Genomic DNA, 57,671 nt, shown 5'->3' with positions numbered 1-57,671 from the left:
ATGAGCAGGATGCTGTAAGAGACGAACCTGCTGTTAAAGCCTTTGCCGTAGCAAGTAGTTCAAGAGCGCCTCAGACCAGCTTTATCAAGCGTTTGTGGACAAGCCTTTTTGGTGGTTCGGATGAGACATCCAAACAACCTGCTGCCAAAACTGAGCCCAAACAGACCCGTCAGCAACATCCTCGTCAGCAAAATACCAGAGCTGGAAATAGTAGTGAGAAGCGACAAGGCGGCTCGCCTTCTCGCAGAAGACGTTCACCTGGTAATCAGCAACGTCAGGCTTCCGGTGCGAATATGCAGCGCAAAAAAGGCGGCAATCAGCAACAACAATCCGGTGCACGAGTCGTTCCTTTAAAAACCGATGCAAACTCGGGAAAAAGAAAGGATAAAGAACAAGTCACCAATAGAGAACACAGCGATAACTGATTGACGCTGTCCATATCTCTGCTCAAGAAGCCTTTCTCTCTACCTGGGAGAAGGGCTTTTTTATTTGGAATAATCTTATCGCTATAATTATCAGGCACGCGAGAAATCAAAACTCAAAACGGAGGCTATTTCAGTCTGCTGCAAGGCCAGCATGATCAGGCGGTCCACACCCAAAGCCACTCCGCTGCAGGCTGGCAACCCATGCGCTAATGCGGCAAGGAATAAAGGATCAATGGGTGGGAGTTCCAGATTGAGCCTTTCTCGCTGAGCCACATCCTGTTCAAAGCGCTGTCTTTGCTTTTCAATATCCAGCAACTCATGAAAACCGTTCGCTAACTCCATTCCCCGGTAGTAAAACTCAAATCGCTCGGCGCGCCCGTTGTTGACCTGGGCTAATGCAGCCTGTGAAACCGGGAAATCATAGATAACGACTGGCGCAGCACTACTTGCTAAAGCCGGTTCAATGACATGGCTCATTAATAAAAACAGATATTGGTCAGGATCACGCTCATCCTTGGCCAGCACATAATCCAGCTCAAATTGTTTTAGGCAATGACGGTAATCAGTGATACTTGCCGCAAATGGATCAACTGCGCATAGTTCCACAAAAACCTGTTGATAGGTTTTACGGATTGCAGGAGGGCAATTTATAATCGTTTGCAAGAGCTCATCAACTTCCTGTATTAAGGCATGATGATCTATATCCAGCTGATACCACTCCAGCATAGTGAACTCAGGGTTGTGGTGTCGGCCAAATTCATCATCACGATAAGCTTTAGCCATTTGGAAAATCGGACCGCTGCCGGCTGCCAGAAGCCGTTTCATATGATATTCAGGGGAGGTTTGCAGATAGTAGATCTGATTGCGAAATATCGCTTTGATATTGCTTAAATACACGTCAGTGATGCCACAGCGAGCCATTGCGGGCGTTTCTACTTCCAGGTAACCGCGTTGGTTGAAAAAACTGCGGATATTATTAATAATTGCGGCCCTTTGTCTTAAGAGATCAATTGAGGTGGAGGGCTGCCATTGTTCAGGAAGATGCATGGAATGACCTTATAAATAATGATTTGATGGAATACCTTGATACATATGGATTTCCGTGAAGAGGAATGGGTGTCAGCTTGAGAACATCCCCTCTCCCAAGTTTGGGAGAGGGCTAGGGTGAGGGTTGATTTAAATCCTTCTCTCTAACTCTCTCCCTGAGGGAGAGAGGACTTTCTTTTAGGGGTATTAATAAAATATACCCAGTTCCAATCTTGCCGCTTCAGTCATCCGTTCCTGGGTCCAGGGTGGATCCCATACTAATTCAACGGTGCAGTCGCTGATACCTTCTACACGATTCACGGCCTGTTCTACTGTACCCGGGAATGTCTGGGCGACTGGACAGCCGGGAGTAGTCAGTGTCATTTTGACATGAGCATGGTGCTCATCATCGATTTCAATATCATAGATCAAACCGAGATCATAAATATTCACAGGAATTTCCGGATCGAATACGGTCTTCAACTCGCTAATCACCAGCTCTTTAAGTTGCTCCTGCTCAGGTTTTTTTTTAAATCCGAACATCGTTTTTACTCCGTACTCACCGTCGATCTGCTTTGCTTTAAGGCTGCTTCGAGAGTATGCCAGGCCAGGGTGGCGCATTTAACACGGGCGGGAAAAGCGCGCACACCCGCTAAAACTGTCAATTTATCTAAAGCCGCCCATTCATTGGATTCATCACTGGTGACCATATGATGAAAACGCTGAAATAAATGATGGGCTTCCTCAATGGATTTGCCTCGTAAAGCTTCTGTCATTAATGAAGCAGAGGCTTGAGAAATTGCACAGCCGCAACCGACAAAGCTAAGCGCTTCCACCACTTCATTTTCGATTTTGACATAAAGTGTTAACTTGTCTCCGCATAGAGGATTAAATCCATTGGCCTGCGCAGTCGCCTCTTCCATCGCATAATGATTGCGAGGATTACGGTTATGATCGATTATGATTTCCTGATATAACTCTCTTAGTTCCGTATTCATGCAAATACCTCTTTGACTTTTTTCAAAGCATGAATGCAGCGATCAATTTCCTCAATCGTATTATAAAAGGAAAGGGAAATGCGGGTAGTCGCTGCAATATCAAAAAAGTCCATTAAAGGCATTGCACAATGGTGACCGCTGCGAATGGCAATTCCCTCACTATCCAGAATAGTGCCGATATCATGAGAATGTATTTTCCCATGAACAAAAGAAATAATAGGCACTTTATGTTTCGCTGTACCTACGATATTAAAGCCTTTAAGTGCTTTAATCTCCTCAGTCGCATAAGCTAGCAAGTAGCTTTCATAGGCAAGTACCGCATCCATATCGAGTGACCACAGATAATCGATTGTCGCACCTAAACCAATTGCTCCTGAAATATTGGGGGTTCCCGCTTCAAATTTATGCGGCAGTTGAGCATAATCGCTGGCTTCAAATGTTACATAATTAATCATTTCTCCGCCGCCCTGATAGGGCCCCATATCATCCAGTAAATGCTCTTTTCCCCATAGCACACCGATGCCAGTCGGCCCATACATCTTGTGGCCTGAGAACGCATAGAAATCGCAATTCAAATCCTGGACATTGATAGGCAGATGAGCAGAGGCCTGGGCGCCATCCAATAAGACCAAAGCTCCTTTGGCATGGGCCATTTCAATCATCTTCTTAACCGGGTTGATAGTACCCAAGGCATTGGAAGCATAGCTTATTGAGACGAATTTGGTGTTATCAGTTAATAGCCGCTCATATTCATCCAATAGCACTTCACCATCATAGGAAATAGGAGCAACTGTTAATTTTGCGCCTGTTTTTTTGCAAACCATTTGCCAGGGTACAATATTGGAGTGATGCTCCATATGGGTGATAAGAATTTCCTCTCCTGGCATTATCCTCGGTGCGACAAAACTTTGAGCTACCAGATTAATTGCCTCGGTTGTACCGCGTACGAATATACATTCTCTCAAGCTTTTAGCATGGATAAAGCGCTGAACCTTGCCGCGAGCTACTTCGTATTGCTGTGTGGCGCGGGCACTGAGGGCATGAACCCCTCGATGAACATTCGCATTATCGTTTGTATAATAATCAGTAAGTGACTGAATCACAGACTTTGGTTTTTGCGTTGTCGCAGCATTGTCAAAATAAACCAGCGGATGCTCATTCACATTTTGATGTAAAATAGGGAAATCATTCCGGATTTGGGCCACATTGAACGTGTCAATCAGAGTATTTGCATCAGGCATGAGTTTCCTCCAATTGCTGATTAATCAAATTGCCTATCCACTCAGCGGCAGGGCGATAAGCTATCAGCTTCAAATTTTCGGCAGCAAAAGCCTGAATCAGATAACGGCTGGCTTCCTGCCGTCCAATGCCACGCGTTGCCAGATAAAATAAGGCGTCCTCATCCAATTGCCCCACTGTGGCACCGTGTGAACAAATTACATCGTCCGCAAAAATTTCCAGCTGCGGCTTGGTATTCACTTCAGACTGTCCGCTGAGTAATAAATTTTTATTCTGCTGTTGGGCTTCCGTTTGCTGAGCGCCCGGAGCAACAATCACCTTGCCGTTAAATACCGCCCGGGATTTGCCTGACAAAATGCCTTTATAATCCTGAGTGCTGCGGCATTCAGGCATAATATGATTCACTACGGTGTGATGATCAATATGCTGATTATCGCCGGGAATATAAATACCGTTCATTAAACAGGCAGCCTGTGGTTCTTTCATTGCAATATTGATATCGCTGCGCACTAATCGTCCACCCAGACTTAAGGAATGGCTTTTAAACTCACTGGCACAGGCCTGCTGCACAGACAAATGACCAATGTGAAAAGCCTTTCTGCTTTCCTGCTGGATTTTATAATGAGTTAAATCAGCTTGTTCTGATAAATAAACTTCAGTCCTCTGATTGTTTAAATAAACACAATCCTTTTTACCCTGATAAGATTCCACGACCACCGCAGAGGCATTCTGCTCAAGAATAATAAGAGTACGCGAATGCACAGCAAGCTCACTTATATCCTGCCAGTAATTAATAACCAGCGGTTCTTCGAGTTTTACGTTTGCGGGAATATAGATAAACAGACCACTGTTTAAACTGGCCGTATTTAAAGCCTGAAAACCATGTTCAAAATGCGTCTGTTTTAAATAGGCATTCACCCGTTCAGGCTGTTCCTGGATGATTGTCAGAAGGGATTCCACAATAACGCCCTTTTCACGCAACTGCAAAATGGCTTCAGAATTATAAAATAAACCATTATTCAGACCACAGTGAATACCAAACTCAGGTGTGGGAACCACAGACTGTTCGGCATTCCCAGGCAGTTCAGAATGAAATTCATACTGCAGCAGCGGATCAACCAGCGTGTATTTCCATTCCTCATGATGTCTGGTAGGAAATCCCAGGCGTCGGAACTCCTGCAAAGCATGCTGCTGAACTTCTGCCAATGCGGGCAATGATGCCGGTTTATTCTTGATTTGTGATTGATAAAACTCGACTATTGCACTCATGGCTATACCGTCTCCTCGAGCCAGCTATAGCCTTTTTTCTCCAGCTCCAGCGCCAGATTTTTATCACCTGATTTAATAATTCGTCCATTGGCCAGGACATGGATAAAATCAGGCTCAATATAATCCAGTAATCTTTGATAGTGTGTAACGAGAATTATCGCTCTATCCGGTGAACGCATGGCGTTAACTCCTTGGGAGATAATCCGTAAGGCATCAATATCCAAACCGGAATCAGTTTCATCAAGAATGGCCAGCTTAGGCTCTAAAGCTGCCATTTGTAAAATCTCATTGCGCTTTTTCTCACCACCTGAAAAACCTTCGTTAATACTGCGATAAAGAAAACTCTCATCCATATCCAGCAATTGGCATTTTTCACGAATAAAGCTTAGAAAATCGATCGCATCAAAGGTTGGCTTACCCAGACCCTTTCTGACAGCGTTGACCGACGCTTTCAGAAAATTAATATTGGTAACGCCTGGAATTTCCACTGGGTATTGAAACGACATAAAAATACCGGATTGGGCTCTTTGTTCCGGCGAAAGCGGTAATAGATCCTGCCCCGCATACTGGATTTCTCCATCGGTGACGGTGTAAGCAGGATGACCGGCCAATACTTTGGATAAAGTGCTTTTTCCAGAGCCATTAGGACCCATAATGGCATGCACTTCCCCAGCTTTGACCTGCAAATCAATCCCTTTTAAAATTGGTTGAGAATTGATGGCCACATTAAGATTTTTTATTTCTAACATATTAACCTACTGCCCCTTCCAGACTAATACCTAATAATTTGGTTGCTTCAACCGCAAATTCCATAGGTAGTTCTTTTAAAACCTGTTTACAGAAACCATTAACAATCATCGATACGGCATCTTCCGTATCAATGCCGCGTTGCTGGCAATAAAATAATTGCTCTTCACTAATTTTTGAGGTGGTTGCTTCATGCTCAATCTGAGCACTGGGATTTTTAACCTCAATATAGGGAAAGGTATGAGCTGAACAATGGCTGCCCATTAGCATGGAATCGCATTGCGTGAAATTTCTGGCATTAGTCGCCGTGGGCGCAATACGCACTAATCCACGATAGGCATTATGGGCATGGCCTGCGCTAATGCCTTTGGCAATAATAGTTGAGCGGGTATTTTTGCCCAGATGAATCATTTTGGTTCCAGTGTCCGCCTGCTGAAAATTGTTCGTTAAGGCAACGGAATAAAACTCACCTACTGAATCATCTCCCTGAAGAATGACACTTGGATATTTCCAGGTAATTGCCGAACCGGTTTCAATTTGCGTCCAGGAAATTTTTGAGCGCTTACCGCGGCAAGCTCCACGCTTGGTTACAAAATTATAAATGCCCCCTTTTCCTTCTTTATCACCGGGATACCAGTTTTGTACGGTTGAGTACTTAATCTGGGCCCCTTCAAGAGCAACCAGCTCCACCACAGCGGCATGCAGTTGATTTTCATCGCGCATCGGTGCCGTGCAGCCTTCCAGATAGGAAACGTAGCTGTGATCATCAGCAATAATCAAGGTACGCTCAAACTGACCCGTTGATGCAGCATTGATTCGGAAATAAGTGGATAATTCCATGGGGCAGCGAACACCTTTGGGAATATAGACAAAGGAGCCGTCGCTAAATACAGCGGAATTAAGCGCTGCATAGAAATTATCTCGGTAAGAAACAACCGAGCCCAGGTATTGCTTAACCAGATCAGGATAAAGATGAACAGCTTCTGAAAGCGGGCAGAAAATAACCCCTACTTCGGCTAGTTTGGCTTTAAACGTCGTGGCGACAGAAACACTATCGAACACCGCGTCTACCGCGACTCCCGCGAGCATTTCCTGCTCACGTAAAGGGATCCCCAGTTTTTCATAAGTTCGCAGTAACTCCGGATCGACCTCATCCAGGCTTTTAGGAGCATCTTTTTTTGACTTGGGTGCAGAATAATAGGATATCGCCTGATAATCCACCGGCGGATAACGAACACTTGACCACTCGGGATGGGTCATGGTTTTCCAGTGAGCAAAAGCCTTTAAACGCCAATCCAGCATAAACTGAGGCTCGTTTTTGATGGCTGACAACCGGCGAATAATCTCTTCGTTTAATCCAGGCTCAAACGTTTCCACCTCAATATCGGTCACGAAACCATGTTCATATTCCCTTTCCAGAAGGGCTGTAATTTGTTCATTGCTTTTAGCCACGACTTACTCCACTCGCTAACTGCTTGATGCGGTCAATTTCAATACTTTGCAATGTTGGTTTGGCCAAAACCTCCAGGCTGACACTGTCCAGAGCTGCTTCGATTGCCTGGCTAATCAGGCGCCAATTACCCTGAATATGACAAAAGCCTTGTAATGAGCATTCATTCGGTTGCAAACTGCATTCAATCAAGCCGCGCTGCTCTTCTAATGCGTAAATAATCTGAGCCACTGAAATTTCACTCGCGGGTCTCTGCAGTCGATAACCACCGCTGACCCCCCTGACAGAAATTAATAATCCCGCGGCCGTCAGACGTTTTAGCAATTTACTGACCGTCGGTATACTCAAATGAGTATTTTGGGCTATATCCCTGGCATTACAAAGCTGACCCGGCGATTTTGCCAGATGAACCATGACTACTGTTCCATAATCGGCCAATTTGCTGATGCGCAGCATAGCACCCCCACATCAAATAATCTAGTACTAAATCAGTCTGATTTATTCCTCATCATTAAGTATAACATGAACTTGCTTATATAGTACTAATTCAGTTCTATTTAGAAAACAGTGGCGTATTCTAGCGAAAACTTCTGACAGTCTCAATAAGGTTTATGGATTTGACAAACAATTGCAGTGCCGCTTAGTTATCCGGCATTGCAATGATAATTATCACGCTGTTCATTTGACAGTCAGTTTTTTCTCGATATAATAGCGGCCAAGCCGCGATACTAAGCAACGAGAAGCGCCCTCCATCTGTATATTTTGGAATTTAATCATGACTTTATCAGCTCGACGCATTCTTCTATCTTTACTTTTGATCTTCAACCTTTCCAATCTGTTCGCAGAACCTCAGAATCTGGGTCTTCTTAAAGACGAACTCGTTCAGTATCACAACGACGGCCAGTATGAAAAAGAATTCAATGAGGTGATTCGCCAGGCAGAGTGTTATATCGAAAAACGGGCAGCTCAAAACAGACAAATGCAGAACAGGAAGAAACTGGCTCTGGTTCTTGATATTGATGAAACCAGCCTGAGTAATTATGCCAACCTGGAGAAACATGGTTTTGCTGTCAGCACCGCAGCATTTCGAAAATCTGTATTTAAAGCCAGGGCGACTGCCTTTCCGGGCATGTTGCATCTTTATAATCTTGCTCAAAAAAATAATATCACTGTCTTTTTTGTAACTGGACGTCGAACTAGTGAGCGCCAGCCCACCGAGCTCAATCTACACCGGGCGGGCTACAATCACTGGGGGGCTCTGTTCTTAAAGCCCAATGATTATAAAGAATCTTCTGTTATTCCATTTAAATCAGGCACGCGAAGGGCGATTGAGGCGAAAGGTTATACGATAGTCGCCACAATCGGTGATCAGTATAGTGATTTAAAAGGTGGATTCGCTGAAAAAGGGTTTAAATTACCTAATCCTTATTATTTTCTACCCTAATTCATAAGATTTTTCATGACCCTTTCCGGAGCTGATATTCGAGTGATGAGATAAAGCCCTCTCGCTTCATCATATTGAATATTGGCTCGCCAGCTTTGGCGAAAATCAGCTGTATCCTGACCATAAAGCACTTTGATTAAGGGTTCACGGTCCGTGAAATCCTCTATCGAGAGTTCATCCAGTTGTTCGATAGTCATTTGTGACAGGCTTTGTCCATGAATTGAGATAAAGTGCTCATCCAGACTGTCAAAATAATCGATAAAATCATCATAAAAAGCTTCAAGTATTTCTCGATGATAGTAATACATAAAGTTGTTTTGCTGTATGATGTCCATTTGCAGCCAGCTCACATCCAGAAAACGCAGGCATTCATTCAGCATATAATCAACTTTGTTCATCAGATTGCAATCGCCGCAAGCGATACAATACATCATAAAACCTGCTTCCTCTTTAAATTGCGACCAAAGATCTGCATCGCTGATTAAATCAGGATAATTTTTTGTCTGTTGTTCGACTGTCAGGTGAGCTGCCTCCAGTGTATATAAATGCGTCCACCTTAAAACCTGGGATTTCGACAGTTTTTCTCCCTTCGCGTTGGGTAAATAAAGAGACGGCTGGTTAACTCTGGTAAATAATCGCTGCTCAATACTATTCAATTGTGATATGGATATGGTGTTATTCGCATGAATGGGGGTCGATTGTAAAGAATACAAAGGCTGAATTTCACAGCGAACCAGCATTCGATAGCATAACTCGGCCAGCTGCATCATGCATAGATGTTTATCGCTAAATATGACAGGCTGTTTTCTTTTAAACGTCGGCCATTGGGTCAACAGAAGCGGGGCAATTATATGCCCGAATTCGTTGCGATAAAGACTCGCTCCATTTCGATTTATATTGTCTTCCCTAAGCATTCGAGACTTTATTTCCCCCAAAAACAGGGTACTCATTACCATCAATCTCCCACAGCTTATCTATTAAGAATAGCTTATAGAGAGTCATGTGGGGAATAAGTTTCAGAGCGTAGAAAAACCAAAAGAATTCTGTGCCCTTAAGGATTTCTTGTAACTTACGTCATCCTGAACGCAGTGAAGGATCTCAAACTGAGTAGAGCTGAGCCAGATTCAGGAGATCCTTCACTGCGTTCAGGATGACGTATCCGGGGTGTTACGATCTTTTCACTTTTCCTATCTGCGAAACAGGGATAAACACTTCATCATCCTGGTGCTTTTCTCCTTTCCAGGCATGGCCGTACACTACTTCGTAAGTCAGAGGATATTTATTATCTTCTGTAGAAAATTGCTGATAATTTTTTTCAAATTTTTTCCATGCCTGGCAACCTGTTAATCCATGGTTTCGTTTTGGATTGATGTTACGCACTCCCTGGCTCTTCAGACTGCGAATCAATTGCGCTACGCTTTTATAATGAACAGCGAGCAGCTCCATATCAATCACCGGATCAAGGAAGTTTTCACGTACCAATTCATCCCCTATATCATGCATGTCGGCAAATTCATTAGTATGCTCATAGACATCAGCCGACCTCCAGCTATCACGTAGCTCCTTGAAGGTATCTGGTCCGAGGGTCGAAAACATTACGCAGCCATGCACATTCATTACCCGATGCAGCTCTTTCAATACCACTTGCAAAGGCTGTGACCAGTGAATTACCTGATTGGCAAACACTAAATCAAACACGCGATCAGCAAAAGGTAGACGCATCATATCCGCATTGACCAAAGGCCATTTACGCCATAATTTCTGCTTCTGTTTAGCCTGCAGCAACATACCATAGGCCAGATCAAGCGCGATGACCTGTGCCTGCGGATAACGCTTTTTCAATTGGGTGGTGAATAATCCCGTGCCGCAACCCAAATCAAGCACATAACGAGGAGTGATTTTTAATAAGGACAGGCGATCAAAAAGGCGTTGGCCAATTTCATTTTGTACCTTGGCGGCCTGTTCATATTCTGAGGCATGGCGATTAAAGGCCTTGCAAACTTCTGTTTTGGGGTTCATCATCAGCACAAATGGAATGAATCCAACCTGGTAAAAAAATCGAAGTATAACACTGCCAGTCAGCTGGCAACAGGATTATCAAAATGGATAGCCTAGATAAACGCTCTTTCTGCTGGAAAAATATTTTCAACAGATTAAAACTACCTGCTGTTTGCAAGCTCTGTTCCCAGTACCATACAGGGGGTCAGGCTATTTGCCAATTTTGTATGGGCTTGTTCGAAAAAATTGAAACCGCCTGCTGCATCTGCAGAATGCCAATAGGTGAACAATTCGATCTATGTGGTGCCTGTATTAAAAAAAAGCCGCAGTTTAATCGCGTATTTACCGCCTATCGTTACGAGGAACCTCTGCGTGGCTTAATTCATGAGTTTAAATATCGGGAAGGGCTTTATCTGCTACCTGTATTGCTTAAGCTGCTTCTTGATGCCTTGCCCCTGTCACTTGAAAAACCTGATTGCATTCTCCCTGTTCCCCTGTATTTGAAAAAGCTGCGGCAAAGAGGTTTTAATCAGGCAGCCCTTCTTGCCAGAGGCGTCGCCAGACATTTAGAGGTACCTTATGATTTCGTTTCATGCCAGAAAATAAAGAATACTTCCCCCCAGGCGCAGCTTAATCGTAAACAACGGCGCAGCAATCTCTTCAACAGTTTTTCTGTCAGAGAGATGCCCTATTCCCATATTCTTCTTGTGGATGATTTATTGACCACCGGGAGTACAGTGAACGAGTTATCAACACTATTAAAACGACAAGGCGTCAAAAAAATTGATGTATTATGCTGTGCCAGAACAATTGGCTAAAGTTTAGCTAGCGCAGATAGCGCTGGAGGTCATTAAGAAGCAACTGTACCAGGAAAAGGAAAAAAGCAATCAATGCCAAACGGTAGAGTAGAATTTCCAGAGCGACAGAGACAGGTCTTCCACTTATTTTTTCTATCAATGCAAAAATAATAGAGCCGCCATCCAATCCCGGGATTGGGAATAAGTTAACCAGCCCAACAGCCAGACTTAAGGTCGCGATAAAATATAAAAACACCGCGAGTCCCTGCTTGAGAGAGAGAATCGATGCGCTCAACAGCCCGACAGGCCCCAACAGAACTGAGAAAGGGATCTTGCCGGTTAATAATTGTTTTAAAATTATCAGGAAAAACCATAATAATTGCTTCAGTTTTAAACTTGCAAAGCTTGCCGCCTCTATGAAATCCTGGCCAGGAACTCGCTCAAGATATTCCTTACTCTCCGCAGGCACAATGCCGATTGCTGTCAGTAAATTGCCCTGCATAGAAAGGTCTTTAAGATTAAGAAGATAATTCTGATGGATGTTATCGCTGCCAATCACTTTAATCGGTACAGCAGGATTATCCAGATGGCTGATCAGATACATACCCACATCCTGCCAGGAATCTGTTTTATGCTGATCAATGACTATAATGCGATCGCCGCTTTTTATTCCAGCACCGGCCGCCACACTATCAGTAACGACTTGTTTAACTACTGGAATCTGCTGCTGATGATCCATCGAAAAATATAAAAATAATGCGGCCCAGGCTAATATCAGATTAACCAATGCGCCAGAAAAAAGTACAACGATTCTTACCCATACCGGCTTTTTATCGAAGCAGTAAGGATAATCCTGTGGTTTTACAGGATGTATACGAGAGTTCAGCAGTTTGACATAGCCCCCGAGCGGCCACATCGCCCAAACCCATTCCACTCCATTTTTGCGCCATTTGACAATAGGCTTTCCAAAACCAATAGAGATGGTTTCTATTTTGATGCCAAAAATCCTTGCCGCTATCGCATGACCCGCTTCATGTAAACCGACAACCAACAACAAAGTCAGAATAATTGCCAGCAGAGCAATAAGCATTCCCTACTCCTGCTTTTTTGTATTATCAACAACCAACTGCAACATTGGATGAGTGCGCCGGCCAGTCGATAATTCATGGCCTCTGCGGTATACTTCAAATATACGATAAGTTTGCATGGTGTCTGTGTCAACCAATTCTACATCCTCGCCCGCATCATCAACCAGAGTCACGGTCAGATGCATCTCGCGGAACTGCTCTATATGATAGCGCTCTTTAAATAATTTCAATACACTCAGTAAACTCTCAGCGGCTTCCTCACTGTTATGCTTCCCTTGGAAAATAATATCCATTTGATGCTCCTTAAAGGACAGTAAGAAGATACGATTTTTTATAGCCCTCTTGTTTAGCATAGGCCCAATTTGGAAATCTATGCCAGGACTTCTGTTTATTTAACTCAGGCTGGCAGTGAATCCAGCCTACTTCTTTTAACGGCCAACTTGAAAATCACTTGAGTAAATCCTTTACTCATTTGTCTCTCTGCGAGTCAAGTCTGTAAATTACCCCTTTTTTAGTTTACAATTCGGGATTATTTTGCTTTCTCTATGATAAATCTATGGTGTTTGTTGCCTGTGGGCTCAATCATAAAACTGCTCCGCTTGACATTCGTGAGAAGATTGCCGTGTCGCCTGCTTTTCAGGATTCGATATTGCATCGTCTCATGTATTTGCCTGCAGTGAATGAAGCCGCCATACTTTCAACCTGCAATCGCACAGAAATCTACTGTGAAACAGAAGAGCCCGATTTACTGGTTCCCTGGATTGCCCGCGAACATCATCTTCACGCAGAAGAGCTTCAACCCTATTTTTACCTTCATCATGGTGAGGAAGGTGTTCGGCATACCCTAAGGGTAGCCAGTGGATTAGATTCGATGATGCTGGGAGAGCCGCAAATTCTTGGCCAGATGAAACAGGCCTATCATCATGCCTGCCAGGCTGGCACCATCAAATCCAATCTTCGATCCATCTTTGAGTATGTTTTTAGCGCAAGTAAAAGGATTCGCAGCCGCAGCGGCATTGGCAGCAATCCTGTATCCATTGCCTACGCTGCCGTATTACTGATTGGCCAGCAATTTAAAAATTTCAGCGATTTACGCGTTTTCCTGATTGGTTCTGGTGAAACCTCTTCTCTGGTAGCAAAATATTTATATAAAGAAGGGGTAAGACAATTTCTGGTGGCAAGCCGAACTCAGGAAAATGCCCGCCAACTGGCAGCTACCTTTGCTGGTGAAGCATTAACCATCGGAGACATTCCCCAGTATCTGGCTCAGGCCGATATCGTTATTTCAGCCACTGCCTGTCCTTTGCCTTTTATTAATAAAAGCCTGGTGGAGCACGCCCTTGCTCAAAGAAATCAGGCGCCTATGTTTTTTCTTGATCTGGCGGTTCCTCGTGATATTGAGGCTGATGTAAGCGAGCTGGCCAATACAGAGCTATATAATATTGACGATCTGCAGTTAATGATTGAACATGGAATGAATGAACGGCGTACAGCAGCCTTGCAGGCTGAACAACTGATTGACTGCGAACTCGATAATTATATTCGCTGGCATCGTTCATTACGGGCCAAGGATATTATCTGCGGTTATCGTAATCACATGGAGTCCTTGGCGCAGCAGGAGCTGGAGCGTGCCATTCATCACCTGTCTACAGGGCAGAATCAGCAAGAGGTTCTGGAAACTTTTTGCAACCGCATGCTGAACAAACTCATTCATCAACCCACTATCGGCTTAAGACAGGCCGCCTGGGATAATCGCCAGGATCTTCTTGACCTGGCCCAATACCTTTTTCACAATCCGGTTAATCAATCCAGTTATGAAGAAATCTCTTGAATCCAAATTACAGCAACTCCTCGAACGTTTCCAGGAAGTAGGCCGTCTGTTGTCTGATGCATCAGTTATCAGCGATCAGAATCAATTTAAAAATTTATCCAAAGAATATGCTCAGTTGGAACCCGTAGCGACCTGTTATGAAACCTATCAGAATGCCCGGAAAAATCTGCAGGCTCTGGAGGAAATGGCAGCCGGGGAAGATGCGGATCTGGCAGAAATGGCAGCTGATGAAATCAGCGCTGAAAAAAAACAAATTGAGGAACTCGATGCACAATTGCAGATTTATCTCATCCCCAGAGATCCTGATGATGAGCGCAATGTGTATCTCGAGGTGCGCGCGGGAACCGGAGGAGACGAAGCGGCAATTTTTGCAGGTGATCTGTTTCGCATGTATAGCCGCTATGCGGAAAATCAGGGCTGGCAACTGGAAATCATCAGTGCGAACCAGGGTGAGCATGGTGGTTACAAGGAAATTATTGCCCGAATTTCCGGTGTCTCGGTGTACTCGCAATTGAAATTTGAATCCGGAGCACATCGCGTACAACGCGTCCCGGAAACCGAATCGCAAGGGAGGGTTCATACCTCCGCCTGTACCGTTGCTATTCTTCCTGAAGTCGATGAAATTGATGACATTGATATTAGTGCAGACGAATTACGCGTGGACACCTACCGTTCATCCGGCGCCGGTGGTCAGCACGTCAACAAGACCGATTCGGCCATTCGCATCACCCATTTGCCCACCGGCCTTGTTGTCGAATGCCAGGACGAACGCTCACAACATAAAAATCGTGCGAAAGCGATGGCTCTCTTAAAAACCAGACTCCTGGATGCAGAACAAAGCAAGCAACGACAACAGCAGGCACAAACAAGAAAACTGCAGGTTGGCTCAGGCGATCGTTCCGAACGGATTCGAACCTATAATTTTCCGCAAGGCCGGCTCACCGATCACCGCATCAATCTGACGCTCTATCAATTGAGCGATATTATTGAGGGCGATTTAGCACCAGTGGTTGATGCCTTGCAGAAGGAACATCATGCTGAACTCCTGGCTGAATTAAGTCGTCATGATTAATATCAAAACCGCTTTATCCAATGCGACCGAAGTACTTGCTGATCTCTATGATACCGCAAGAATAGATGCGGAAATTTTACTTGCTTATACGCTTTCCAAAACAAGAACCTATCTTTATACCCATCCAGAGCAGCCTCTTAACACAGAACAATATCAGCGTTTTCAGACGCTGGTGAAAGAGCGCCAGCTTGGCCGTCCGGTGGCTTATCTTATTAAAATGCGGGAGTTTTGGTCTCTTCCCCTGAAAGTGACTGAAAGCACGCTAATTCCAAGACCTGAAACAGAACTGATTGTTGAACTTTGCCTTCGTTTAATCCCGGAACAAAGAGACATACGAATAATCGATTTGGGAACAGGCAGCGGCGCTATTGCGCTCGCCCTGGCGAAAGAGCGTCCTCAATGGGAAGTCTATGCCTGTGATATCAGCGAGCAGGCACTCGATGTTGCCAAAGAAAATGCCGCTTCTTTAAATATTACCAACATTCATTTTTTCCAGTCCGACTGGTTTTCTGCTATTCCTGATGACATGCAGTTTCATGCGATTGTCTCCAATCCGCCCTATATTCCACAGACTGATCCTCATCTGCAACAGGGCGATTTGCGCTTTGAACCCCAATCCGCACTCGCCAGCGGTGAAGATGGCTTGACGGCAATACGGGATATCATGCAACAGAGTATTGCTAGGCTCAATCGAGACGGGCTATTATTGATTGAGCATGGTTATGATCAAAAAACTGTTGTAGGGTCTATGCTTAAAGATTATGGGTATCAAAAGCTACAGTGTTGGAAAGACGTACAAGGTCTGGACAGAGTCAGTGGAGGAAGGCTGCTAAAGGTTGATGAATGACTCGATTTTTGATATACCTAACGGCCTTTAATTTGGTGCTTTACTGTAAGGGACGTAAATAGTGGGGAGGCCTCGATGCCGTTACAATTAATTGATTCAAACAATGAGAGTATACTTAACGTGAAAAATGACGCCGTTGGCAGTATGGGAATTGCCCCTTATCAGGAAACTGAAGGGGAAGAGTACATGAATGAACAGCAGCGGGCGCATATTGAAAAAATATTGCTGGCCTGGATGCGCTCTCTTATGGAAGAAGTCGATCGAACAGTTTCTCATATGAAGGAAGAAGCAGCGAATTTTGCGGATCCCAATGACAGGGCCAGTCAGGAAGAAGAGTTCAGCCTTGAACTGCGTACACGCGATAGGGAACGGAAACTGATCAAGAAAATTGAGGACGCTCTTGAACGTCTTCGTGATGAAGATTTCGGATACTGCGAAGCCTGCGGCGTTGAAATTGGACTGCGTCGTCTGGAAGCCCGACCAACAGCCACTTTATGTATAGATTGCAAAACGCTTTCTGAAATAAAAGAAAGACAAAACCAGGGCAGTTAACGCAGCTCCTGAACGCAGGCACGCCGTCATCTCGAACGCAGTGAGAGATCTCCCAAATCCTGGTTTGTGCCAGCATTCGGAGATCTCTCACTGCGTTCGAGATGACATGGCATGACACAGTTTAACGAAGACTCTCGTATTTCCTACTTCCCGCGGCTTCTTCCCGGAAAGCAGGAGATTGCTAGTCGACAAAGGTTTCCAACACCGCCAAATAGCGTGCTACCGCTCCTTTATTAGCTTTCAATACCTGGGTTGCATTCAATACCAGCTTTTCTTTTTCTGCCTGGTTAGCATGAAGCGCAATAACTCTGTCTATTAATTCTGCAGCAGATTGTACAATAATCATAGCGTTTGCATCCATCAAGTCCCGGCAAATCGTTTTAAAGTTATGCACCTCAGGACCGCTAAACACTGGAACCTTCATAGCGATAGGCTCAAGCACATTATGTCCACCGATGGGTACAAAACTTCCACCAACAAAGGCGTAATCACTAATCTGATAAAAACCCAGGAGCTCTCCCATAGAATCAAGAGTAATCACTTCAGTTTCAGGAGAAATGGTCTCAGGCTTGCTTCGCAATGCCGTTTTAAATCCAGCCTGCTCTGAAAGTAAGTTAACTTTTTGAAAACGCTCTGGATGACGAGGAGCGATCAATACCAGTATATTTTTTATAGAGGCCTGCAATCGGGTTAATTGCTGCAGTATTTGCTCTTCCTCATTGTCATGCGTACTGGCAATAATAAGCACTGGCCTTTCCGGTCCCCAAGCCGCTTTCAATTGAAGAAACAGTCCCTGGTCAATATCTTTGGTCTGTAAGTCAAACTTCATATTACCAATAGTCTGGACCAGGCCTTCCTTAGCTCCCAATTGCTGAAAACGCCTGCCATCGTCCTCGCTTTGAGCAAGGATCCAGGTAAATTGATTAATAACCGGTTTTATCAGCCATTTGATCTTTTGGTAGCCTCTGCAAGAACGCTCTGACAAACGTGCATTAATAAGCATCAAGGGAATTTTAGCCTGACTGGCATAATGAATCAGATTAGGCCAAAGTTCAGTTTCGACTATAACACCAGCGCGTGGCTTGACCGAAACAAAAAATCGTTGCAGTACATCAGGCAAATCATAGGGGATATATCGATGCTGAACGCGATCTCCAAACTTCGTCTTCACTTGCTCTGCACCGGTTGGGGTCATTGTGGTAATTAACAACCGCCAGTTTTTAGCCAGCATCTCATTGATTAGCGGAGTGACTGCAATGACCTCTCCCAAAGAGACGGCATGAACCCATACATCAATATTTGGCACAGGCGGCATGCCTGCCCAGAAACGCTCGCCAATGCGATCCCGATACGCTGGCAATTGTCTGCCTTTCCACCAAAGCCGAAAAAGCAGCCAGGGTGTCATCAGGTACATGAAAAAGGAATAAATATAACGCATTGGAATTCCTTGCAAAAAAACAGAATTATATACCGATTGCCAGGCATTCAGAAATTGTTTATTGATTTGGTTGATTCTCGTCGTCTATGGGCTATCAGCAGGCATCAAGATCGAGACGTTTTAGATGTAAGTTACTTAATTAGCCATTATAATAAGAGTTAACAAAGCGTAAACCGTCTCTTTGATGCGGTTTATTCTTCTAATTTATGAAATAATAAAGGGATCATCTAACAAAATGGATATCGATTTGATTTATTCAAACAATCAATGCAGGCTCACATGAATTTTCGTCAGTACTTTACGACACATACCTGGTGGGGAAAAATCATCGGTGGTTTTTTAGGATACCTGATGGGTGGCTCCGCAGGCGCCTTATTTGGTATTTTAATCGGTAATTTCTTTGACCGCGGACTTGCAGAGCATTTTTCACGTCCTCACTGGAGTTATTACAGTGAGAAAAGAAAAGTAATTCAAGAGGTGTTTTTCCAGACCACCTTTTCTGTCATGGGACACATTGCGAAGGCGGACGGCAGGGTATCCGAAGAAGAGATTCAGGTTGCTCGTCAGTTAATGAATGAAATGCGTTTAAATAACGAGCAGCAGGAATTGGCCAAGCGCTTGTTCAATGAGGGAAAAGACCCGCGTTTCGATCTCGAGAGCACCTTAAACACGCTTCAGGATACCTGCCGGGTCAATCCCGAACTTCTGAAATTGTTTATGGATATCCAATACCGGGTCGCAAAAGCGGGAGGCCTGACTGAGTCTAAAGTTCAAGCGCTGGACAACATTTTTCGGCGAATGGGATTTGCTCCCTTGAAACAACAGTATCGCTTTTATGAAGACTTTATTTTTGGCGGCGCTTACTCAACCGCGGATTATTCCCAGCGCAGCAACCAGCGCTCATCTTCTTCGCACTCCTCAAATTCACATCAACGCAGAGAGGAATTCAATTATCAGAATCCCAATAATTTAATGCATGCCTTCGCGGTTCTGGAAATCAGCCCCAATGCCAGTAAGCAGGAAGTGAAAAAAGCTTATCGCAAATTAATTAGCCGCAATCATCCTGATAAATTAATAGCCCAGGGCTTACCAGAAGCAATGATTAAAATTGCGAATGAGAAAACACAGCGAATCACCAAAGCTTATGAGCAAATTTGTGCAAGTAAGGGATGGTAGTGTTTAAAATAATTAATTTACAAGGGCAGTTTTGCTCTTTCTGTGGGATTCAGGCGGCTCATCCATCCATTCAGGTAATTTTTCAGCAGATCGGTGGAATAGTAATAATCATGGCTGCTTCCAGGAACCTGAAAACTTCTCGATCCTGCCTTTTTAAGCTGCAGTTTCAATTGCTGAGCACTGTGTTTAACTGCTTCATAATCAAATTGAGCATAGATCTCATACACCGGAAAACGCAGGCCTTTGCCAAGAGTTTCTCTAGTTGTCTTCTCATCAGGTTTGCTCTGAAACGCCGAAAGTAACACCAGGCCATTCACTTGCTTGGACTGTGGCTTGCTAAAATAATTCAGGCTGAGATCAAGTTCATCACCATAGTGAATCATGATCAAACGATTACTGTTTCTTTGCCTCAATGTAGACATTGCTTCCGGTAATTGCTCTATCCACGGTGTTTTTACCCTGAGATCGCTATTTAAAAGCGTTACCGACCACCCGGCCTTCGCTAAGGAGTCAGCCAATTTTCTGGAAAACTCCGCCCCTCCTGCTGGTTTTCCACCTTGTAACAAAATGATGCCGCCCTTTGTCTCTTTTTGCCTGGCCTCCCAGAAAGGCAGTTCTATTTCTTCCTGATTGACATTAATTTTAATGTGATCGTCTGCTAAAACAGCCTGTGGCTGAAAGAGAAACAGCAAGATAATCAGGATCAATCGAGAGTGCATAAGGTTTTTTTTTAGAGAGCCATAAGGGATTTGATGCAAGAATTTTGCCGAAGTTGAGTAGCAATCGCCCTTCCGCTGTCGGAAGGGCCATTAGGCTAAGGACTTCACTAATTATTTGAATGAAATATTAGCTTCTTTAAGCAGCCGATAGGCAGTCTCGGCCATAATTTGATGGGCAGGGCCTGTCGGATGTACCGGATCGAAAAACAAAAAGCCATCACAGGTATCGAATTCACTCGTGGGTCGAATGCGTGAGGCGATTTGTAGAACTGATTTCTGGCTCGGCTTATCAATCATCACATCGTAACAGGTTTGCTCAATATTGTTGAAACCGTAATGAGCAGGATTAGCAAAAATTTGGTTCAGTAGTTCGTTTACATCATAGAATATCCATTGCACTTTGGGATATTCCTCGCGCAGTTGCTTCATCGTTTCAGCCAATGCAGCATTATGCGCCTGGCAAAATTCAGATAGAATCTCTTCCGCATCAAACTCTTTGGCAGCAGGTGCTTTCCCCAAATCGGGTAAATTAAATACCAGAATATGGCGAGCCCCCTTACTGGCCAATTCCGACAGGCTGTGAGCAATACCCTTGTTGACCCGCTCAACCGTTTCATTAACCCCATCGGGAACGCCAAGATAATTATTAGCACCAATCCAGACGACATACAGATTGTCTTTTTCCGCCCGATTATTATGGCTGAGAAAATAGCTGTCGATCTCGCTGCGCAAGGTAAACAGCACCCCGCCATCATCCTCTTCAGACACCCCAGCCCCGCCAAACGCATAATCCTTTAAATGACTTTCCGGATTTTGTTTGTAATAAAGAGCCAGCAGACGCTCCACCCAGATAGGGCCGTTTGTAAACCGTCCTTCATAATAAGGAGGGGATTGCGGCAATTGATGGTGCATGTACTCATAAAGATTGCCGTTATCCGAAAGGCTATCACCAAATACCACGATATTTTTTAAAGCGGCCGATTGGATAACTGTGGAGAAAAACAAAACACATAAGGTCAGTAATACTTTCATTTAAAGCCTTAATTCATTGTATTTTATGAAAAACGATGAATTATAGTATGGAACTGCTATACAATCAATTTAATTTACAATAAGTCAACTATTAGAGCATTAATTGGCAATTTTGAATGGTAAGTTGCCGATGTCCAGGTCAATGAAACTCGGCATGAATTTTGAATATGTAATTTATCCTTGATCAAGTAAAATGGAACCGCTCATGAAAATGAATAGCAGATTTCTAAAAATTTTTCCTCTGGCCTTATATGCTCTGATTTCTTTTTGCCATAGCAGCCTGTTGTGGTTTTAATTCACTCGCTTGTAATTTTGCATTTATTGCTTGAACTTTTGTGATTTTCTTCACAATATAATTGTCAAAGCGTTCAGGTGATAAATGCCATGCTCCCATCAGAATACACACACAAGCTGGAAGAATTTAGAAAACATATTTTTGCATTACCCACCACCGAATTGAAATATCATTTATTTTTGTTGCTTGCCGCAATTGAACCCATTAATACCCCCCAAACAAGAGACATCCTGGCCCTTTCCATTGATTTGACAGTTCAATGTCAGGATTTTTTAAATCCCAGACAGCGTGCAGATGAGCTTCAGGAGCAGATCGAGCTGGTGAATACTAAATACGGTCGGTTGGTTAGGCTCATTGATAAATACAACAGCAGCTTTGTCTTGTATCCTCATTTGCTAACGATTGGCTCGGCTTTGTTAGCGATTACGCTTGGCTTGTTTTTCGCAATCCTGGGAGGGATCACCGGAGTTGTGCAAGGAATAATTAACCAGCAAAATCCCTTAAAATATTTTGCACTGGGTACTTTTGTGGGCTTGTGTCTAGGGGGGGCAATTGGAAATCGAACACCGGAATATTTGCTGGAAGAGCCGTTATTCAGGAAATTGAAATTGGTATTAAACGGCCTGACCCTTAATCTGAATCAATTAACCTCATCCCGTAAAACAATTCATGACTATCTCAACGAGGTGTTGGATGATCTGCTGGTTAATTATTTTAATAATGATAAGGAAAAGCTGAATCATTTTTTGAATTCACCCGCCAGTTATACAGCGGGAAGCCATCCGGCAGAATTTGTCAGTGAGCATTTAAGAGGTACTGTGGGACAGCATGCCTTAATTGCAGTGGAAATTGCTGATAAACCTCCTTTTGCCCTTGAGTTTGCAATTTCACCATCCGATCTCACCAGAGACCTGACTCAACCCATTTCGCGCCAGACAACCGGTAGAAAAATCGCTGAAATGATGGCTTTGCACCGACAGATGCAGGAAACGCATGCCTGCACACTGCATTACATGGTAAATCGGATGAAGCCTGGAGAGACGGACTGCCTCGCCTATGTACTTCGCCTGACGGATGGAGTCAACGAACCAAGGCCACCCATTAAACGATTTTATCAACAGAATGGTATTGGAAATTTTCTGTCTTTCTTTATTAGTCATTTAAGTGCATTTTCCGAGAAGGAGGAGCAATCGATTGGGGCCAGACCCGCTTCAGGGCAGACTGGTTAAACGTGAATAAAGCATTTTTTTCAAAAAACAGCCTAGTCGCGATTATTTTGCTGCTTATTGGATTCAATATCAGCTATTCATTGATCAATTGCTGGAATTTTGTAACGGATGATGCGTTTATCAGCTGGCGTTACGCCGATCAATTGGCTCAGGGCAATGGACTTTTGTGGACAGCCAATAAGCTGCCAGTTGAAGGCTACTCCAATTTTACATGGATTCTGTTGGCTTATCTGGTTATCAAACTAGGCTTGCCTTTAATCCCTTCCCTCAAAGTAGTGGCTACCAGCTGTCTTTTACTAGCCTTCTTTTTACTTTATCGCTGTGCGCGGCTATTCGGCAGCCCTTTTTATGCTTTGCTCAGCGTTTACCTGTTCTCCTGCTACAAAGGGCTCTACTGGTGGACAGTGAGTGGTCTTGAGACCAGTTTGTTCATTATGCTGGTCCTGCTCTTTACTTTTTTATTACTACAAATATTCTCTGATACTAAACAAAATAATCGCGGGAGCTGCTTCTGGCTTTGTATTAGTCTGACGCTTTTATCACTCACCCGCTTTGAAGGGATTCTATGGCTGGTATTTGCCGGTCTTTACATTATTTGCCACTGGTTTCATGCCGGCAGCGCTCGGGAAAACTTCTGGAAATCTATTCTGAAGCCAGCCGCCGTCTGCTTTATATTGGGATTTCTATTACCCTATTCCATTTATTTTGCGTGGAGACTCAGTTATTTTGGCCAGCTACTACCCAATAGCTATCTTTGCAAATGGATGAGCAGTTTTTATCCCTCAATAGCCTCCTACTATCGTTTTTTTCTAATTCAGGATTATCTTGCAATCAGCTTTCCCTCGCTAATTATCGGGCTTCCCTATTTAATGGCAAGATACGACTGCCGGCATCTTCTCTTATGGTTGCCATCACTGGCCTATGCCTTACTGCTTTGGGATGCTAACCCGGTAATTGCTCATTATAATCGTCTTTTTTTGCCCGCATTTGCGCTGGTCTGCATACTGCCCCCTCTTGGAATTAATGAATCTCTGCACTATTTTTCAATCAATGAGCGTTATAAACAGCTTATATGTCTTATTGCTATTCTGTTGCTGGCTTTTTCCAGTATACCGTCGATTAAGTCAGAGCAAATTCAAAATGAATTAGGTCATTATCAGCAACGAAGCGCGCTTCGTCTTAAAGTCAGTCAATTGATTAATCAACAAGCAAAAAAGAATGCCCGTATTCTGGTGTCCGATTGCGGAGTGATCCCCTATTTTGGCCGACCTGATTTAGAGTTCATCGACAGCGAGTGTCTTAATAATCGTGACATGACTCAATATAAATCTCTTGAATTATATGCTGTGAAACTCATGCGAAACGCTCGACCTGACTGGATCATTTATTCAGTCAATGAATTGGGCAGGGCTAATGATCTGATGGAAATACTGATGGCGAAAGGATTTTTAAACCATTATCAATTAGTGGGAGTGTTTCCTTTATATGCAACCAGGGTCAATGGCCAACGGTTCGCTGACTTCACTTATCGTATTTATCGATGTTTACCGGATTATTGTAATTATTAACCAATGGATTAAGAGGAGTATCATGGCAGTGACACCTGAGGAATTTCGAGAAAAGTTTTATAGATATCTGGTTTCTATTCTCAATACCCCCGGCAAAATACAGAGAGCCAGGCAAAATTTTCACAGTTCAGACGATACAAAGCGCTTCATGCATAAAGAGAGTTTTGGCATTCAGCACTGGAAGGATGAGGATGCACTGAATCTTACCGCCGCAGTGGCAGAGGCGCATGCTTTAACGATGGAATACTATCAAAGAGAACCCATAGAAATTACACAGAAATACAATCAAAAATTCCTGAATACACTTATCAGCGAACTGGCAAGTCCAATCCATGCGGATGAACCCTTGAAATTATTGGTTGAAGAAATTAAAACGCGGATGAGAGTGACTAATACCCAGCCTTCATTGATCAATCACTATACCCTGTTAGGTGGTGGTGCTGCATTGCTGGTCTTGGGAGTGGCAGCTTTGGCGAGTTCTGGTTCAAATACACCGAAAATCTAGCCTTGGTTCAGACCGCGACTTGTCCGGCGCTGCTACATAAATAGAACCAAGCTAACTTGCTGTCTTTGCGAACGAAGTGAAGCAATCCAGATCGAAACTTAAACAAAGTTAGTAGGTGGATTGCTTCGCTAATGCTCGCAAAGACCGTGCTTGTGTCCGGGTTAAGAGGTGATGAAGGCCTTGACCTTACACCACACCCAACGAGGTCAGCTTTAACTGACGCCCGCAAACCCAGGCTTTGTTCAGATCCTGGAATACTTCTTTTGGCATGCCTTGTGGTAAACGAACAGTGGAATAATCTTCATGAATTTTCAGGCCAGAAATCTGACGGCTCTGTAATCCCGCTTCATTAGCTATCGCTCCCACAATGTTACCGGGTTTCACACCGTGAATACGTCCCACATCGATTCTAAACAATTCCTGTTGATGATTATCAGCAAATCGCTTATCGCTTTTACCTGACTTTCTTGCTGACAATTCAAAACGGTCCTCTCGACGGCGCTCACTGCCTCTTGAGCTTCTCACATCGCCATCACGGCTGCGTCTTTCTTTAGCTTCTTTAAATTGCGGCAAGTTTTGCTGCCAGGGTTTATCCTGATGAAGCAGCAATGCCAGGGCTGCAGCAACGTCAGCGGGCGACACTTCATTTTGGGCAAGATAATTTTCCACAATGGCTTTATAAGCCGGTAAGTGCTCATGCGTTAATCGAGCAGAAATATTATCCATAAAGCGTTTCTGACGAGCTTGCTGAATTGCATGATCATTCGGAACCGTAATTTTTTCAATGCGTTGGCGCGTATGCCTTTCAATGGTAGTGAGAATTCTTGATTCTCGTGGAGTAATAAACAGGATAGTCACCCCGCTTCGACCAGCACGCCCAGTCCTACCGATACGGTGTACATAAGTTTCACAATCATGCGGAACATCATAATTGATAACATGCGTGACACGCTCAACATCCAGACCCCGTGCGGCTACGTCGGTAGCTACCAGAATATCAATCGCACCCTGACGGAACTGGGCAATAATCCGCTCTCTTAACGCCTGGGTAATATCGCCATGAATAGCCATTGCCCGGTAACCTTGCTGTTGCAGGGATTCGGCAACTTCTTCTGTGCTGCTTTTAGTCCGAACAAAAACAATCACCCCTTGATACTCTTCAACCGCCAGAATACGATGTAAGGCATCAGGTTTCTGACCCTGAGAAGCAAAAAGAAAGCGCTGTTCAATACTTTTAACAGTGGCTGTTTCTGAGCGAATTTCAATAGAAACAGGGTCGCGAAGATAGTTATTGGCAATCTGGCGAATACGATAAGGCATTGTCGCTGAAAATAATGCCATTTGTTTTGCTTCAGGCAATTTGGACAGGATCAGCTCCACGTCTTCAATAAAGCCCATACGCAGCATTTCATCCGCTTCATCAAGTACAAAAGTCTTCAGCTGATTAAGCTGTAAAGTGCCTCTGTCGATGTGATCAAGAATTCGACCTGGTGTCCCGACCACGATTTGGGCACCGTCTTTTAATTGTTTTAACTGACGGCGATAATCCTGTCCTCCACAAAGAACAGAGACGGTGATGCCAGCTAAATGAATACTCAAAGCAGAAAATTGTTCAGCCACCTGAATGGCGAGCTCGCGTGTGGGCGCTAAAATTAAGGCTTGCGTTGCAGAGGATTTCAGGTTTAACTGCTGCAATATTGGCAAAGCAAAGGCTGCCGTTTTGCCCGTACCGGTTTGCGCCTGGGCAATAACATCCTGTCCCTCAAGCAGGCAGGGAATGGTTTGCGCCTGAACAGGAGAGGGCGTTTGAAATTGCATATCAGACAGGGCTTTTAATAAAGCCTGAGATAGTCCAAGAGATGCAAAGCTTGTTGAATCATTTGTCATAGAACTTCCAAGATAAAGCAAAACCAAGGTAAAGCGGTTTAAGTTATATAAAATTTGCTCACTATAATAGCAAAATATACAGGATTATGCACGGATTATATTTTTTATTGTTGATTTATTTCTTAATTCACAGTTAATTTTTTGCTGATATACTTAAGTGATAAATGCAGTAACAATTGGAAATTTTATGGCTGATCCAAAAGAAGTTCTCACTCAGGTAGGCTCCGCATTAGTATCTGGCGGAAAAGCGTTACTCGATAATGTTCCGGTAGCACTTATTCCTTTTGGTACCCACTTGAAAACCGAACAGCGCATGGAACTGTTCAGTCCTGATTCAATGCACAAGCAATTTAAAGCTTACGAAACCAGTGCGAAAGGACCTGATCAAATAAAACTGGGCAGCAAAACACCCTTCGATGACTACGAAAAAAACAAAGTTAAAAATACAGACGTATTTGCTGAGATTAAAACCCAGGATGAGAAGGAAAACTTCGGTCATAAGATCAATCAGGATACAGATCCTGCCAAAGCGGTAAAAAAAGCGCTTGAGGATATTCTGGTTACTGATGACAAAACCACAGCAGCGCAAAAAGAGTATGCGAACTCAGTGACTGCGCTGAATAATCTGTTACATAGTAAGACACCGCGCTATCAGGTTGAAGCAGTCGCCAGCAAGCTGCAGGAGGCAAATGCTGACGCCAAAAAGGCGATTGAAAATCAGCATAAACTGGAAAAAGACAAGCTGGAAGCCCTGTTTAAAGAGGATGATTTTAAAACCAAGCTTAAAACAACCATGGGCCTGAGCACCGATACCCAGCTGGAAAGTTTTAAAAAAGAAATGGAAACAAAGCTGGATAAGGCACACAAAGACGCCCTCTCCAAGTTTGAAAGCTCGGTGACAGAAGAGGTTAAAAGTCTGCACACTCAGGCAGAAAATGAGCGTCGCCGTGTAGCCTGGCTGGCAACCATGTGGCATCACTCCAATGCCATGCAGCAAGAAATTGCTCGTGTTGCTGAACTAAATAAAAAAGGTAAAGCCGCTGCTGCTACGACAATCTCTGTCAATGTTAATGAGAAAGGCCTTGCCATTTTTGAAAATGTTAAGATTGAAGATCTTCAGTACATGGAAGGCATCACAGGTTTGCCTATGAATGTTAAGGATGGCAAATACTCTATGCAGTTACCTCAATACGGCTTTCTTTATTACAACACCCGTCACGATAATGTCCTTTATGATTTAACCTCACTCGCTTCTGCAGTCTATGCCACCGGGGCAAATTCCATTAACATGAAGGTACAGCACAAGGATGAAAAATGGGCAATGGAATTAGGCAGACGCTCTTTTGAGGCTTGTTTACGTGCCGGTTTTCAGGAAGGCACTTTCCCGGATCCTAAAGATCCCAGCAAATCGCTTTCCAATATCACTACTGTGGTTAATGGAAAATCGAAAACTGTTGATGAACTGTTTGACACTCCAGAACTGCAGGCACGTCTGCAAGAAATGCGGCGCGTCGCAGCTCAGGAAGCAACACAACGCAAAAACTATATTGAAAATCCGATTAGCAAGACCACTAATAGCGATGTGATAAAAAACGCCCTGCAAACTGAAAAGGCCAAAGTCAAAGATGCGGAAGCTGAGGCTGAAAAACAGGCAGAATTGGCGCAAAATAGCGCTCCAGCTCAGACTCTTTAAACCGCGTGAGTTACAAACTCACGCTTCATTCCACTCAAAAGGATTTACCTATGACAATATCCTCTCATGATAATGCCTACCACTACTCATTTCACCAGTTAGCAGGAGGACAAGATCTGCCGCTGGCAAATTTTAAAGGCAAGGTGTTAGTTGTTGTGAATACTGCCTCGAAATGTGGTTTTACACCACAATATACAGGTCTGGAAAAATTGTACCAGGACTATAAAGATCGCGGTTTGGTGATTATTGGCGTGCCTTCCAATGATTTTGGCAAACAGGAGCCAGGAACAGAAGAAGAAATCGGTCAATTTTGCCAGATTAATTATGGCGTAACCTTTCCAATGACCGGCAAGGAAGTGGTTTCCGGAAAAAATGCCCATCCTTTTTTTCAATGGGCTCATAAAACATTAGGATTTGGCAGTGCTCCCAAATGGAATTTTCATAAATACCTGATTAATCGAAATGGCGAACTGGTCACTTATTTTTTTTCAACCACCGCCCCTGATTCGACACGCTTTATTAAAGCTATCGAAAAGGAACTGGACTCAGAATCTTCTTCACAAAATTAACTGCTGATATAGGTATAATTAACCCTCTCCCTAGCCCTCTCCCAAAGGGAGAGGGGATTTTCTTTTTAAACGGAACCTTCAAAATCCTCTCTCCCTCAGGGGAGAGAGTTAGAGAGGGGTTAAAATTAACCCTCTCCCAGTTGGGAGAAGGGACTTTCTCTTAATTTAACAGTACAAAAACTCATTGAATCTCGCCCCGGATTTCTGTTATTTTGTATGAGGCAATTCAAAATGGAAGCTGCCAACAGCAAAAGGAGGTTGCATGGAATCGCAGGATTTTAATGAATTCGAATCTGAAATAAATGACGACCACAGTATGGACGACGCGGTATGTGAAACTGCTTCCAGCAAAAGACTTGAACGGCGAAGACGAATTGAAGACATTCTCGAAGAAAAACGTTTAAGAGAAGAGCTGGAGGAGTATTAAAGGAGGGGCTAAGCCCCTCCCTGAATTAACCTGGGACTAGCCCAAATCCGGCGCTTTATTTTGCTGATTCAATTGCTCATAGACCTTTTTCGCAGGGACATAATGCGGGAACTGAGTCATCAGACGATCCAGAATCATACGTGACAGGGTTTCATCACCACGATTCCATTCATTCAGAGCATCCATATACATCAACTCCGCAGGTTGTCCAGCCAGCACAGGAGCTTTGTTCAATTGCAGGGGCTCAATAAAACTGAGCTTCTGTTCCTGCTGGGCATTTAGCAAGCGCAGCATAGTTTCAGCCTGATTACTGCCATTGCTGCTGGCCTTAACCAACAGTGGCTTGCCCTGAGCAATGGAGGGCTCTCCCAGCTGCCCATCGATATACATCATGGCTAGCTGATACTGAGCATAGGCATTACTGTTTGCCGCAAGACCCTTGTAGATATCAGCGGCATGCTGAATGTCTTTCTGTACCCCTATACCATACTGATACATTCTTGCCAGGGCCATTTGCGCTTTTTCATTCCCGAGATCTGAGGCTTGCTGGTAATAACTGACTGCATTGGGAAAATCAAGCTTTGTGGCCACTCCAGTCTCGGATAACAGACCAAGCTGGTACATTGCCCCGCTATCGCCTGCGGCGACAGCTTTCTTGTACCAGTGCAATGCCTGTTGCTCATCACGAATACCATTGATTCCATTAAAGTAGAGTCCGGCCAGCTGGGTCATTGCCTTGCCATAACCCTGCTCGGCTGCCTGTTGAAAATACTCTCTGGCCTTTTCAGGATTGACTGGCATTCCTTTACCGTTTTCATAGAGAAGGCCGAGATCATACTGAGCAATGGCATCGCCGGTAGCTGCAGCACGGCTGTAGTTATCCGCTGCATTGGCATAGTCATCATCTACAGTGTCATAGATAAAACCCAGCGCTACCGAGGCATAGGGAGAATGGGCTTGTGCCTGCTTGTACCATTTCTTTGCCATTTCATAATCAGGCTGTTTACCGATACGTCCCATCTGATAGAGCTGTGCCAGTAAAAATTGAGCGATTGGCTGGTTCTGCTCAGCAGCTTCTGTATACCAATGTGCTGCCACTTCACTGTTCGCCTCTCCCCCAAGACCCCGATCATAAAGAAACGCCAGTTTTAATTGCGCATCCTTATCACCCTTCCCGGCAAAGTACTCATAGATATCGCGGGCCTGTTTCATTTTTTCGGGATCATTGGCCTGCTGCAGGAAATAGTCAGCGAGCAATAAACCTGCTTTACTGTTGCCCTGCTTCCTGGCGTCATCGAGTTCGGTCAGGAAATATTCACCAACATCGTGCTTAAGAACACCTAAATTCAGACTGGCATAGGAAAATCCGGCATCAGCTGATTCCTGTAACAACGCGCGGCCTTTTTCAGTATCCTTGGCAACCCCATTGCCCTCAGTAAAATAGGTACCCAGTATAAACGCGCTCACCGGATTGGTCGTTGCCTGCTGATACCAGTATAAGGCCTCGTATTGATTTGGGGAAACTGCAATACCCCGATCATACATCATACCCAGCAACAGAGCGGCTTCAGAATTTCCATTACGAGCTTCCCGGCGCGCCGTTTCAAACGCTTGCTCCTGTTTTTTGGGATCGCTGTCCATCGCGTTATAGAACGCCAGCGGAAGAATCGCCTCTGCCACCCCTTGTTTGGCAGCGCCCGCATACAGGCGTTTGATAAGATCGCTGCGATGCTTTTTAGCGGCCTGGCTTAAACCGGACTGTTTTTCCTTTACCAGATAATCAGCCAGACGGTATTCGGCTTCACCATAATGATTCGCTGAAGCCAGGTAATACATTGCCATCGCCTGTTGATGATTGGGCTTAATCATTTCGTTGCCGTTTGGATCAGTCAGGCCTTTTTCATAGATGTTAGCCAGCACATATTGCGCATAGGCGTTGCCCTTAAAGGCCGCATCAGTCATCCATTCGATACCTTTCTGATAATCAACCGGATTGGTTTTTCCTTCGAGATACATTACACCAAGATTATATTCTGCCCTTACATCCTGCTGGGCAGCTGCCAATTGATAATAAATAATCGCCTGGTCAATATTTTTGACCACACCAATACCGTATTGATATAACTGGCCAATTTCAAATTGTGCTGAGGAATTTCCAAGAATTGCCTGGTTATACATCTCACTTAGAACGGCTTGCATATTGGCCTGTTGCTTCCAGCCCAATGTTTGCTGTGCCAGATAATCAGGGGAGTTTTCTTCCTCATCTTTTTGCAGATAGGACGCTCCATCATCCACTGGCGCTGAACCTTGTTTGTGCTTGAGGACCATTGAATCATGACGTACCAACGAAGCAATTTGCTTGTCAATCGGGTAGCGAGGGTAAGACCAGTCATTGGAATGGGCGCCAGTCAGCATCGGAGCCAACACATCAAAATAATCGTTAATTGGAATGGTATCCGGTTGAGCCATCACGAATTGCGGCTGATACAAATGCTTACGAGTCACCGCATCCATTTGTGGCGGCGCATTATAATTATTTTCTTTTAACGCTTGCGGATTATTCCAGGCGCTGTAAATCCCGCCCAGTTGGTAAACACCGTTAAATTGCTCTTCTGTATCGTTACTTAGCCAACGCGCGGCAGCGATTTGCGGATCAAGCTCAATCTTTTTGCTGGCATTCGCTTCTGCAGTCTGCTTCCATTGGGCAGCCAGATTTTCATCCACCGCAACACCTTGTCCCTTCTTATACATTTCAGATAAAGACTTTTGAGCATCCATAGAACCGTTTTGTGCAGCTTTTAGCATCCACATAAAGCCAGAGTCGACATCCTGCTGCGGGTTGGTAGCCGCCAGATAGAATTTGGCCAGATCAAGCTGAGCATCGATATTGTTAGCTTCTGCTGCTCTGCTAAACCAGTCCTTGGCTTCAGCGAAATTGTTTTGCTTTTGCGCAAGTTCCCCTAAAGAAACCATTGCCGGGGTGTAATTCTGATTCGCGGCCTGCTCCATTAACTGTTTGGCTTTGGCCAGGTCACGGGTAACAATTCCACCAGCAGCATATAGTTCACCCAGTTTTACCAATGCTTTGGGGTTATTCTGTTCGGCAGCCTTGTTCAGCCATATCAAACCCAATTTCTTATTTCTGCTGTCTCTGCTATCCAGAAAATGATCAGCAACGGCAAATTGTGCAATCGGGTTGCCATTTTTTGCCGCCTCAATGAAATAGCGGCGCCCCATATCGGTATTTTGTTTAACTCCATATCCGTAGATATAGGCAGCAGCACAATACATTTGCGCCGCAGTGTTATCGGCATCAGCCAGTTTTTTAAACCACTGAAATGCCTGCGCCGGGTCTTTTCCTTTTTGCAGATAATAGCGAGCGAGTAACTCCTGGGCTGGCATATACCCTTTCTGGGCCGCATCGGTAAAATAACGAAGCGCCAATGCATTATTTTTTAGCTCTCCATAACCATAAAGCCGCATTCTTCCCATGTAATACTCGACTACAGGATCCTTGCCTGGTCCCTCCGCAAAGCTTTTGGCAGCCAGAAAATAATTGCCGCGACGATAAGCGTCGACTCCGTCAGCAGCTTGTACAGTATTGGCTGCAGTTGCAGCTACCAGACAAAACCACGGGATAAATGATTTCATGGTGACTCCCTCTTTTTGTTATCGCTTGCCAAGTATTTGCGATCTTATAGCGCCGGAATGATGCCATAACGCACAACATCGCGAAGAGCGCCACTCCTTGTATTACCGTTTACCAGCCAGTAATTTCCTTTATTATTCAACCCATATTTTACATTGGTATACTCACAGACCTGTAGATGATCCGCACAATCCACTATCTGACCATAAGTAGAACCCTTCTGTGGTACAGTACAGATGTACTTCATCAGCTTTTCACTTGTTGATAGCACTGCCCACTGTCCATTTCGGATCGTATGATTCAGATACATGCTGCGCGAACTTTCCTTATTGAGCATCTGATACAAACTAACTGCCTGATTTGACTTATTAAATAGAAAGTACATAGACTGGGCGGCCCCAGCCTCTTCTGGAAGCAGTTTCAGTGTTTTTAATTCAAACAGATAACCGGTGTCACGGCAACCGAGAGGATTTCGGTTATCTTCTTTCTCGACCTTTTCTGCATAACTTGCTTGCATTAAACTTAACAACACAGACGCAAGCAGCAGAGTTTTTCCGGAATTTATTGTTTTCATTTTTTTGCTCCACTGTTGGTGGCCAATATTGGACGAACAATTACCTTTGTACCCAATCGATTAATTTTGGGGTTGGCTATTTCTACAAATTCATGATTCAACCAAAGCGCATCCTGCGTGAACAACCTGACACATCCATGACTGGCCCGCTCCCCAGGCATATCATCGGAACCGTGTAAAGCAAAACCTTTGTGGAAATACATACAGTAAGGCATCTTTGCGCCCCCTCTGCCGATAGGGAACACGTTGGAACGGCATTTCTCATTTTCTTTGCTGAAGAAATGGAATATCCCAGTCATTGTCCGGCAAGAGTGATTGCTGTCAGAGCATTTATCCCGGCCTGAAGAGATAGGACCCCAGTTAACCAGCTTGCCGTTCACATCATAAGCTGCCCAGGCTAATTTGTCCTGATCGACAATCACCTGCTTTTCATCCTCGGGTTCAATTTTTTGCGGGAAGGGGGCGAAATCGAGCAACGTTTTTTGATTAAGATCTTTTGGGACTACAATTTCCTTGCCCGCCCATAAATGATTGTAGGAGCGGTTTAAACGCTGAACAATATCACGCTGCACTGGGTCTGGAAACAGCGTTTCCCAGGTTTGTCCCTTTTGCACTTTGATGCATTGATACTGAGAATAAGCACAAAGACCCACGCCGTAATAATTGCTTGCGGCAGACACTGAAGTCGATAGCAATAATGTCATCACTGCTAATAGTTTTCTCATAATTTGCTCCCTTCGTGCATTTATCTTTTCTCAAGCAAAAAACGTGCTTAAATTTGTGTTATTAATCTGTTTCAAAGCTAATGTCGGTAGAAGGTGAAAAAAGTTTAGCTAAAAAGGAAACTTTTCCAGCTACAAATTCTGAAATACCGGCCAATGCAGACAAAAGCCTATACATTCTCTCAAATGTCGCCTTTTTTCAAGCCTCAGGATGGAAATGTTGAAAAATTCGCATTGCCAGTTCGGCATTGATTCCGGATACTTTTACAATTTCATCATAAGGCGCTTTTGCCAGTTCTCTGAGACCGCCAAAACGGTTCATCAGTGCCTGACGCCGCTTTGGCCCTACTCCCTCGATAGTTAATAAGGAGGAATCCAGTCCAGTTTGTAAACGCTTTTTACGATGGGAAGTAATTGCAAACCGATGCGCTTCATCGCGAATATGCTGCAAAAGGTGAAGCGCTGGAGAATCCATGGGTAAAGTGATTTCTCTATCCTGAGATACCAGGATCAGACGCTCCCAGCCAGCCTTTCGTTCCGGACCTTTTGCAATTCCCAGCAAAAAAACCGATTGAACGCCTAATGAAGATAATACCTTCGATGCCACTCCAACCTGCCCTTTGCCACCGTCAATTATCAGTACATCCGGCAAATTCTGCATTGCCGTCAGACGTCTGAAGCGGCGGGTAATCGCCTGCTCCATCGCCGCATAATCATCTCCTGGCGTAATACCCTGAATGTTGAAGCGTCTGTATTCACTTTTCCAGGGACCCTCCTGATTAAATACCACGCAGGATGCAACCGTGGAATCCCCTTGCGTATGGCTGATATCAAAGCACTCCATTCGGGTAATCGCCGAAGGCAGAGCAAGTAACTCCATAAGAGAGCTGTAGCGTCTTTCAAGTGTGGTGGTGGAAGCAATATGCTCAGACACTGCCAGACGCAGATTTTTGCGGGCCAGCTCAAGCCATCTGGCTTTGATCCCTCGCGGCTTTGAATTAATGCGAACCTCTTTTTTTCTTAGATCGCCCAACATCAGTTCAATGACCGGCTCATCGGTCAAAGCCTCATCCAATATAATGAGCGAAGGAATCCTCTCTGGCGTTTCAAGATAATAGTATGAAACAAAGGCTTCAAATACCTGCTGACGCAAATCATTGGGTTCATATTCTTCAAGAGCAATGTGTTTTCTGGGCATGCTGGGAAAAAAACTTTGGCTGGCAATCACCTGACCATCCCTGATCGTGAGACATTGAATACAGGCAAAACCTGGCTGTACATCCATGACAATCACATCGGCATCGCCGCGCAACTGAATTATCCCCTGCTGTTCCTGTACGAGACGTAAACTTTTTATCTGATCGCGCAAAACAGCGGCTTCCTCAAAAGCCAGGCGCTCAACTGCACTCTCCATGCGCTTAGCCAGCTCATCAAGAATTTGCCCGCATTTACCCTGCAAAAACCGCAGCGCATCATTGATTGATTGCTGATAGTCTTCAGGACTGATATAGGCAGTGCAGGGAGCGCTGCAGCGTTTAATCTGATATTGCAGGCAGGGTCTTGAACGTGCATTAAAATAACTGTCGCGGCAATTGCGGATTTTAAACACTTTCTGAATCACTCCAAGTGTTTCCCGTACCGAGCCCGCACTGGGATAAGGTCCAAATACCTGGCCTTTCTGCGGCTTTCGCTTACTGCGAAACATTTCGATTCGGGGGTACACACTTCCAGCGCTTACCTGAATATAAGGATAGGTTTTATCATCGCGCATCAATACGTTATATCGAGGCCGCAGTGTTTTAATGAGGCTGCTTTCCAGCAATAAGGCTTCGGTTTCGCTGCTGGTTACTGTTACGTCAATAGCGGTGATTTGATTGACCAGTGATTGGGTCTTGGTACCGATTGTTTGTTTATTGAAATAACTGCTGACTCTTTTTTTAAGATTGAATGCTTTGCCTACATACAGCACAGTACCCTCACCATCCAGCATGCGATAAACACCAGGCTGGCTGGTGAGCTTTGATAGAAAGGCTGAAAAATCTGTAGTGACTTCGTGATTACTCATAAGGTTACAATTATACTATAAAGCTCAACATTTTTTGCACTCAGCTGAAATCCCCTCTCTCTAACTCTCTCCCTCAGGGGGAGAGGGCTCTAGGGAAGATTCTTTATAAGAAAATCCCCTCTCCCAAGCTGGGAGAGGGCCAGGGTGAGGGTTGATTTAAACCCCTCTCCCTTAAGGGAAGACTTTTAGCTGATAGCTCCTGCTTAAGACTCATCGTGCAGTGCATCGGTGGGCTTTTCAATAATACGATGTTTCATCGCCAGGAAGGTCAGCTCGACATCATTTTTAATGCCCAGCTTGTCAAACATGCGGTAACGATAACCATTTATAGTCTTGGTACTTAAAAATAAGCGGTCGGCAATATCCTGAACGGTCATACCACTGGTGATCATAAACATGACCTGCATTTCACGTTCAGAAAGCTGATCAAAAGGAGACTCCTGGTCAGCCTCGAGGCTGCTGATTGCCATTTTCTGAGCAATTTCAGTGCTTAAATATTTCTCACCCTTGGCTACTTTGCGAATTGCGGCAGCCATTTCTTCAGCACTGGATTCTTTTGTGACATACCCCATTGCACCCAATTGTAGCACTCGTGAGGGCAATGGTTCAGCGCATAATGCCGTCACGGCAATAATTTTGACCTGCGGATTGGATTTTTTTAAACGACGGGTTACTTCCCAGCCATCAATGCCGGGCATTTTCATATCGAGCAAAATCACATCCGGTTTATGCAACTTGACCTGTGTTAACGCCTGTTCGCCGCTTTCTGCCTCAGCAACGACACTCATGTCAGGTAAATCTTCCAACAAACGGCGAATACCCATTCTAACGAACACATGGTCATCCACAATGAGTACTTTAATCAAACGATGCTCCTTGACCACTACGCCAATGAACACAAAAGGTCCACTGATATTAGCAAGACTGCTCTGTCATTACAATGATAGCCAGTCAATAACCATTTCAATTTCCCTGTGCCCATTCATGGCGCATACTATATAGTGTAGCGGAATTTAACAGGCCAGAATATGAATGCTTGGATTATTCGGATCCACAGGGAAAAGAGGAGGATATTCACCCAGTTCCCGCGCCCTGTTAATCAATTTGGAAATATCCTGAGTCACCAGCTCGTAAAGCTGCTCATAACTATCAATAACAAAATAAACTTTTTGTAACTGATCAATACGGTATGGCGTTCTAAACGCAGTAATAGGATTGAATATCACCCGCATCGGAATTTCGCTTTCCACGCTGTAAGCGGTTTCGCTGATTGAAGAGAGAATACCGCCGCCATATGCCCGCAGACCCTGGCGATTATTTATTAATCCAAATTCAACGGTAAACCAGAACAAGCGCTGCAGCAAAGGCCATTCATCCTCGGAAAAACCCAGCACCCGCTGGGCATAGTTGCACACAAAATCGGCGTAGACCGGATTAGTAAGCATGGGACAATGACCAAAGAGTTCGTGAAAAATATCCGGCTCCTGAACATAATTCAACTCTTCTTCACAGCGGATAAAGGTAGCCGCGGGAAATTTCCTCTGTGCCAGCAACTCAAAAAACTCCCTCGCTGAAATTAGCGCCGCAACCGGTTCCACCTGCCAACCTGTTAACTCAAGCAATTTGCGGCTGATATGCGGTAATTGAGGAATTTTATCGGCAGACAGGCCCAAGCGCTCGAGGCCGTTTAAAAATTCATCGCAAGCCCGATTAACCAAAATCGGCATTTGCCTCTCATAGAGCAATTGCCAGATTCGATGTTCCTCAGGGGAATAGTTGACCATGCCCTCTGAATCAGGCTTGTGAGAAACATAGCGGCTGACAAACTCCATAATTACCTCGTGGATATTAATTCTGATGACTAAATTATAGCGATTTGCAGGATTGTGCAAATAAAAATTAATCGTACAAATACTGCATAACTGTATCTATTTTTGATTTTTAAAACTAATTACAGGTTATTATTATGCTTTTCATCACCAGGGTTTTACAAACCCGAAAAGCGGGGCATTCATTCGACCGCTTATCCACAGAATCTGTGGATAAGCTTGTGCATACCCTGTAAAACGTCTTCAAAACAAAGGCCTATAAGCCATTGCCTTAATTCTGACAGGCTGCATTATCAATGGCAGCGAGTTAATTTTTTATCAGGCTTGTGTTTACAGTAATTAAATCATGCTAAAATTAGCAACTTTGCACATGAAAAGCAGCATGGTTCAATCAGAACGTTATAAGCAGGCCAAACGCGTTACCCTTCTTGGCGCATTAGTCAACGCAATGCTGGGTTTAATTAAATTAATCACCGGTTTTATCTGGCATTCCCATGCGCTGGTTGCAGATGGTGTACACTCTTTTTCAGACTTATTCACCGACGGTCTGGTTCTCTTTGCTTCCCGATATGGCAGTCTGGATGCGGATGACAGCCATCCTTATGGGCATCAGCGCATTGAAACTGCCGCCACTTTACTGTTGTCGCTGCTGCTGGTACTCGCAGGAAGCGGCATTGCCTGGGATTCTATTGACGAGCTGATGAACGCCAGCCACACCCGTCCTGGCTGGCTTGCCCTGCCGGTTGCCTTAATTTCTATTCTGTTGAATGAACTCCTCTTTCATTACACCCGTCATGTGGGCAAGCGCATTAAATCAGAGCTGATTATTGCCAATGCCTGGCATCATCGTTCAGACGCCGCCTCTTCCGTCGTGGTGGCATTAGGATTAGTCGCCAGCCTTTCAGGGTTTATTTATTTTGATGCCATCGCTGCCATCATTGTGGGATTAATGATTATCAAAATGGGACTCGAATACGGTTGGAACAGTGTGAAAGAGCTGGTTGACACCGCGGTTGACGCCGAGACCCTGCAGGCAATTGAAACGATTATTCAGCAAGTGGATGGTGTGGATAAAATTCATCAGTTGCGCAGCCGATTCATGGGTGGCGATATCCTAATCGATGTGCATATCCTTGTCTCCCCGTTTATATCAGTCTCTGAAGGACATTATATTGCCCAACATGTTCATCAGGCATTAGTGAATAAACTCGAAAGAGTAAAAGATGTTATTGTTCATGTGGATCCGGAAGATGATGAGGTCACTTGCCCGTCCTTGCATCTTCCCAGCCGAAAAAAATTGCAAGAAATGTTAATTACTCCCTGGCAGCAGCAATTTCCTGAACTGGAGCGATGCACCATTCATTATCTTGACGGCTTTATCTATCTTGATTTGCAGATTAAATTCTCATCGGGGTCTTCTTTGCTTCAGGAAGCCATCATCCGTGATCTCGGAAACTATCCTGAAATTAAACGCGTTACTATCCTGAATCTGAACCAGAGTATTGAAAATGAGGCTTGTCGAATTGGCTAGAAAACACTTGCCAAACAGAGTATGGAAAAATATCATTCCTACATCTTTCAGGCCCAGGCATATTATTAAACAGTATCCCACCCAAGGAAATTCATGATTGTCACTGCAGCTACATTAAAGCTGATATTTGCCGTTGCCATTGTTGCGGTTATTTTATTAGCAGGTTGGTTACCTTTCAAGAAACGGATTGAAAACGAAGAACACCTGGACTTCCCTATAGGAGAAACACTGGCTACCGGTGTTTTTCTGGGTGCTGCATTAATGCATATGCTGCCTGAAGCAAATCATGCCTTTATGGAACGAGGCTATCATTATCCTTTTGCTTTTATCATTACCGGGTTAGTTTTCCTGGTTTTTTTGTGGTTTGAACATTTGGGCAAGGAACTGTACCAGCATCATAATCACCGCCATCCGGCTTTCGCCATATTAGCCTGGGGGATGTTGTCGGTTCATTCGCTGATGTTAGGCACAGCACTGGGCTTAAGCCACAGTAATTCAGTAGTAATCATGCTTTTCCTGGCCATTATTACCCATAAATGGGCCGAAAGTTTTGCAATCGCTGTACAACTTAATAAAAGCAGTCTCAGTCATACCAAAAGCCTGCTCTTTTTTCTATCGTTTAGCCTGATGACGCCGCTGGGTATTTTTCTCGGCTGGTATTTTGGAAGAGGACTTGAGACCAATTCCCTTTTTGACTCCATACTGATCTCAGCTTCAGCCGGTACGTTTCTTTATCTGGGAACCTTGCATGGACTGGAGCGCTGTGTAATGGTGGAGCGCTGCTGTAATCTCCGCGATTTCAGTTTTGTAATCATTGGTTTTCTATTAATGGCTTCGGTGGCGGTTTATGTATAATTTCCCCCATCAAAAACCGATTATTCTGGCATCCGGTTCGAGAGCCCGTCAGGAACTTTTGCGATCACTTGGCCTTGATTTTCGTGTAATTCCCTCCAATTGCGATGAAGAGGAAATCAAACAATCATTCCCTTTCCAGGATTTTACAGGGCTGGCCCGTCAATTGGCTCGCTCTAAAGCGCTGTCTGTCAGTGAGGCGAACCCATCCTCTTATGTAATTGCTGCAGATCAGCTCTGTGTATTGGAGCAGCAGATTCTGGATAAACCTGGGGGCCATGAAACCGCGGTTATCCACCTTAAACTGTTAAGAGGGAAACAGCATAGTCAGATTTCGGCCTGCTGTATTGCTTTTGCTGGAAAAATTATATGGGAGGCTCAGGATAGCGCTTTGCTGACTGTAAAAAACCTAAGTGAGCAAGCCATTCAAAATTATCTTCAACATGATAAACCCTATCAAAGCTGCGGCGCTTATCATTATGAGGGAAGAGCCAAATGGCTGTTTAGTGAAGTCATCGGCAGTGATAGCACAATTCAGGGGCTGCCTCTGATGGCATTGACTAATGCATTGATTGATTTGGGAATTGTGTCACTGGATTAACTGTCATTAAGCTCAAATTTCTATTAAACTGTCCTCCCCGCGAAGGCGGGGATCTATCTCTGAGCTAGCTATAATGCCTATTGAGGAATGGATTCCCGCATTCGCGGGAATGACAAATTCCTTAGCTTAGTGACCGTGCTGTCGCAGGGAAGAGGAGATAATTATTACTCTTTTGAATGACCAAATCCACCTGGATTCCATGGAATATTATCAAAGAATGCATCCACATGCGTCATTTTACCGGTCTGAATATTCTGCTTGTCTATGATCGCCAGCTTGTAGCTCACTTCATTGTTCTTGTAATGCGGAGAAGAAACCACGGCTACAAAATTCTGCTGCTTTCCAGACGCTGGCATCATGGCGAAGGCGACATTCGGCGGCACCTCTTTGAAATTATCTTTAATTGAATTATCGGTCCATAGCTTCAGAAACTCAGATAAACTTACCAGCCCCGTTGAACGGACTGGTCTGTCTGAGAAGTAGCTCAGATAATCTGGAGGATTTTGCAAGGTCAGGGTATACGAACTGTCAGCATTTTTTACCAGCTGCGCCTGTGAGTCGCTCTGGAAAAACATGTAATTGGTCTGAGTTGAGGCCATTGCATAACTACTGACTACCAAACAAACAGTACCCAACAACTTTTTCATGATAACCTCTTAAATTAGCTAGACTCATATCCGCTACGATGAGTTAAATCGTCGTTATGCTCTTGCTTTACTACACTAGATGTTCCCAGGCTATGTCTGGCAAAAAACGGATAACGATTCTTGCCCTGCAAAGAAACATTTACCTCTGACATATCCCTTATCTGCTTATAATCCGTCCTTATTGATTCATTATACTCTTTTTGACGCAAAGGTGAAGCAGGATTGTCATCAGAAATACATAAACCTTCGAGACTCAAATCTTCAATACTCTCATCTTCGAGAAGTGGCTCTGAAGTCAGTTGCTCTACTTCATCACTGTCTAGGCTGATATCATCATCTGCATCATAGTAATCACTGTTCTCATCGGATTGATCTGCGTCCGCATCGTTCTGTTGTTCAAATACTTCACTATTTGTGTTTTCGTCATCATCTGAAAAATCAGACATTGAAAATGTGAGCAATTCCTGGCTTTCGATATCATTCTCATCTTCAATTTCTTCAACCCGCACTGAAGGCTCTTTTTGACGGCGCTGTGCTAATTGCAACTGAAAATCTATAAGTGCCACTGCAGACAGTAAACCCATCAAGAAAGAGCTACCAGCCAAATCCCCGTCAAACAGACCATTAGTAACCTCATCATCATGAGCTGCGGCATAGATATCCAAAGGAAAATGGAAGAGAGCAGCAGCCAGCGAAGGATTCACACAAAGCACGGTCAATAGAAAGATTAAACTGTCGCTTAATATCGGATAGCCCTCTCTTGCCAGTGACTCACATAGGCCTGTAATCGCAGTGAAAAGGATTAATGTAGTGGGAATAAATGAGTTTAAGGCTAGCTGTCCCTGCTGAATCAGTACATCCAGAACTCCAGTGAAAGCAGTTCCTCCACGCCAGAAACTGGCAGCGTGTCGAGAAAAACTACGTTCATTGCCCTCACCCAGTACACGGTAATATTCATTACGAGTTGAAATCAGCGTGGGTATGAGAGCCAAAGCCGGCGCAATAATCTTACCAAAGCTATCGTTATATAAGCTCACTCCCCCGATATCCATAGCCACGGTGGTGATCATGGTCCATGCAAAGCCGAAGTCAGCCAGAAACCCGCCTACTGCGTAGTCCATAAAGAACGTGCCTTTATGCAGGGATTTCAGGAATTTATTTTCGGGATATCGTTTGGCAAGCGCTTCTACAACCTCGTTACTAAGTGAAATACCCGCCCCCAGGGCCATGGGAGCAATCAGCCACGAACCTGGATGATAATAAATCGCCACCAAGCCTAAAGTCGAAACCCAATTCGCTGCGCCTTCAGGAACGGAAGCCACCAACCGGATGCCGGTTTTGAATTTTTCGATTGATGAAGGCGGCTCTATGGCATTTTGATTAGCAGGAAGTAAAGGGATATTTTCCTGGTTTGGCATAAAACTCCCAAAATGAATATTTACAATTAAACACAATGGATTAATATTTTACACGTAAAGACTTAAGAAAAGCTTAAGCTTATGATTGAGCACAATGACAAACTGCGATGTAGTCTGCATCAGTGACAGTCGCGGGGCCTCGGAAATAACATTATTCATTGTTTTCAATAAATAAATTAGCCAAGTTCCTATCTATATACTAAGCTAGAAAATGATAACTTCACTCAACGGAGCATGCCATGACCTTTCGATCCATGAAGTCACTATTAACAGTTGTAGTTGTAAGTTGTTTGCCGGCGATTGGTTTTAGCGACGATACAAAAACGGATACAAAAACCGAGGCGCCCACGTTCCAGTCAACCTGCGTTAATGCCTGGATGGGCCGAAATACGGAAATAACTGATAAAATGGATTTTAAAAATTTTGGTGAAAAATATTGTAAATGTGCGGAAACCCAACAACCTCTTGACACCCAGGAAGCGATTAATAAAGCCGCTCAAGTGTGTATGTCACGCACCATATTGCAAGATGCAATGGACAATGTAGAGGAAAATGTAGGCCTGGATAAAGTAACCAGTAAAGATATCGATGACAGCTGTCACAATCGCTGGCTGCTCGTGTATCCAAAAATGGATGAGAACGATAAGAAAATTGCGACATCCTATTGCGATTGCGCAGATCCCAAGTTAGTTGATTTAAGTAAAAACTCCGAAAAAATGACAGATGACGAGTATTATAAAGAAATTTACAAAATCGCTGCGACTTGTTCAGGAAAAGAAGGTAAATAGTTTAAACTGAGTCAGGGCGTGATGCTAACTTTCAGGGAGAGATCTTCTTAGCCAGAAGATCTCAAGCTTTTACGAGGATTGCGGGAGTAGTACGATGGGCCACAAAGATAAATGTGAGGATGCAAGTTGCCACCATAAAGGTCCTTTATGTCGAATTAATAAACCATCCCATTTAACCGATGCACGGCAGCATTATGATAGAATAGCCTGTATATTTCAGGGTGGCGGCGCATTAGGCGCTTATCAGGTAGGAGCCTTTCGTGCGATCCATGAAAAGGGTTACCAGCCCAATTTTCTGGCAGGCGTATCGATTGGGGCTATTAACAGTGCCATCATTGCCGGTAATCCCCCGGAAAAGCAGCTCGAAAAATTAATGGCATTCTGGGACAAAATTGTTCCCGCCCTGTGGACTGATTCTTTTTTTGCGCATGAGATGCCTGATTATCTTCACCATTTTCATAACCGTATGGGCGCTTTGCATACTGTATTTTTCGGCCTGGATGGTTTTTTTAAACCACGTCCATTACCCCCGCATGCTTTTTCAAATAATACGCCGGATAATTTAAGTTATTATGATACCTCCTACTTACGTGAGACTCTGGAAGAATTGATTGATTTCGATCGCATTAATGATAAAAAAATAACTTTATGCCTTGGGGCTGTGGATATTGCCTCTGGTGAAATGGAGTTTTTTAACAATCAGAAGACGGAAATAACAGTTGACCATGTCATGGCCAGCGGTGCTTTACCCCCCGGTTTCCCAGCTGTTAAAATAGGAGATAATTACTATTGGGATGGCGGAATTTATGCCAACACTCCATTAGTAACCGTATTGGACGCCCTGCCCGAACAGGACACACTTTGCTTTGTGGTGGACTGTTTCAGCTTACAAGGCAATTTGCCGCGAACAATGGATGAGATGGAAGAGCGTCAAAAAGATATCCGCTACGCCAGTCATTCCCGACGTTTGACCAACGTGTATACCAGCCGTCAGAATTTACAGGCAGCTATTCAATATCTTAGTGATAAATTAACCCCGGAAGCGATGCAGGATCCCGAAGTACAGAAAATTCTCGAGCTGGGTCATAGCAAACATTTCAGTGTGGTGCATATCATCTATCGCGGAACGGCCTTTGCACATTCATTCAAAGATTACAATTTTATTCGCTCCGCTATTGATCATCGAATGAATACGGGCTATCAGAATGCCCTGGACGTTCTGGTTAAACCGGATTGGGAAAGAAAATCAGACAAAGCCTTAGCCTGCTCAATCTATGGCGTGCCCTCTGATTATTTTGAGCAACATTAAAAGCATAGCCTCAACTTTAGAGAAACTGCCCCTCTCTCTAACTCTCTCCCTGTGGGAGAGAGGACTTCATGACGAATTTCTTTTTATAGAAAATCCCCTCTCCCAAGTTTGGGAGAGGGCTAGGGTGCGAATAGGCGGGAATGACACATTTTTGTAAACATTATCCAATAACCGGCGCCGCCTGTTTTGTCAATGCGTCAACCGCGTCCAGCAAATCGTCCATTCGTTTGCAGGATGATCCAGTATCATTTTTAAAAAAACCATGTCTCTTCGGAGAAGCTGAGTCAGCCGTCTTCTGTGCGGCCTCAGAAACAGACTTCCCAGTCTTGAATTCCGATGTTTTACATTGAGCGAGTTCGGATTTAAACTGCTCAATGTTGACTGCATTGCATAGGCCAGCAAGAACAGTGAACAATCGATCTTTTTGCTGTTTTGGGAAATTGGCTTCTTTTTCATCGAATAATTTGTCCGCCTGTTTTAACAGATTAGCAAAAAGTTGACCTTCTTTGATATGCGTCAAATCGGTATCAAGCCTTGAAATTCTGGCGCTGTGGTTTTTTATGTTTTCCCACATGCTACTGCTGTAACTGCGGCTTTTTACTGGTGCTTCGCTTTTTTCTTCACTGGGCATCACAGGCTTTTTATTAGAAGTAGTTGAAACTGACGGTCCGAAGTCTGGCAGCGTATCAGCCAGAGGAACTGTGCGCAACGCTTTTTTCTGTAAGGCTATAATCCCCTCCTCCTGCTCTATGGCATGAGAAGCAATAGCAGACTCAATTTGCTCGGCCATTTCCTTTTGAGAGGTATGCAAATAAGAGAGTGTTTCCGCTCCTGATTTGTTCAGATACTTTCTTAAAAAATCTTCCGCTTTTTCAATGCCTGCTGCATTATTGGTAAATTCTATCCTACGGGTACCATAATTCGCATCAAAATATTTTAGAACGATGGATTTGTCTTTGTGCTGGATACGTAAACCCATTGTATGAGCGACTTCCTCTCCATAGTAAAAGAATTGCATGCGATCTTTTTGCGGATTGGCCAGGATATCCCTTACAATAGTATGAGCAATGGATTTCTGCGTCGAGCTGCCTGCTTTAAAATTGGCCTCCGGCAAATCATCAGACCGTAATCTCCATTGGGCTCGCTGTAAAGCCGCAATTCTTCTTACCATTGGCATATTGCTATAATCACTTTGGTTGGAAGTTAATTTCCGAAATTGCTTAACGAATTTATCCGTTATTAGCCACAGACCGGTAATACCGTAGCATTCTCCGCCCTTATTCACGAAGCCTTTTTTATCCCCTGAAATCAAAGTACCCTGGTTGAAATTTCGATGATTGACGGAAATTAAATTACTCAGTTGGGTTAAGGGATTGGAGTGGCTGGTCTTTTGCTCTTTTAACATCGGCGGATACGATTTAAAATCAATAAACTTCTGAAATCGCTTTTCAAGCGCTGGTTCCTTTATCATCGCTTTCATAGATAATCCATGGAATTCAAGACTTGCAGCACAAAGTTTCACATAATCATAGGGATTAATATGGCGTAAAAAATACTGTACCTCTTCGATAGAAAAAGGAATCGTACTAAAATTAGTTGCCATTTGCAGATAATGCTCATCGGATGCTCTGGCCCAGGCACGCTCATTGCTCCAAAGCTCGAGAAAAAGAAACCGGCTGAAATCAGGACCATATTGCGCTAACTTGTCAAATATCTCTTCTGGATCTTCATTTTGCTCGCGAAATGAACTCCATAATGCCAGAATGTCCACCCGCAGGAGCACATTCATTACAACTTTTGGTTCTTCCAGGCTTAAATTATTCAGTGCAATGAGAGGATGCTCGTTTTCAAGATTCATCACCAGCTCATTTACTTTGTCATTCTGTTCAGAGGTCAGGTCTTTATAGGGATTTAAAAATGCAAAAGGGGTGAGGACACTGCGAGGAGGCATATTAATTGTCCAAATAATACACATAACGAATTATTAGTATAAAGCCTCTCTATTTGCAAATTACTAAAACCTATGTCCGCCTTTCTTACATCTTTTGCAATACTTCCTGCAGATGTTTGACAGGTTCTACTTCGAGTCCCATTGCCTGTTTCGGTGCATTGGCAAAAGGAACAATGGCCCGTTTAAAGCCATGCTTGGCAGCTTCCCTCAGGCGCTCCTGCCCGCTTTGCACTGGACGGATTTCGCCTGCTAAACCGACCTCGCCAAAGATTATTGTTTCACGGTCAAAGACCTGGTTTCTCAAACTCGAAACCACAGCCGCCAGCAAAGCCAGATCACTGCCGGTTTCAGTCACTTTCACGCCGCCCACCACATTAATAAACACATCCTGATCAAAAGTAGCTACTCCGCCATGACGATGTAAAACGGCTAATAAAATGGCCAGTCGATTATGTTCAAGACCCGCCGTAACCCGTTTTGGCTGCTGTCCATGCGCTTCATCAACCAAAGCCTGCACCTCAACTAACATAGGACGAGATCCCTCCCAGGTAACCATCACTGCGCTGCCGGGTGTCGGTTCTGGTTGACGGGACAGAAATATTGCAGAAGGATTGGCAACTTCTTTTAGTCCGCGATCAGTCATCGCAAAAACACCTAGCTCATTCACCGCTCCAAAACGATTTTTTATCGCGCGAATTACCCGAAACCGGCTATCACTCTGACCTTCAAAATACAAGACACTATCCACCATGTGTTCAAGAACCCGTGGGCCTGCCAGAGCGCCCTCCTTGGTGACATGGCCTACAAGAAATACCGCAGTTTGTGAGCTTTTTGCAAAACGAACCAACTGTGCAGCAGATTCACGGACCTGCCCTACTCCACCCGGTGCGGAAGAAATGCTATCGGTAAAAATAGTTTGTATCGAGTCAATCACCACTACGCGTGGTTTTTCAGTCTGGGTGTGGCTTATAATGGTTTCCACATGGGTTTCGGCCAGCAAGCGAAGACCATCCAGAGGCAACTGCAGGCGCTTTGCGCGCATGGCGACCTGCTGTAATGATTCTTCACCCGTTACATAGAGGACAGATTGCTCTTTGGAAAGATTCGCCAGAGTCTGAAGCAAAAGAGTCGATTTACCGATACCGGGATCACCTCCGATTAGCACTACCGAACCATCCACCAATCCTCCGCCAAGAACGCGATTGAGCTCCGATAAGCCGCAGTCCATACGTACTTCATGATTGATAATAACATCTTCAACAGAAGTAACGATTGATTTCTGATTTGCATAATTACCAATGCGCAGATTCTTCACCGGGGCAATACTTTCTTCAATCACTGAATTCCAGGCACCACACTGTGTACACTGACCTGACCATTGGGAAAAACTGGCTGCGCATTGACTGCAACTGTAACGGATTTTAGCTTTCATTTATTCTTTGCTTCTTTTTGCATAATGTAACAAACTGGGTAATCTTATCCTGAAAATCTAATCGAGGCTATGTCGACAATGAGTGCAGAAGTATTTCAATGGGCAGTCACAGGGGCTGGGCCCGCAGGAATTGCAGCGGTAGGAAAACTCATCGACCAGGGTATACCGGCGCGTGAAATCCTCTGGATTGATCCTGCCTTTAAAGTGGGTGATCTGGGACAATACTGGAGTGAGGTATCCAGTAATACCCGCGTTTCGCTTTTTGTGGATTTTCTAAAAGATGCCCACTCCTTTAAATTCAATGAAGCCGCAGAACAATTTGAGTTACTGAGACTGCCTCCCGAGGAGACTTGCAAGCTTGACTATATCGTCAAACCCTTACAATGGGTGAGCAATCATTTACGTCAATCCACTACGTCTCGGCAGGAATCAGTGCAGCAGATCAATCTATCAGGGCGGCAATGGACTTTGACTACTGGAGAAAATGAATATAAAGCTGCGAATGTCATTTTAGCGACCGGTGCTCTGCCCTCTTCACTAAACTATCCTGGTGTAGACGTACTGCCTTTTGAAATAGCCATTGATAAGCAGAAATTAGCCCAGACAATAAGCAGAGACCATTGCTATGGAGTGTTTGGCTCCTCTCACTCGGCCATCATTATCCTGCGCCATCTGGTTGAACTTGGCGTGGAAAAAATTATCAATTTCTACCGCTCCCCCTGCCGATATGCCATCAATATGGGCGACTGGATTTTATTTGATAATACCGGTTTAAAAGGTCAAACGGCGAACTGGGCACGCGAGAACATTGATGGAGAACTGCCAGCCAGTCTTTCCCGATATATTATCAATGAACACAATCTGGCCCGCTATCTCCCGCAATGCCATCAGGTCATCTATGCCGTGGGCTTTGAAACGCGGAAAAATCTGATTATCGGTGATTATGATCAGGTCCAATACAATCCTCATCTTGGTATTATTGGTCCAGGATTATTTGGTCTGGGTATCGCTTATCCTGAATTAAAAGCCGATCCTTATGGCAGCGTTGAGGCGCAGGTGGGCCTTTGGAAATTTATGGTTTATCTTAACAAAATACTGCCGCTGTGGCTCAAATATCATACCTGAGCTTCGAGACAGCCCAGGTTTTGGCCCGCATTAAAAAATAAAATAGGCTCTACTCTGCAATTTCAGATATAATATTGCAACTTTGTGCACAGGCAGTATACTCGCAACGTTCTGCCCCTCTGGAAACCCTTATGTCTGAAACCATTCATTTTGAAAAATCCATGCAGGAACTCGAAGAAATCGTCAGGCAGCTTGAGCGTGGAGATTTGATGCTGGAAGATTCACTAAAGCAATATGAGAAAGGCATCCAACTGGCTCGTAAATGTCAGGAAGTACTGACCCAGGCTGAGCAGAAAATTGAAATGTTGCGCATGAATACAATGGAAACCGGTGAGCCTTCCAATGAATAATGAGAAAGTAAATGCCCTTATTGACCGCCACGAGATGGTCTTATTGCAACTGCTGTCTGAACTCGACATTCCTGCCTCCCGGTTAAAAGAAGCCATTGCTTATTCCTTGTTTCCCGGTGGTAAGCGGCTAAGGCCGGTTCTGGTTTATCTTTGCGGTGAAATGGTTCGGGCACCACTGGCAGCACTCGACTATATCGCGGCAGCAGTTGAACTGACCCATTGCTATTCACTGGTTCACGATGACTTGCCCGCAATGGATAATGACGACATGCGCCGAGGGAAACCAAGCTGTCACCGCGCCTTTGATGAAGCAACAGCCATTCTGGTCGGCGATGGCATGCAAGCACTTGCAATTGAAATCCTGCTAAGCAAACTGACCGATATCCTTGCACCTGCCAAGGTGATTGAAATCACCAGAGAATTAGTACACGCCAGCGGTCCTACCGGTATGGTGAGCGGGCAAAGTCTGGATCTCTCTGAACTGAGTAACAGCAGTATTGATGAACATACTTTGAAAAAAATTCATCAGTTGAAGACAGGTAAATTAATTCTCTCCTGCATTAATATGGCATTGGCTGCGGGAAGCCCCAGCCATGAAGAAATCAGAAATCTGCGTCTTTATGGCAACCATCTCGGTCTGGTCTTTCAAATGCAGGATGACTACCTGGATGCCTACGCTTCGATAGAACATCTTGGCAAAGGCCGAGCCTCTGATTTGGCTAATGATAAAGTTACCTACGCGCAGCTTTATCCCCAGAAAGGATTGCTCGAACAGATAAACCAGCACTTTGATCATGCCAAAACCGCCTTACAGCAAATCGGTTCTACCGCAATGGAACTCCTTCATTTAAATGGACAACTGCATCAGCGCACTTCTTCTTTTTAAAGCACTCCATAAACTTCCGGTATCGCTCTTGTAACCTGCTCTCTCCATTCTGCTGCTATTCTTTAAGAATGGACTTTTACAGAGCGATTACGGGCATGAAACGCTGTGCAATGAACTATCTAACAGCTTTGATTCTGATATCAGTCTGTGGCTTTGCACAAGCGGGGAAAGTCATTCAATTTACAGTTAAGGGCAGCATAGGGCCGGCTACTGCGGATTATTTGAGTCGTGGGATCGCTGCCGCACAAAATGCCAGTCTAATTCTGATTATTCTTGATACTCCGGGCGGGCTCGACAAATCAACCCGTCTCATCATTCAAGACATTCTCGCCTCCAAAGTACCCGTGGTCACTTACGTTTATCCAAAAGGTGCGCGCGCTGCCAGTGCGGGTACCTTTTTGCTTTATGCGAGCACGATTGCGGCAATGGCACCAGGAACCAATCTCGGTGCCGCAAGTCCGGTAAATTTAAGCGGCAATGAGAAGTCCGGGGTAATGGACAAAAAAGTTACTAATGACAGCGTAGCCTATATACGCTCATTAGCGCAGTTGCGAGGAAGAAATTCACTGTTTGCCGAGCAGGCGGTCATTGCCGCCTCGACGTTGACAGCCAATGAGGCAATGAAAAAAGGCGTAATTGATATTATTGCGGATACCCCGTACGATTTACTGGAAAAAATCAATGGAAAAACTGTCAGTCAGGGAGGGTTGACCATTCAGATTGATACAGAACATCCTGAAATCACCGCAATGAATCCCGACTGGCGTATGAAATTGTTATTGATTATCACCGAGCCCACCATTGCCTATCTGCTGCTACTGCTAGGAATATACGGCATTTTTTTTGAGCTGGTAAACCCTGGATTTGTTTTGCCAGGGGTTATAGGTTCCATTTCAATGATTATTGCCCTCTATGGTCTGCAATTGCTGCCTGTTAATTACGCCGGTCTGGCTTTAATGGTCATTGGTATTGGTTTTATTATTACCGAAGCGTTTACCTCAAGCTTTGGAATTCTTGGGATTGGTGGAACTATCGCCTTTATCGCCGGCTCAATTTTACTCATTGATACCGAGCACCAATCCTATCAGATTGCCCGCTCAGCCATCTGGTCTATGGCTGCGGCCAATATTATTGCCATGTTTACCTTGTTGGGAATGGCGATTCAGTCGCGCCGCAAAACCGTTCAGAATGGACTATCCATACTACTTAACGCCGAAGGTCGAGCACTCAATGATATTAATTTAAAAGGACAAGCTATTATAAGGGGTGAAATATGGAGCGTGAGTTCTATGAAGCCAATCACTGCCGATAAGCCGGTTAGAGTTATTAAAGCAGAGGGATTAAATCTGGAAGTGGAAGAAATAGATTCAGGGAAAGAGATCAGTCATCAGGGAGAAAATTAATCATGAGCTCATTTTTAGGTTTTTTGATTGCATTCATTATTATTATCATTATTTCAAGTTTTCGTGTTCTGCGGGAATATGAGCGCGGCGTAATTTTTCAACTGGGGCGTTTCTGGAGTGTTAAAGGGCCGGGGCTTATTCTGGTTCTTCCTGGCGTGCAGCAAATGGTGCGCGTGGATTTGCGTACAGTTGTAATGGACGTTCCCAGCCAGGATGTGATATCGCGTGACAATGTGTCGGTGCGCGTCAATGCAGTGCTTTATTTTCGCGTTGTCGAACCGGAAAAAGCGATTATACAGGTTGAAAATTATTTTGAAGCGACCAGTCAGTTGGCCCAGACCACGCTGCGTTCAGTGCTCGGGCAGCATGAGCTGGATGAGATGCTGGCTGAACGTGAGCAATTAAACAGTGACATTCAAAAAATCCTGGATAGCCAAACCGATGGCTGGGGAATTAAAGTTTCCAATGTAGAAATTAAGCATGTTGATTTGGATGAAAGCATGATCAGAGCGATTGCCAAACAAGCGGAGGCTGAACGAGACAGACGTGCTAAAGTAATTCATGCCGAAGGAGAACTTCAGGCCTCTGAAAAATTAATGCAGGCAGCGAAAGTTTTAGCAGAACAACCTCAAGCCATGCAACTTCGTTATTTGCAAACCTTATCTGCTCTCGCGGGCGGCAACACCTCGACTATCGTTTTTCCAATGCCGATTGAATTAGGAGAATTGTTGAAAAAAATGGGATAGGTTTTCATCGCGCATTATTCAAAGGCCATTTCATCACTGGGGTATAGCGCACTCCTCCACTGATGGATTGGCTTTCGAAAAGAGTGATCTCACTGACATTCATCGGGGTAAAAACTGGCAAAAAGACGTGTTCCTCAAACTGTCGATTCCATGCGTTATCCCGAATTCGACCTAAAGTCACATGCGCTGTATAAGCCCGAGACTCAGTGGAATAACCCAAGTGGTTTAACGCCTCTCCGATTATTCGGGATAACATAGCGAGCGTTTCATTCGGCTCTACTTTAAGCGATAGCACCTTGGGATAAGCAGGATTAGGGAAATACAGAAAGTCTCCAAATTCTATGGGAAACGGTTCACAGCTAAGCTCAGCTGTTAAAGTCTTCGCTAGTAACGGTATATCCCTGCAATTCATTTTTTGCACAAACTGCAAAGTCACATGCAAATTTTCCTTTAATGTCCATTTTACTGAAGAAGCATGTGAATGCTTCTGCATCCTGCTAATCAATAGAGCCAGCTCTTCCTGAACCTGGCCGTTTATCCCTACACCAAAGAAAGATCGAAAAGACTCCATAATCATTCTAATAATCGAAGTTATTTCTAATTTACGATAAAACACTTTCTTTTTCTATGTTATCCACAAAATCTGTGGGTAACTGTGTGTATAGCTTGTCAGTTTTACCAAAACCCGGCTTGTGAGAAATTTATCAACAGCTCATCAAGAAAGAACAAAACAGGCTCAGAGAGGAAAAATATTAGCCTTTATGTTATATTAATTTGTATATCCTTAAAAAGGGAACCGGGGTATGGAGCTACAGTTGAGTAAAAACAAGCTTCTTATGGAAGCTTTAATGGCTTTAAAAAAACTGCTCAGGGATGAAGAAGCTTTAGATATTGCGGTATTTCGCAATGGCCGCGTCAAATCGCCTGGCGTCAAATCGGGATATGAGGATGCCGAATTTCTGGATGGCTTTGTTTCTTTATCCACATTAAGCCTATGGGATACTCTGGATCAAAATGGGAATATTCAGGTCGATGCGGTGAGAAACGCTGGATTCAAGGTAGAATTGAATAACGATAGCTTGAAAAGCAATCTAAGTATGATCTTTACTGATTCTCAAATTGAAAATCTGTCCGATAAAGAAAAATTATATACAGATGCTATCGTTTACACTATCAGTTCAGAGCTTCAAACACCTGAGCGATTAATTGCCGCGCTGCAGCCGGGTCCTTTTCAGAAATTCTTCAATATACAATCCCTGATAAAAGAAGCATTCGATGGTCTTGATCTCACAGCCCTGCTTAAAGATAGTGTCTCTTTGGAAAAAGCAATTGACCTAAGACTATCCAGCTTGGACACAAAACCCGATGAACAATGTGTAGCAGAGTATGAACCCCGGGATCTTGAGTTATTTAGCTCGCAGAAAAGTATCGATTATCGGCAGGTTCTTGAATCGATTAATCAGCAGGAACAGCGGCGCAAAGAAATACGTCAAAGAGACTTGCCTCATTTTTCCAGTTTAATAATGGAACTGACAGCGCTTGCCCATTCAACAGATTTTTTAAATGGATTCGTAGGAAAGACAAAATTACTTGATAAATCCAGACTTATTCTGGAATTATTGAGTCGCACACAAATGTCCGCAGCGACGGGAATCCCCAATCCATTTCCTAAAGAAACTCGCTCACTGGAAAATCTTTATCATCATTTGATTATTGATGCCCTTTACCAGACCTTACAGTCTGAAAAGGAGAATGGTGTTAAACATCTTATCCAGGAACTGAAAAGTTCCGAAGCCCACGCCCTATGGGAAAAAACGGTTTCTTGCCTGGCGGAACATTTTATCACCCTTTGTGACAGCATGTTTTCTTTCTGCCTTGGGTCTAATCTCAACGCTGAAAACAAAATATCATTAAACAATGCCTATCGACTGGCCAGTGCAATCGCACCGGAAATTCAGAATAATTCACTTAAAAATAAATTATTGGAAGCAAGAGCAGAGGTATTTCTGGCAGCATTGATGCAAATCCTCATTACCACGACCCTAAGTCAAAAGGGCTGGGGAGTTCGGAATAGCCGTTATGAAATAACCATCGACGGAAAACCTTATAAACTCCCCAGGCGCGCCTCTGAACAGTATGAAGCCATTCAGGATTTTATGAATGGCAAACTATCCGCAATAGAAGCCGCAAGCCTGGTAATGAGTATTGGCCAGAAGGACTCTTCCAATTTCATCACCAGCCCGGGAGTGGTCGTAAAGAATTATTTTTCACTATTTAAAGAAGGCGATCGCAAAAAAACTGAAGAAGAGGTAACCGAGCAGTTAACTAAAAAAAATAACCCCGGTTAAACCTCAACCTGATGATAATCGCATCGCAGAAACCAGCTAGCCGCAAATGTTATAGCCCCCATCGACATACAGAACCTGCCCGGTGATGTGAGCCGCCTTATCTGATACCAGAAAAGCAGCCATCTCCCCTACTGACTCAATAGTGACTAATTGATTAAGGGGTGCCTCTTTTGCTGCTTTTTCCATAAGCTGATCAAAATGTTCCAGACCAGAGGCTGCACGCGTCATTATCGGACCGGGAGAAATGGCATTAATCCTGATTTTCTCCTGCCCGAGGTCAATTGCCAGATAACGCACGGTCGCTTCTAAAGCGGCCTTCACCGGCCCCATCAGATTGTAATTTTTAATTACTTTTTCGGAACCATAATAACTCATGGTAATTATCGATCCGCCATGACTCATCAGAGGCTCCACCGCTTTGGAAAGACGAATCAGTGAATGACAGGAAATGTCCATTGCCAATAAAAAACCCTCTTTGGAGCAATCGACCACTCGCCCCTGCAAATCTGATTTTGGGGCAAAGGCGATGGAATGAATCAGAAAATCCAGCTTTCCCCATTGTTTATGAATTGTTTCAAAAAGAGCTGTGGTTTCCTCTTCGTTACAGACATCAAGAGGCATAAAAATGGGGGCCTTCACTTTCTCAGCCAAAGGCTGTACATATTTTCTCGCTTTTTCATTCTGATAAGTCAATGCCAGCTCTGCTCCGGCCTCATGCAATACTTTTGCACATCCCCAGGCAATTGATGATTCATTGGCTATGCCGACAATTAATCCTTTTAAACCCATTTTCAAGACTCCTTATTCAGTATGGCCAGGCTGTGTAAAGCCATCATTTTTTCTTCATTGGCTGAAATAACCAGCACAGAACGTACAGGCAAAAAATGAATCGCATCCAGAATTTTTTTACGGACGGGCATCGAATTTTCACCAATGCCTCCTGTAAATATAATATGATCCACCCCGCCCAAAGAGATAGCCATCATCGCCATATATTGCGCCACTTTCAGGCAAAAGAAATCTATTGCAAACTGCGCTTTTTTATCTTCGCTTTTCTCAAGCAACTGAACATCATTCGTCCAACCGGATAATCCTTTCAAGCCAGACTCTCTATATAATAGCGACTCCACTTCCTCGATACTAAAACCAAAATGCCTGACTAAATAAGGAATAACACCCGGATCAATACTGCCGCAGCGCGTACCCATCGGCAAACCATCAAGGGCGGTCAATCCCATTGTCGTATCCACACTACGGCCGCCGGACATGGCACAAAGACTAGCCCCGTTCCCCAAATGAGCGGTGATAATCAAATCTTTATTCAGAGCACTATGATGCTTATCGAGATAATAGCTGATCCATTCATAGGAAAGACCATGAAATCCATAACGCCTTACTCCAGCCTGGCGAATGGTTTCAGGCAGGGCATATTCAGTAAATAATGGCTCATGTCCGGCATGAAAGGCAGTATCAAAACAGGCGATTTGTATAACACTCTTGCCAAGCTGGTAGATGTATTCCACGCCGGCAATGTTGTAAGGCTGATGCAAAGGAGCCAAAGGACAAAGCGTTTTCAAATAATCAATAACATCAGGGGTAATAAGAACTGAATGCTTATAACGCTCACCGCCATGAACAATACGATGTGCTACAGTTAGAATTTTCCATTGGCATTCATGATGCTCTATCCAGTTAAAAATGTATTCCACAGCTTGCCGCTGATCCATATTCTCCGCAAGACTTAAACTTTCTGACGGTCCTTCATCAACCCGGGCTGCAAACACAGGCTTACCGCCAATATTAAAAACCTTGCCACTGGCCAGCAATTCAAGGCTTTCATCAGCCACAAACAATTGAAATTTGACGCTTGAAGATCCGACATTTAATACGAGGATGCTGTTTATTGCCAGGTTCATTTAATCAGACCTTCTTTTCGAGCAGCAGCCATTTTTACTGCCAGTGCACAGGACAGCAGTCGTGTACGAATTGAATCAGCACGGCTGGTCAAAATAATTGGAACTCTGGCGCCTAATACAAGCCCTGCGGCATCAGCATGTCCAAAAAAAGTGAGCTGTTTGGAAAGCAGATTCCCTGATTCAATATCAGGTACTACCAGAATATCCG

At 44.2% G+C, this 57,671-nt stretch carries 55 protein-coding genes and 1 pseudogene (2 of these 56 running past the window's edge); 25 read left to right on the top strand and 31 right to left on the bottom strand.

All coding sequences use genetic code 11. The features are described from left to right. Positions 1-425 carry the final stretch of an Rne/Rng family ribonuclease gene (locus LXA66_RS12655; RefSeq protein ID WP_233013950.1) on the top strand. It extends 1,543 nt beyond the left edge of the window, so the window shows 425 of its 1,968 coding nt (coding positions 1,544-1,968); the start codon falls outside the window, past its left edge; its stop codon occupies positions 423-425. A 90-nt stretch (positions 426-515) separates the two neighbouring features. Here the strand turns inward: LXA66_RS12655 and epmA are convergent, their stop codons facing one another. The 8 genes from epmA to LXA66_RS12615 form a co-directional block, all read right to left on the bottom strand. Then, a complete protein-coding gene (epmA, locus tag LXA66_RS12650) occupies positions 516-1,472 on the bottom strand; it encodes an elongation factor P--(R)-beta-lysine ligase (protein WP_233013430.1) in 957 nt (318 codons plus the stop codon). Between the two features lie 186 nt (positions 1,473-1,658). Continuing rightward, on the bottom strand, positions 1,659-1,994 hold the full coding sequence (locus LXA66_RS12645; RefSeq protein WP_058507730.1) for an SUF system Fe-S cluster assembly protein: 336 nt from the start codon (positions 1,992-1,994) through the stop codon (positions 1,659-1,661). 5 nt (positions 1,995-1,999) lie between these two features. After that, the gene (gene sufU, locus LXA66_RS12640) at positions 2,000-2,449 is read right to left on the bottom strand and encodes a Fe-S cluster assembly sulfur transfer protein SufU (protein ID WP_112220651.1); all 450 of its coding nucleotides are present in this window, start codon (positions 2,447-2,449) and stop codon (positions 2,000-2,002) included. Next, on the bottom strand, positions 2,446-3,690 hold the full coding sequence (locus tag LXA66_RS12635) for a cysteine desulfurase (protein ID WP_233013429.1): 1,245 nt from the start codon (positions 3,688-3,690) through the stop codon (positions 2,446-2,448). The genes sufU and LXA66_RS12635 overlap by 4 nt, the downstream gene beginning before the upstream one ends. Continuing rightward, positions 3,683-4,957, bottom strand: a complete 1,275-nt coding sequence (gene sufD / locus LXA66_RS12630) for a Fe-S cluster assembly protein SufD (RefSeq protein ID WP_233013428.1) — start codon at positions 4,955-4,957, stop codon at positions 3,683-3,685. Before sufD ends, LXA66_RS12635 begins: the two co-directional genes overlap by 8 nt. Before the next feature lie 2 nt (positions 4,958-4,959). Next, on the bottom strand, positions 4,960-5,706 hold the full coding sequence (gene sufC, locus LXA66_RS12625) for a Fe-S cluster assembly ATPase SufC (protein ID WP_112220654.1): 747 nt from the start codon (positions 5,704-5,706) through the stop codon (positions 4,960-4,962). Position 5,707: 1 nt separating this feature from the next. Continuing rightward, positions 5,708-7,156, bottom strand: coding sequence for a Fe-S cluster assembly protein SufB (gene sufB / locus LXA66_RS12620; protein WP_233013427.1), 1,449 nt, complete (start codon positions 7,154-7,156; stop codon positions 5,708-5,710). Then, the gene (locus LXA66_RS12615) at positions 7,149-7,610 is read right to left on the bottom strand and encodes an SUF system Fe-S cluster assembly regulator (protein ID WP_112220656.1); all 462 of its coding nucleotides are present in this window, start codon (positions 7,608-7,610) and stop codon (positions 7,149-7,151) included. Before LXA66_RS12615 ends, sufB begins: the two co-directional genes overlap by 8 nt. Before the next feature lie 319 nt (positions 7,611-7,929). On the opposite strand from LXA66_RS12615, the gene LXA66_RS12610 reads away from it, so the two are divergent. Next, a complete protein-coding gene (locus tag LXA66_RS12610) occupies positions 7,930-8,598 on the top strand; it encodes an HAD family acid phosphatase (protein WP_233013426.1) in 669 nt (222 codons plus the stop codon). On the opposite strand, the gene LXA66_RS12605 is transcribed toward LXA66_RS12610, so the two are convergent. Together LXA66_RS12605 and bioC are read right to left on the bottom strand one after the other, a co-directional pair. Beyond that, positions 8,595-9,548, bottom strand: coding sequence for a hypothetical protein (locus tag LXA66_RS12605; RefSeq protein WP_233013425.1), 954 nt, complete (start codon positions 9,546-9,548; stop codon positions 8,595-8,597). The genes LXA66_RS12610 and LXA66_RS12605 overlap by 4 nt on opposite strands. 217 nt (positions 9,549-9,765) lie before the next feature. Continuing rightward, positions 9,766-10,617: a malonyl-ACP O-methyltransferase BioC gene (bioC, locus tag LXA66_RS12600; RefSeq protein WP_233013949.1), complete on the bottom strand. Its 852-nt coding sequence runs from the start codon at positions 10,615-10,617 to the stop codon at positions 9,766-9,768. A 251-nt stretch (positions 10,618-10,868) separates the two neighbouring features. Here bioC and LXA66_RS12595 point away from each other — a divergent pair, with 251 nt between their 5' ends. After that, a complete protein-coding gene (locus tag LXA66_RS12595) occupies positions 10,869-11,414 on the top strand; it encodes a ComF family protein (protein ID WP_370637267.1) in 546 nt (181 codons plus the stop codon). A gap of 7 nt (positions 11,415-11,421) precedes the next feature. Here LXA66_RS12595 and LXA66_RS12590 read toward each other — a convergent pair whose 3' ends face one another. Continuing rightward, positions 11,422-12,483 carry an RIP metalloprotease gene (locus tag LXA66_RS12590; RefSeq protein ID WP_233013424.1) on the bottom strand — a complete coding sequence of 354 codons (1,062 nt, stop codon included), beginning with the start codon at positions 12,481-12,483 and terminating at the stop codon, positions 11,422-11,424. Between the two features lie 3 nt (positions 12,484-12,486). After that, the gene (locus tag LXA66_RS12585) at positions 12,487-12,774 is read right to left on the bottom strand and encodes a hypothetical protein (RefSeq protein WP_112220661.1); all 288 of its coding nucleotides are present in this window, start codon (positions 12,772-12,774) and stop codon (positions 12,487-12,489) included. A gap of 263 nt (positions 12,775-13,037) precedes the next feature. On the opposite strand from LXA66_RS12585, the gene hemA reads away from it, so the two are divergent. From hemA to dksA, 4 genes are all read left to right on the top strand, one after another. Then, the gene (hemA, locus tag LXA66_RS12580; protein ID WP_233013423.1) at positions 13,038-14,312 is read left to right on the top strand and encodes a glutamyl-tRNA reductase; all 1,275 of its coding nucleotides are present in this window, start codon (positions 13,038-13,040) and stop codon (positions 14,310-14,312) included. After that, complete coding sequence (prfA, locus tag LXA66_RS12575) at positions 14,296-15,384, top strand: peptide chain release factor 1 (RefSeq protein WP_058507743.1); 1,089 nt, start codon at positions 14,296-14,298, stop codon at positions 15,382-15,384. The genes hemA and prfA overlap by 17 nt, the downstream gene beginning before the upstream one ends. Further along, positions 15,377-16,231 (top strand): peptide chain release factor N(5)-glutamine methyltransferase, encoded by an 855-nt coding sequence (gene prmC / locus LXA66_RS12570; RefSeq protein ID WP_233013422.1) that lies wholly within the window; start codon positions 15,377-15,379, stop codon positions 16,229-16,231. The genes prfA and prmC overlap by 8 nt, the downstream gene beginning before the upstream one ends. A 75-nt stretch (positions 16,232-16,306) precedes the next feature. Further along, positions 16,307-16,783 carry an RNA polymerase-binding protein DksA gene (gene dksA, locus LXA66_RS12565; RefSeq protein ID WP_058507745.1) on the top strand — a complete coding sequence of 159 codons (477 nt, stop codon included), beginning with the start codon at positions 16,307-16,309 and terminating at the stop codon, positions 16,781-16,783. Between the two features lie 181 nt (positions 16,784-16,964). On the opposite strand, the gene waaA is transcribed toward dksA, so the two are convergent. Next, complete coding sequence (gene waaA, locus LXA66_RS12560; RefSeq protein ID WP_233013421.1) at positions 16,965-18,221, bottom strand: lipid IV(A) 3-deoxy-D-manno-octulosonic acid transferase; 1,257 nt, start codon at positions 18,219-18,221, stop codon at positions 16,965-16,967. A 279-nt stretch (positions 18,222-18,500) separates the two neighbouring features. On the opposite strand from waaA, the gene djlA reads away from it, so the two are divergent. Then, positions 18,501-19,397, top strand: coding sequence for a co-chaperone DjlA (djlA, locus tag LXA66_RS12555; RefSeq protein WP_133140771.1), 897 nt, complete (start codon positions 18,501-18,503; stop codon positions 19,395-19,397). Positions 19,398-19,414: 17 nt separating this feature from the next. On the opposite strand, the gene LXA66_RS12550 is transcribed toward djlA, so the two are convergent. The 3 genes from LXA66_RS12550 to LXA66_RS12540 form a co-directional block, all read right to left on the bottom strand. Beyond that, entirely contained in the window at positions 19,415-20,116 is a 702-nt protein-coding gene (locus tag LXA66_RS12550) for an alpha/beta hydrolase family protein (protein ID WP_233013420.1), read from the bottom strand. 111 nt (positions 20,117-20,227) lie between these two features. After that, positions 20,228-21,148 carry a GDSL family lysophospholipase PlaA gene (gene plaA / locus LXA66_RS12545; protein ID WP_233013419.1) on the bottom strand — a complete coding sequence of 307 codons (921 nt, stop codon included), beginning with the start codon at positions 21,146-21,148 and terminating at the stop codon, positions 20,228-20,230. A gap of 247 nt (positions 21,149-21,395) precedes the next feature. Continuing rightward, a complete protein-coding gene (locus LXA66_RS12540; RefSeq protein WP_233013418.1) occupies positions 21,396-21,542 on the bottom strand; it encodes a hypothetical protein in 147 nt (48 codons plus the stop codon). Here LXA66_RS12540 and LXA66_RS12535 point away from each other — a divergent pair. The 3 genes from LXA66_RS12535 to LXA66_RS12525 are packed head-to-tail and all read left to right on the top strand — an operon-like array spanning position 21,533 to position 24,745. Continuing rightward, on the top strand, positions 21,533-22,672 hold the full coding sequence (locus LXA66_RS12535) for a hypothetical protein (RefSeq protein ID WP_233013417.1): 1,140 nt from the start codon (positions 21,533-21,535) through the stop codon (positions 22,670-22,672). The genes LXA66_RS12540 and LXA66_RS12535 overlap by 10 nt on opposite strands. A 2-nt stretch (positions 22,673-22,674) precedes the next feature. Continuing rightward, complete coding sequence (locus LXA66_RS12530; RefSeq protein WP_233013416.1) at positions 22,675-24,240, top strand: protein LphB; 1,566 nt, start codon at positions 22,675-22,677, stop codon at positions 24,238-24,240. A gap of 22 nt (positions 24,241-24,262) precedes the next feature. Beyond that, positions 24,263-24,745: a hypothetical protein gene (locus LXA66_RS12525; protein ID WP_233013415.1), complete on the top strand. Its 483-nt coding sequence runs from the start codon at positions 24,263-24,265 to the stop codon at positions 24,743-24,745. Positions 24,746-24,931: 186 nt separating this feature from the next. Here the strand turns inward: LXA66_RS12525 and LXA66_RS12520 are convergent, their stop codons facing one another. Then, positions 24,932-26,632, bottom strand: coding sequence for a DEAD/DEAH box helicase (locus LXA66_RS12520; protein ID WP_233013414.1), 1,701 nt, complete (start codon positions 26,630-26,632; stop codon positions 24,932-24,934). Positions 26,633-26,819: 187 nt separating this feature from the next. Between LXA66_RS12520 and LXA66_RS12515 the strand changes: the two genes are divergently transcribed. From LXA66_RS12515 to LXA66_RS12505, 3 genes are all read left to right on the top strand, one after another. Continuing rightward, the gene (locus LXA66_RS12515; protein WP_233013413.1) at positions 26,820-28,325 is read left to right on the top strand and encodes a hypothetical protein; all 1,506 of its coding nucleotides are present in this window, start codon (positions 26,820-26,822) and stop codon (positions 28,323-28,325) included. 50 nt (positions 28,326-28,375) lie between these two features. Next, the gene (locus LXA66_RS12510) at positions 28,376-28,894 is read left to right on the top strand and encodes a glutathione peroxidase (protein ID WP_233013412.1); all 519 of its coding nucleotides are present in this window, start codon (positions 28,376-28,378) and stop codon (positions 28,892-28,894) included. Positions 28,895-29,156: 262 nt separating this feature from the next. Then, the gene (locus LXA66_RS12505) at positions 29,157-29,321 is read left to right on the top strand and encodes a PA3496 family putative envelope integrity protein (protein WP_165483174.1); all 165 of its coding nucleotides are present in this window, start codon (positions 29,157-29,159) and stop codon (positions 29,319-29,321) included. Between the two features lie 36 nt (positions 29,322-29,357). Here the strand turns inward: LXA66_RS12505 and LXA66_RS12500 are convergent, their stop codons facing one another. The 6 genes and pseudogenes from LXA66_RS12500 to phhA all read right to left on the bottom strand — a co-directional run bounded on the left by LXA66_RS12500 (position 29,358) and on the right by phhA (position 38,163). Beyond that, positions 29,358-32,972, bottom strand: coding sequence for a tetratricopeptide repeat protein (locus tag LXA66_RS12500; RefSeq protein WP_233013411.1), 3,615 nt, complete (start codon positions 32,970-32,972; stop codon positions 29,358-29,360). Between the two features lie 44 nt (positions 32,973-33,016). Then, a complete protein-coding gene (locus LXA66_RS12495) occupies positions 33,017-33,544 on the bottom strand; it encodes an endopeptidase IV (RefSeq protein ID WP_233013410.1) in 528 nt (175 codons plus the stop codon). After that, positions 33,541-34,269, bottom strand: a complete 729-nt coding sequence (locus LXA66_RS12490) for a L,D-transpeptidase (protein WP_112220675.1) — start codon at positions 34,267-34,269, stop codon at positions 33,541-33,543. The genes LXA66_RS12495 and LXA66_RS12490 overlap by 4 nt, the downstream gene beginning before the upstream one ends. A 262-nt stretch (positions 34,270-34,531) precedes the next feature. Continuing rightward, positions 34,532-36,256, bottom strand: a pseudogene (uvrC, locus tag LXA66_RS12485) (excinuclease ABC subunit UvrC); the annotation flags it as partial. Positions 36,257-36,534: 278 nt separating this feature from the next. Beyond that, entirely contained in the window at positions 36,535-37,197 is a 663-nt protein-coding gene (gene letA, locus LXA66_RS12480) for a two-component system response regulator LetA (RefSeq protein WP_058506407.1), read from the bottom strand. A 147-nt stretch (positions 37,198-37,344) separates the two neighbouring features. Continuing rightward, positions 37,345-38,163, bottom strand: coding sequence for a phenylalanine 4-monooxygenase (phhA, locus tag LXA66_RS12475; protein WP_133139624.1), 819 nt, complete (start codon positions 38,161-38,163; stop codon positions 37,345-37,347). A gap of 379 nt (positions 38,164-38,542) precedes the next feature. On the opposite strand from phhA, the gene LXA66_RS12470 reads away from it, so the two are divergent. From LXA66_RS12470 to LXA66_RS12460, 3 genes are all read left to right on the top strand, one after another. Further along, entirely contained in the window at positions 38,543-39,691 is a 1,149-nt protein-coding gene (locus LXA66_RS12470; protein ID WP_233013947.1) for a cation diffusion facilitator family transporter, read from the top strand. A gap of 93 nt (positions 39,692-39,784) precedes the next feature. Continuing rightward, a complete protein-coding gene (locus LXA66_RS12465) occupies positions 39,785-40,546 on the top strand; it encodes a ZIP family metal transporter (protein ID WP_255665366.1) in 762 nt (253 codons plus the stop codon). Further along, complete coding sequence (locus LXA66_RS12460; RefSeq protein WP_233013408.1) at positions 40,539-41,144, top strand: nucleoside triphosphate pyrophosphatase; 606 nt, start codon at positions 40,539-40,541, stop codon at positions 41,142-41,144. The genes LXA66_RS12465 and LXA66_RS12460 overlap by 8 nt, the downstream gene beginning before the upstream one ends. A gap of 164 nt (positions 41,145-41,308) precedes the next feature. On the opposite strand, the gene LXA66_RS12455 is transcribed toward LXA66_RS12460, so the two are convergent. Continuing rightward, a complete protein-coding gene (locus LXA66_RS12455; RefSeq protein ID WP_133139626.1) occupies positions 41,309-41,791 on the bottom strand; it encodes a hypothetical protein in 483 nt (160 codons plus the stop codon). A 14-nt stretch (positions 41,792-41,805) separates the two neighbouring features. Next, on the bottom strand, positions 41,806-43,209 hold the full coding sequence (locus LXA66_RS12450; protein WP_233013407.1) for a hypothetical protein: 1,404 nt from the start codon (positions 43,207-43,209) through the stop codon (positions 41,806-41,808). 239 nt (positions 43,210-43,448) lie between these two features. Between LXA66_RS12450 and LXA66_RS12445 the strand changes: the two genes are divergently transcribed. Beyond that, a complete protein-coding gene (locus LXA66_RS12445; RefSeq protein WP_233013406.1) occupies positions 43,449-43,997 on the top strand; it encodes a hypothetical protein in 549 nt (182 codons plus the stop codon). Between the two features lie 94 nt (positions 43,998-44,091). Continuing rightward, positions 44,092-45,306 carry a patatin-like phospholipase family protein gene (locus tag LXA66_RS12440; RefSeq protein ID WP_112220682.1) on the top strand — a complete coding sequence of 405 codons (1,215 nt, stop codon included), beginning with the start codon at positions 44,092-44,094 and terminating at the stop codon, positions 45,304-45,306. Positions 45,307-45,466: 160 nt separating this feature from the next. Here LXA66_RS12440 and LXA66_RS12435 read toward each other — a convergent pair whose 3' ends face one another. Both LXA66_RS12435 and radA read right to left on the bottom strand, forming a co-directional pair. After that, complete coding sequence (locus LXA66_RS12435; RefSeq protein WP_233013405.1) at positions 45,467-47,257, bottom strand: hypothetical protein; 1,791 nt, start codon at positions 47,255-47,257, stop codon at positions 45,467-45,469. An 85-nt stretch (positions 47,258-47,342) separates the two neighbouring features. Next, on the bottom strand, positions 47,343-48,689 hold the full coding sequence (radA, locus tag LXA66_RS12430) for a DNA repair protein RadA (RefSeq protein ID WP_133139630.1): 1,347 nt from the start codon (positions 48,687-48,689) through the stop codon (positions 47,343-47,345). A 78-nt stretch (positions 48,690-48,767) separates the two neighbouring features. Between radA and LXA66_RS12425 the strand changes: the two genes are divergently transcribed. The 5 genes from LXA66_RS12425 (at position 48,768) to LXA66_RS12405 (ending at position 53,199) form a co-directional block, all read left to right on the top strand. Beyond that, the gene (locus LXA66_RS12425; RefSeq protein WP_233013404.1) at positions 48,768-49,814 is read left to right on the top strand and encodes an NAD(P)-binding domain-containing protein; all 1,047 of its coding nucleotides are present in this window, start codon (positions 48,768-48,770) and stop codon (positions 49,812-49,814) included. Positions 49,815-49,945: 131 nt separating this feature from the next. Then, the gene (locus LXA66_RS12420) at positions 49,946-50,164 is read left to right on the top strand and encodes an exodeoxyribonuclease VII small subunit (protein ID WP_058506396.1); all 219 of its coding nucleotides are present in this window, start codon (positions 49,946-49,948) and stop codon (positions 50,162-50,164) included. Continuing rightward, on the top strand, positions 50,157-51,050 hold the full coding sequence (locus LXA66_RS12415; protein ID WP_233013403.1) for a polyprenyl synthetase family protein: 894 nt from the start codon (positions 50,157-50,159) through the stop codon (positions 51,048-51,050). The genes LXA66_RS12420 and LXA66_RS12415 overlap by 8 nt, the downstream gene beginning before the upstream one ends. Before the next feature lie 95 nt (positions 51,051-51,145). Then, positions 51,146-52,453: a nodulation protein NfeD gene (locus LXA66_RS12410; RefSeq protein WP_370637263.1), complete on the top strand. Its 1,308-nt coding sequence runs from the start codon at positions 51,146-51,148 to the stop codon at positions 52,451-52,453. A gap of 2 nt (positions 52,454-52,455) precedes the next feature. Continuing rightward, the gene (locus tag LXA66_RS12405; RefSeq protein ID WP_133139634.1) at positions 52,456-53,199 is read left to right on the top strand and encodes a slipin family protein; all 744 of its coding nucleotides are present in this window, start codon (positions 52,456-52,458) and stop codon (positions 53,197-53,199) included. Between the two features lie 4 nt (positions 53,200-53,203). On the opposite strand, the gene thpR is transcribed toward LXA66_RS12405, so the two are convergent. Further along, complete coding sequence (thpR, locus tag LXA66_RS12400) at positions 53,204-53,770, bottom strand: RNA 2',3'-cyclic phosphodiesterase (protein ID WP_233013401.1); 567 nt, start codon at positions 53,768-53,770, stop codon at positions 53,204-53,206. 232 nt (positions 53,771-54,002) lie between these two features. Between thpR and LXA66_RS12395 the strand changes: the two genes are divergently transcribed. After that, on the top strand, positions 54,003-55,547 hold the full coding sequence (locus LXA66_RS12395; protein WP_233013400.1) for a hypothetical protein: 1,545 nt from the start codon (positions 54,003-54,005) through the stop codon (positions 55,545-55,547). A gap of 36 nt (positions 55,548-55,583) precedes the next feature. On the opposite strand, the gene fabI is transcribed toward LXA66_RS12395, so the two are convergent. The 3 genes in view from fabI to LXA66_RS12380 are tightly spaced (at most 2 nt apart) and all read right to left on the bottom strand, a layout consistent with a single transcriptional unit that may run on beyond the window. Continuing rightward, positions 55,584-56,336 carry an enoyl-ACP reductase FabI gene (fabI, locus tag LXA66_RS12390; RefSeq protein ID WP_233013399.1) on the bottom strand — a complete coding sequence of 251 codons (753 nt, stop codon included), beginning with the start codon at positions 56,334-56,336 and terminating at the stop codon, positions 55,584-55,586. Between the two features lie 2 nt (positions 56,337-56,338). Then, entirely contained in the window at positions 56,339-57,463 is a 1,125-nt protein-coding gene (locus LXA66_RS12385; protein ID WP_370637262.1) for an acetate/propionate family kinase, read from the bottom strand. Next, positions 57,460-57,671, bottom strand: partial view of a bifunctional enoyl-CoA hydratase/phosphate acetyltransferase gene (locus tag LXA66_RS12380; RefSeq protein ID WP_233013398.1) — the 3' end only. It continues 1,195 nt past the right edge of the window; 212 of the gene's 1,407 nt are visible here — the last part of the coding sequence; its start codon lies off the right edge, out of view — the gene reads right to left on this strand; its stop codon occupies positions 57,460-57,462. Before LXA66_RS12380 ends, LXA66_RS12385 begins: the two co-directional genes overlap by 4 nt.

Source organism: Legionella sp. 16cNR16C (genome assembly GCF_021297775.1).
Taxonomy (GTDB): Bacteria; Pseudomonadota; Gammaproteobacteria; order Legionellales; family Legionellaceae; genus Legionella_C; species Legionella_C quinlivanii_A.
This window is presented reverse-complemented; position numbering and strand designations above follow the sequence as displayed.

Coding starts and splice junctions, on each gene's coding strand:
- epmA (WP_233013430.1), bottom strand. CDS start 1,472: ATGCATCTTCCTGAACAATGGCAGCCCTCCACCTCAATTGATCTCTTA.
- LXA66_RS12645 (WP_058507730.1), bottom strand. CDS start 1,994: ATGTTCGGATTTAAAAAAAAACCTGAGCAGGAGCAACTTAAAGAGCTG.
- sufU (WP_112220651.1), bottom strand. CDS start 2,449: ATGAATACGGAACTAAGAGAGTTATATCAGGAAATCATAATCGATCAT.
- LXA66_RS12635 (WP_233013429.1), bottom strand. CDS start 3,690: ATGCCTGATGCAAATACTCTGATTGACACGTTCAATGTGGCCCAAATC.
- sufD (WP_233013428.1), bottom strand. CDS start 4,957: ATGAGTGCAATAGTCGAGTTTTATCAATCACAAATCAAGAATAAACCG.
- sufC (WP_112220654.1), bottom strand. CDS start 5,706: ATGTTAGAAATAAAAAATCTTAATGTGGCCATCAATTCTCAACCAATT.
- LXA66_RS12615 (WP_112220656.1), bottom strand. CDS start 7,610: ATGCTGCGCATCAGCAAATTGGCCGATTATGGAACAGTAGTCATGGTT.
- LXA66_RS12610 (WP_233013426.1), top strand. CDS start 7,930: ATGACTTTATCAGCTCGACGCATTCTTCTATCTTTACTTTTGATCTTC.
- LXA66_RS12605 (WP_233013425.1), bottom strand. CDS start 9,548: ATGAGTACCCTGTTTTTGGGGGAAATAAAGTCTCGAATGCTTAGGGAA.
- bioC (WP_233013949.1), bottom strand. CDS start 10,617: ATGAACCCCAAAACAGAAGTTTGCAAGGCCTTTAATCGCCATGCCTCA.
- LXA66_RS12595 (WP_370637267.1), top strand. CDS start 10,869: ATGCCAATAGGTGAACAATTCGATCTATGTGGTGCCTGTATTAAAAAA.
- LXA66_RS12590 (WP_233013424.1), bottom strand. CDS start 12,483: ATGCTTATTGCTCTGCTGGCAATTATTCTGACTTTGTTGTTGGTTGTC.
- LXA66_RS12585 (WP_112220661.1), bottom strand. CDS start 12,774: ATGGATATTATTTTCCAAGGGAAGCATAACAGTGAGGAAGCCGCTGAG.
- hemA (WP_233013423.1), top strand. CDS start 13,038: ATGGTGTTTGTTGCCTGTGGGCTCAATCATAAAACTGCTCCGCTTGAC.
- prfA (WP_058507743.1), top strand. CDS start 14,296: ATGAAGAAATCTCTTGAATCCAAATTACAGCAACTCCTCGAACGTTTC.
- prmC (WP_233013422.1), top strand. CDS start 15,377: ATGATTAATATCAAAACCGCTTTATCCAATGCGACCGAAGTACTTGCT.
- dksA (WP_058507745.1), top strand. CDS start 16,307: ATGCCGTTACAATTAATTGATTCAAACAATGAGAGTATACTTAACGTG.
- waaA (WP_233013421.1), bottom strand. CDS start 18,221: ATGCGTTATATTTATTCCTTTTTCATGTACCTGATGACACCCTGGCTG.
- djlA (WP_133140771.1), top strand. CDS start 18,501: ATGAATTTTCGTCAGTACTTTACGACACATACCTGGTGGGGAAAAATC.
- LXA66_RS12550 (WP_233013420.1), bottom strand. CDS start 20,116: ATGCACTCTCGATTGATCCTGATTATCTTGCTGTTTCTCTTTCAGCCA.
- plaA (WP_233013419.1), bottom strand. CDS start 21,148: ATGAAAGTATTACTGACCTTATGTGTTTTGTTTTTCTCCACAGTTATC.
- LXA66_RS12535 (WP_233013417.1), top strand. CDS start 21,533: ATGCTCCCATCAGAATACACACACAAGCTGGAAGAATTTAGAAAACAT.
- LXA66_RS12540 (WP_233013418.1), bottom strand. CDS start 21,542: ATGGGAGCATGGCATTTATCACCTGAACGCTTTGACAATTATATTGTG.
- LXA66_RS12525 (WP_233013415.1), top strand. CDS start 24,263: ATGGCAGTGACACCTGAGGAATTTCGAGAAAAGTTTTATAGATATCTG.
- LXA66_RS12520 (WP_233013414.1), bottom strand. CDS start 26,632: ATGACAAATGATTCAACAAGCTTTGCATCTCTTGGACTATCTCAGGCT.
- LXA66_RS12515 (WP_233013413.1), top strand. CDS start 26,820: ATGGCTGATCCAAAAGAAGTTCTCACTCAGGTAGGCTCCGCATTAGTA.
- LXA66_RS12510 (WP_233013412.1), top strand. CDS start 28,376: ATGACAATATCCTCTCATGATAATGCCTACCACTACTCATTTCACCAG.
- LXA66_RS12505 (WP_165483174.1), top strand. CDS start 29,157: ATGGAATCGCAGGATTTTAATGAATTCGAATCTGAAATAAATGACGAC.
- LXA66_RS12500 (WP_233013411.1), bottom strand. CDS start 32,972: ATGAAATCATTTATCCCGTGGTTTTGTCTGGTAGCTGCAACTGCAGCC.
- LXA66_RS12495 (WP_233013410.1), bottom strand. CDS start 33,544: ATGAAAACAATAAATTCCGGAAAAACTCTGCTGCTTGCGTCTGTGTTG.
- LXA66_RS12490 (WP_112220675.1), bottom strand. CDS start 34,269: ATGAGAAAACTATTAGCAGTGATGACATTATTGCTATCGACTTCAGTG.
- phhA (WP_133139624.1), bottom strand. CDS start 38,163: ATGGAGTTTGTCAGCCGCTATGTTTCTCACAAGCCTGATTCAGAGGGC.
- LXA66_RS12470 (WP_233013947.1), top strand. CDS start 38,543: ATGGTTCAATCAGAACGTTATAAGCAGGCCAAACGCGTTACCCTTCTT.
- LXA66_RS12465 (WP_255665366.1), top strand. CDS start 39,785: ATGATTGTCACTGCAGCTACATTAAAGCTGATATTTGCCGTTGCCATT.
- LXA66_RS12460 (WP_233013408.1), top strand. CDS start 40,539: ATGTATAATTTCCCCCATCAAAAACCGATTATTCTGGCATCCGGTTCG.
- LXA66_RS12455 (WP_133139626.1), bottom strand. CDS start 41,791: ATGAAAAAGTTGTTGGGTACTGTTTGTTTGGTAGTCAGTAGTTATGCA.
- LXA66_RS12450 (WP_233013407.1), bottom strand. CDS start 43,209: ATGCCAAACCAGGAAAATATCCCTTTACTTCCTGCTAATCAAAATGCC.
- LXA66_RS12445 (WP_233013406.1), top strand. CDS start 43,449: ATGACCTTTCGATCCATGAAGTCACTATTAACAGTTGTAGTTGTAAGT.
- LXA66_RS12440 (WP_112220682.1), top strand. CDS start 44,092: ATGGGCCACAAAGATAAATGTGAGGATGCAAGTTGCCACCATAAAGGT.
- LXA66_RS12435 (WP_233013405.1), bottom strand. CDS start 47,257: ATGCCTCCTCGCAGTGTCCTCACCCCTTTTGCATTTTTAAATCCCTAT.
- radA (WP_133139630.1), bottom strand. CDS start 48,689: ATGAAAGCTAAAATCCGTTACAGTTGCAGTCAATGCGCAGCCAGTTTT.
- LXA66_RS12425 (WP_233013404.1), top strand. CDS start 48,768: ATGAGTGCAGAAGTATTTCAATGGGCAGTCACAGGGGCTGGGCCCGCA.
- LXA66_RS12420 (WP_058506396.1), top strand. CDS start 49,946: ATGTCTGAAACCATTCATTTTGAAAAATCCATGCAGGAACTCGAAGAA.
- LXA66_RS12415 (WP_233013403.1), top strand. CDS start 50,157: ATGAATAATGAGAAAGTAAATGCCCTTATTGACCGCCACGAGATGGTC.
- LXA66_RS12410 (WP_370637263.1), top strand. CDS start 51,146: ATGAAACGCTGTGCAATGAACTATCTAACAGCTTTGATTCTGATATCA.
- LXA66_RS12405 (WP_133139634.1), top strand. CDS start 52,456: ATGAGCTCATTTTTAGGTTTTTTGATTGCATTCATTATTATTATCATT.
- thpR (WP_233013401.1), bottom strand. CDS start 53,770: ATGGAGTCTTTTCGATCTTTCTTTGGTGTAGGGATAAACGGCCAGGTT.
- LXA66_RS12395 (WP_233013400.1), top strand. CDS start 54,003: ATGGAGCTACAGTTGAGTAAAAACAAGCTTCTTATGGAAGCTTTAATG.
- fabI (WP_233013399.1), bottom strand. CDS start 56,336: ATGGGTTTAAAAGGATTAATTGTCGGCATAGCCAATGAATCATCAATT.
- LXA66_RS12385 (WP_370637262.1), bottom strand. CDS start 57,463: ATGAACCTGGCAATAAACAGCATCCTCGTATTAAATGTCGGATCTTCA.